Source organism: Methanothermococcus thermolithotrophicus DSM 2095, from assembly GCF_000376965.1.
In the GTDB taxonomy this organism is placed as follows: Archaea; AGJL01; Methanococci; order Methanococcales; family Methanococcaceae; genus Methanothermococcus; species Methanothermococcus thermolithotrophicus.
In genome coordinates, this window is the sequence record NZ_AQXV01000049.1 from 1 (window position 1) to 57671 (window position 57671).

The 57671-nt window shown below is 32.9% G+C and carries 56 protein-coding genes and 1 tRNA gene (1 of these 57 running past the window's edge); 25 read left to right on the forward strand and 32 right to left on the reverse strand.

Features of this window, described 5'->3' with window-relative positions; translation table 11 throughout:
* Positions 1-62 precede the first annotated feature (62 nt).
* From F555_RS0105060 to F555_RS0105070, 3 genes are all read left to right on the forward strand, one after another.
* The gene (locus tag F555_RS0105060) at positions 63-1328 is read left to right on the forward strand and encodes an ABC transporter substrate-binding protein (RefSeq protein WP_018154134.1); all 1266 of its coding nucleotides are present in this window, start codon (positions 63-65) and stop codon (positions 1326-1328) included.
* Between the two features lie 314 nt (positions 1329-1642).
* Complete coding sequence (locus F555_RS0105065; RefSeq protein WP_018154135.1) at positions 1643-2692, forward strand: FecCD family ABC transporter permease; 1050 nt, start codon at positions 1643-1645, stop codon at positions 2690-2692.
* A gap of 19 nt (positions 2693-2711) precedes the next feature.
* On the forward strand, positions 2712-3839 hold the full coding sequence (locus tag F555_RS0105070; RefSeq protein WP_018154136.1) for a FecCD family ABC transporter permease: 1128 nt from the start codon (positions 2712-2714) through the stop codon (positions 3837-3839).
* Positions 3840-3898: 59 nt separating this feature from the next.
* On the opposite strand, the gene F555_RS0105075 is transcribed toward F555_RS0105070, so the two are convergent.
* Both F555_RS0105075 and cobN read right to left on the reverse strand, forming a co-directional pair.
* Entirely contained in the window at positions 3899-5038 is a 1140-nt protein-coding gene (locus tag F555_RS0105075; RefSeq protein WP_018154137.1) for an ABC transporter ATP-binding protein, read from the reverse strand.
* A 377-nt stretch (positions 5039-5415) separates the two neighbouring features.
* Positions 5416-9081, reverse strand: coding sequence for a cobaltochelatase subunit CobN (gene cobN / locus F555_RS0105080; protein WP_018154138.1), 3666 nt, complete (start codon positions 9079-9081; stop codon positions 5416-5418).
* Between the two features lie 270 nt (positions 9082-9351).
* Here cobN and F555_RS0105085 point away from each other — a divergent pair, with 270 nt between their 5' ends.
* Together F555_RS0105085 and F555_RS0105095 are read left to right on the forward strand one after the other, a co-directional pair.
* A complete protein-coding gene (locus F555_RS0105085) occupies positions 9352-10431 on the forward strand; it encodes an ATP-binding protein (RefSeq protein ID WP_018154139.1) in 1080 nt (359 codons plus the stop codon).
* Positions 10432-10613: 182 nt separating this feature from the next.
* On the forward strand, positions 10614-11429 hold the full coding sequence (locus F555_RS0105095) for a vWA domain-containing protein (protein ID WP_018154141.1): 816 nt from the start codon (positions 10614-10616) through the stop codon (positions 11427-11429).
* A gap of 227 nt (positions 11430-11656) precedes the next feature.
* Here F555_RS0105095 and F555_RS0105100 read toward each other — a convergent pair whose 3' ends face one another.
* The 9 genes from F555_RS0105100 to F555_RS0105135 all read right to left on the reverse strand — a co-directional run bounded on the left by F555_RS0105100 (position 11657) and on the right by F555_RS0105135 (position 19275).
* The gene (locus F555_RS0105100; protein WP_018154142.1) at positions 11657-12610 is read right to left on the reverse strand and encodes a nucleoside recognition domain-containing protein; all 954 of its coding nucleotides are present in this window, start codon (positions 12608-12610) and stop codon (positions 11657-11659) included.
* A gap of 421 nt (positions 12611-13031) precedes the next feature.
* Positions 13032-13622 carry a hypothetical protein gene (locus tag F555_RS0105105; protein ID WP_018154143.1) on the reverse strand — a complete coding sequence of 197 codons (591 nt, stop codon included), beginning with the start codon at positions 13620-13622 and terminating at the stop codon, positions 13032-13034.
* Positions 13623-13871: 249 nt separating this feature from the next.
* Positions 13872-14735, reverse strand: a complete 864-nt coding sequence (locus F555_RS0105110) for an Mrp/NBP35 family ATP-binding protein (RefSeq protein ID WP_018154144.1) — start codon at positions 14733-14735, stop codon at positions 13872-13874.
* Positions 14736-14891: 156 nt separating this feature from the next.
* On the reverse strand, positions 14892-15080 hold the full coding sequence (locus F555_RS0105115; RefSeq protein WP_018154145.1) for a hypothetical protein: 189 nt from the start codon (positions 15078-15080) through the stop codon (positions 14892-14894).
* Positions 15081-15122: 42 nt separating this feature from the next.
* Positions 15123-15362, reverse strand: coding sequence for a hypothetical protein (locus tag F555_RS0105120; RefSeq protein WP_018154146.1), 240 nt, complete (start codon positions 15360-15362; stop codon positions 15123-15125).
* A complete protein-coding gene (locus F555_RS09430; protein WP_157205743.1) occupies positions 15274-15507 on the reverse strand; it encodes a hypothetical protein in 234 nt (77 codons plus the stop codon). Before F555_RS09430 ends, F555_RS0105120 begins: the two co-directional genes overlap by 89 nt.
* A 124-nt stretch (positions 15508-15631) precedes the next feature.
* Positions 15632-16720, reverse strand: a complete 1089-nt coding sequence (gene wecB / locus F555_RS0105125; protein WP_018154147.1) for a non-hydrolyzing UDP-N-acetylglucosamine 2-epimerase — start codon at positions 16718-16720, stop codon at positions 15632-15634.
* A 4-nt stretch (positions 16721-16724) separates the two neighbouring features.
* Entirely contained in the window at positions 16725-18005 is a 1281-nt protein-coding gene (locus F555_RS0105130; protein ID WP_018154148.1) for a nucleotide sugar dehydrogenase, read from the reverse strand.
* A 16-nt stretch (positions 18006-18021) separates the two neighbouring features.
* On the reverse strand, positions 18022-19275 hold the full coding sequence (locus F555_RS0105135) for a cation:proton antiporter (protein ID WP_018154149.1): 1254 nt from the start codon (positions 19273-19275) through the stop codon (positions 18022-18024).
* A 236-nt stretch (positions 19276-19511) separates the two neighbouring features.
* On the opposite strand from F555_RS0105135, the gene F555_RS0105140 reads away from it, so the two are divergent.
* From F555_RS0105140 to F555_RS0105150, 3 genes are all read left to right on the forward strand, one after another.
* Positions 19512-20222, forward strand: a complete 711-nt coding sequence (locus F555_RS0105140) for a (5-formylfuran-3-yl)methyl phosphate synthase (RefSeq protein ID WP_018154150.1) — start codon at positions 19512-19514, stop codon at positions 20220-20222.
* A gap of 184 nt (positions 20223-20406) precedes the next feature.
* Positions 20407-20480 (forward strand) — tRNA-Arg (locus F555_RS0105145).
* A 374-nt stretch (positions 20481-20854) separates the two neighbouring features.
* On the forward strand, positions 20855-21508 hold the full coding sequence (locus F555_RS0105150) for a metal-dependent hydrolase (protein WP_018154151.1): 654 nt from the start codon (positions 20855-20857) through the stop codon (positions 21506-21508).
* 64 nt (positions 21509-21572) lie between these two features.
* Here the strand turns inward: F555_RS0105150 and F555_RS0105155 are convergent, their stop codons facing one another.
* Positions 21573-22535, reverse strand: coding sequence for a transcriptional regulator (locus tag F555_RS0105155; RefSeq protein WP_018154152.1), 963 nt, complete (start codon positions 22533-22535; stop codon positions 21573-21575).
* 200 nt (positions 22536-22735) lie between these two features.
* Between F555_RS0105155 and hdrC the strand changes: the two genes are divergently transcribed.
* Complete coding sequence (gene hdrC, locus F555_RS0105160) at positions 22736-23290, forward strand: CoB--CoM heterodisulfide reductase subunit C (RefSeq protein WP_018154153.1); 555 nt, start codon at positions 22736-22738, stop codon at positions 23288-23290.
* 146 nt (positions 23291-23436) lie between these two features.
* Positions 23437-24312 carry a CoB--CoM heterodisulfide reductase subunit B gene (hdrB, locus tag F555_RS0105165; RefSeq protein WP_018154154.1) on the forward strand — a complete coding sequence of 292 codons (876 nt, stop codon included), beginning with the start codon at positions 23437-23439 and terminating at the stop codon, positions 24310-24312.
* A gap of 55 nt (positions 24313-24367) precedes the next feature.
* On the opposite strand, the gene F555_RS0105170 is transcribed toward hdrB, so the two are convergent.
* Complete coding sequence (locus F555_RS0105170; protein WP_018154155.1) at positions 24368-25156, reverse strand: DUF7839 domain-containing protein; 789 nt, start codon at positions 25154-25156, stop codon at positions 24368-24370.
* A gap of 83 nt (positions 25157-25239) precedes the next feature.
* Here F555_RS0105170 and surE point away from each other — a divergent pair, with 83 nt between their 5' ends.
* Together surE and F555_RS0105180 are read left to right on the forward strand one after the other, a co-directional pair.
* Positions 25240-26046: a 5'/3'-nucleotidase SurE gene (surE, locus tag F555_RS0105175; protein ID WP_018154156.1), complete on the forward strand. Its 807-nt coding sequence runs from the start codon at positions 25240-25242 to the stop codon at positions 26044-26046.
* 136 nt (positions 26047-26182) lie between these two features.
* Positions 26183-26851 carry a TIGR00288 family NYN domain-containing protein gene (locus tag F555_RS0105180; protein ID WP_018154157.1) on the forward strand — a complete coding sequence of 223 codons (669 nt, stop codon included), beginning with the start codon at positions 26183-26185 and terminating at the stop codon, positions 26849-26851.
* Between the two features lie 3 nt (positions 26852-26854).
* On the opposite strand, the gene F555_RS0105185 is transcribed toward F555_RS0105180, so the two are convergent.
* The 18 genes from F555_RS0105185 to F555_RS0105270 form a co-directional block, all read right to left on the reverse strand.
* A complete protein-coding gene (locus F555_RS0105185) occupies positions 26855-27124 on the reverse strand; it encodes a hypothetical protein (protein WP_018154158.1) in 270 nt (89 codons plus the stop codon).
* A gap of 11 nt (positions 27125-27135) precedes the next feature.
* Positions 27136-27315 (reverse strand): hypothetical protein, encoded by a 180-nt coding sequence (locus F555_RS0105190; protein WP_018154159.1) that lies wholly within the window; start codon positions 27313-27315, stop codon positions 27136-27138.
* 225 nt (positions 27316-27540) lie between these two features.
* Positions 27541-27963: a DUF61 family protein gene (locus F555_RS0105195; protein WP_018154160.1), complete on the reverse strand. Its 423-nt coding sequence runs from the start codon at positions 27961-27963 to the stop codon at positions 27541-27543.
* Between the two features lie 162 nt (positions 27964-28125).
* A complete protein-coding gene (locus tag F555_RS0105200) occupies positions 28126-28497 on the reverse strand; it encodes a DUF22 domain-containing protein (RefSeq protein WP_018154161.1) in 372 nt (123 codons plus the stop codon).
* A gap of 57 nt (positions 28498-28554) precedes the next feature.
* Positions 28555-29205 (reverse strand): V-type ATP synthase subunit D, encoded by a 651-nt coding sequence (locus F555_RS0105205; RefSeq protein WP_018154162.1) that lies wholly within the window; start codon positions 29203-29205, stop codon positions 28555-28557.
* 125 nt (positions 29206-29330) lie between these two features.
* Positions 29331-30725 (reverse strand): ATP synthase subunit B, encoded by a 1395-nt coding sequence (locus F555_RS0105210; RefSeq protein WP_018154163.1) that lies wholly within the window; start codon positions 30723-30725, stop codon positions 29331-29333.
* Positions 30726-30771: 46 nt separating this feature from the next.
* A complete protein-coding gene (locus F555_RS0105215) occupies positions 30772-32532 on the reverse strand; it encodes an ATP synthase subunit A (RefSeq protein ID WP_018154164.1) in 1761 nt (586 codons plus the stop codon).
* A gap of 19 nt (positions 32533-32551) precedes the next feature.
* Positions 32552-32851 carry a V-type ATP synthase subunit F gene (locus tag F555_RS0105220; protein WP_018154165.1) on the reverse strand — a complete coding sequence of 100 codons (300 nt, stop codon included), beginning with the start codon at positions 32849-32851 and terminating at the stop codon, positions 32552-32554.
* 21 nt (positions 32852-32872) lie between these two features.
* Positions 32873-34045 carry a V-type ATP synthase subunit C gene (locus F555_RS0105225; RefSeq protein ID WP_018154166.1) on the reverse strand — a complete coding sequence of 391 codons (1173 nt, stop codon included), beginning with the start codon at positions 34043-34045 and terminating at the stop codon, positions 32873-32875.
* Between the two features lie 12 nt (positions 34046-34057).
* Positions 34058-34669: a V-type proton ATPase subunit E gene (locus F555_RS0105230; RefSeq protein WP_018154167.1), complete on the reverse strand. Its 612-nt coding sequence runs from the start codon at positions 34667-34669 to the stop codon at positions 34058-34060.
* Between the two features lie 105 nt (positions 34670-34774).
* Positions 34775-35443, reverse strand: a complete 669-nt coding sequence (locus F555_RS0105235) for an ATP synthase subunit K (protein WP_018154168.1) — start codon at positions 35441-35443, stop codon at positions 34775-34777.
* A 113-nt stretch (positions 35444-35556) separates the two neighbouring features.
* Positions 35557-37617, reverse strand: a complete 2061-nt coding sequence (locus F555_RS0105240) for a V-type ATP synthase subunit I (RefSeq protein ID WP_018154169.1) — start codon at positions 37615-37617, stop codon at positions 35557-35559.
* Between the two features lie 334 nt (positions 37618-37951).
* A complete protein-coding gene (locus tag F555_RS0105245; RefSeq protein WP_040682802.1) occupies positions 37952-38266 on the reverse strand; it encodes an ATP synthase subunit B family protein in 315 nt (104 codons plus the stop codon).
* Positions 38267-38593: 327 nt separating this feature from the next.
* Complete coding sequence (locus F555_RS0105250; protein WP_018154171.1) at positions 38594-39112, reverse strand: DUF531 domain-containing protein; 519 nt, start codon at positions 39110-39112, stop codon at positions 38594-38596.
* 117 nt (positions 39113-39229) lie between these two features.
* Positions 39230-40036: an SPFH domain-containing protein gene (locus tag F555_RS0105255; RefSeq protein ID WP_018154172.1), complete on the reverse strand. Its 807-nt coding sequence runs from the start codon at positions 40034-40036 to the stop codon at positions 39230-39232.
* A 70-nt stretch (positions 40037-40106) separates the two neighbouring features.
* Complete coding sequence (locus F555_RS0105260) at positions 40107-40532, reverse strand: NfeD family protein (protein WP_018154173.1); 426 nt, start codon at positions 40530-40532, stop codon at positions 40107-40109.
* Positions 40533-40571: 39 nt separating this feature from the next.
* Positions 40572-41171 (reverse strand): dTMP kinase, encoded by a 600-nt coding sequence (gene tmk, locus F555_RS0105265; protein ID WP_018154174.1) that lies wholly within the window; start codon positions 41169-41171, stop codon positions 40572-40574.
* Between the two features lie 13 nt (positions 41172-41184).
* Positions 41185-44118, reverse strand: coding sequence for a HEAT repeat domain-containing protein (locus F555_RS0105270; RefSeq protein WP_018154175.1), 2934 nt, complete (start codon positions 44116-44118; stop codon positions 41185-41187).
* Positions 44119-44333: 215 nt separating this feature from the next.
* Here F555_RS0105270 and F555_RS0105275 point away from each other — a divergent pair, with 215 nt between their 5' ends.
* From F555_RS0105275 to F555_RS09075, 12 genes are all read left to right on the forward strand, one after another.
* Complete coding sequence (locus F555_RS0105275; protein WP_018154176.1) at positions 44334-46286, forward strand: OB-fold nucleic acid binding domain-containing protein; 1953 nt, start codon at positions 44334-44336, stop codon at positions 46284-46286.
* 244 nt (positions 46287-46530) lie between these two features.
* The gene (locus F555_RS0105280; protein WP_018154177.1) at positions 46531-47109 is read left to right on the forward strand and encodes an adenylate kinase; all 579 of its coding nucleotides are present in this window, start codon (positions 46531-46533) and stop codon (positions 47107-47109) included.
* Positions 47110-47166: 57 nt separating this feature from the next.
* Complete coding sequence (locus F555_RS0105285; RefSeq protein ID WP_018154178.1) at positions 47167-47763, forward strand: EMC3/TMCO1 family protein; 597 nt, start codon at positions 47167-47169, stop codon at positions 47761-47763.
* Between the two features lie 248 nt (positions 47764-48011).
* Positions 48012-49352 carry a P-loop domain-containing protein gene (locus F555_RS0105290; RefSeq protein ID WP_018154179.1) on the forward strand — a complete coding sequence of 447 codons (1341 nt, stop codon included), beginning with the start codon at positions 48012-48014 and terminating at the stop codon, positions 49350-49352.
* Positions 49353-49499: 147 nt separating this feature from the next.
* Positions 49500-50348: a cell wall-binding repeat-containing protein gene (locus F555_RS0105295; protein ID WP_018154180.1), complete on the forward strand. Its 849-nt coding sequence runs from the start codon at positions 49500-49502 to the stop codon at positions 50346-50348.
* Positions 50335-50616 carry a hypothetical protein gene (locus tag F555_RS0105300; RefSeq protein WP_018154181.1) on the forward strand — a complete coding sequence of 94 codons (282 nt, stop codon included), beginning with the start codon at positions 50335-50337 and terminating at the stop codon, positions 50614-50616. Before F555_RS0105295 ends, F555_RS0105300 begins: the two co-directional genes overlap by 14 nt.
* Before the next feature lie 320 nt (positions 50617-50936).
* Complete coding sequence (locus tag F555_RS0105305) at positions 50937-51992, forward strand: cell wall-binding repeat-containing protein (protein WP_018154182.1); 1056 nt, start codon at positions 50937-50939, stop codon at positions 51990-51992.
* 39 nt (positions 51993-52031) lie between these two features.
* The gene (locus F555_RS0105310; RefSeq protein ID WP_018154183.1) at positions 52032-52796 is read left to right on the forward strand and encodes a DUF2202 domain-containing protein; all 765 of its coding nucleotides are present in this window, start codon (positions 52032-52034) and stop codon (positions 52794-52796) included.
* Positions 52797-52800: 4 nt separating this feature from the next.
* Positions 52801-53757, forward strand: coding sequence for a hypothetical protein (locus tag F555_RS0105315; protein ID WP_018154184.1), 957 nt, complete (start codon positions 52801-52803; stop codon positions 53755-53757).
* 41 nt (positions 53758-53798) lie between these two features.
* Complete coding sequence (locus tag F555_RS0105320; RefSeq protein WP_018154185.1) at positions 53799-54041, forward strand: hypothetical protein; 243 nt, start codon at positions 53799-53801, stop codon at positions 54039-54041.
* A gap of 4 nt (positions 54042-54045) precedes the next feature.
* On the forward strand, positions 54046-54327 hold the full coding sequence (locus F555_RS0105325; protein WP_018154186.1) for an ArsR/SmtB family transcription factor: 282 nt from the start codon (positions 54046-54048) through the stop codon (positions 54325-54327).
* Between the two features lie 142 nt (positions 54328-54469).
* On the forward strand, positions 54470-55054 hold the full coding sequence (locus tag F555_RS09075; RefSeq protein WP_317852619.1) for a 4Fe-4S binding protein: 585 nt from the start codon (positions 54470-54472) through the stop codon (positions 55052-55054).
* 62 nt (positions 55055-55116) lie between these two features.
* Here the strand turns inward: F555_RS09075 and rqcH are convergent, their stop codons facing one another.
* A complete protein-coding gene (gene rqcH / locus F555_RS0105335; protein WP_018154188.1) occupies positions 55117-57156 on the reverse strand; it encodes a ribosome rescue protein RqcH in 2040 nt (679 codons plus the stop codon).
* 211 nt (positions 57157-57367) lie between these two features.
* Between rqcH and argS the strand changes: the two genes are divergently transcribed.
* A protein-coding gene (gene argS / locus F555_RS0105340; RefSeq protein ID WP_018154189.1) for an arginine--tRNA ligase crosses the window boundary here: on the forward strand, positions 57368-57671 show its start. The gene runs 1412 nt beyond the window's last position; the window shows 304 of its 1716 coding nt (coding positions 1-304); it begins with the start codon at positions 57368-57370; the stop codon falls past the right edge of the window.

A 57671-nucleotide genomic window follows, 5' to 3' on the forward strand; every position in this document is an offset into this window, starting at 1 on the left:
TATAATATTATAATAATATAAATATCTAATTAATTATTACCAATAGATAAAAAGGTGTTAGTATGAAACGAGTATTAATACTCTCTATTTTGGCATTGATATCATTGATTCCCGTAGCTATGGGGGCAGAAATCGGGGATGTAAATGCAGACAACTCAATAGATATTGCCGATGTGGTATATCTGTTCAAAAATAGAAATCTCAACCTTGAAGATGGAGATTTGAACTGTGATAATTCAATAGATATTGCCGATGTGGTATATCTGTTCAAAAACTATGATACATTTAGACGTCCAGTTGTATTTGCTGAAACATTTAGTTTAGAGCCGCACTGGGATGAAGGATACTGTTATATAGTAGATTCAAAGGGATACAAATTTGTTTTATTAAAAGAAGGAGCAACAGCACCAAATATCCCTGATGCAAAGGTAATAACAACACCTGTAAAAAACATTAGTACCATATTTTACTGTCCAATTGTTTCAACAGCAGATATATTAAATGATTCCTCATGCTATGATACAATAAAAGGAGTTCCGAGCTCTGTTTTAAAATATTCGCCAGAACTTACAAAAAGATATAACGAAGGTAAAGTTGCAAATATTGGCTCATCATCTGAAATTAATTATGATGTAGTGGTTAATACAAGTCCAGATATTGTATTCTTAGGAGATTGGTCATCCCATGATGCAATGGAAGCTAAATTAAATGAACTAGGTATTACAGTATCAAGGTTCTACACATACGATGAACCAACATTTCTAGGAAGGATAGAGTGGGTGAAATATGCCGCGGCCTTCTGGGGGGAAGACAAGTACAACAAAACGAAAGATTACTTCCAAGGTGCATGGAAAAAGAAGAACGAGTTGTTAAGAACAACAAGAAATGCAAATGATTATCCAAAAGTTGTTAATTTCTGGAAGTGGAGTGATACAAGCACACCGAGTGTTCCACAGGCTCAGAATTTTTACAGTAGGTTGATAAATGACTTTAGAGGAGATTACGCATTTAACGACATACCTGGAACAGGTTCTGAAAAATTAGATACAGAAACTTTCATGGAAAGAACAGTAAATGCTGATGTGATTATATTGAGGCAGTGTAAAGATATAAAAACAAAAGAAGATTTATTGGCCAGATACCCAACCTCAGGCTTTGAAAACTTCAATGCATATAAAAATGGAAGATTCTATGTTTCAAAACCTGATTACTATGTATGGGAAGCAAGGGACCCACTAGGATATATGGAGGATTATGCTAAGATGGTTCATCCAGAGTTATTCCCTAATGGAGATAATGATTTAAAGTACTACATCAAACTTCAGTAAACTACCTGCCCTTATGGACTGGCATTTTATGGTCCTGTTAAAATAAATAATAAAATTTTTTATTATTTTTCCAATCTTCCGTTTTTTAGGAAAATTTACTAATAATTCAAGAGTTAATATTCCATTTACTATTACATTCGCTTTCAGGGTTCCATTCTTTTATAATGACGTGTCTTATTGAAATTTTTATGGCTATATTATGTTATTTCCTATTTTTTTATAAATTTTAATAATTTAGATATTAAGTAGAATTTTTATATATTATTATTTCCTATTTTTTTATAAATTTTAATAATATAGTTATGGGTGGAATTTTGAAAGTTAAAAGATTTTTGGGATTGTATATATTATCTTTAGTATTGTTGGTAATTTTATCTTATTTTAGTATTGCAGAAGGGACAATTCCAATAAAAGATGAACAGTTGGAAAAATATTTATTAGAAGGAACTACTGGAAATGTAATTATGGATCAAATTATAGAAAAATTAAGACTTCCAAGGGTTGTTGGAGCAATTGTTGTTGGATTAGGTATTGCCGTGGCAGGGATTTTAATGCAAGGGTATTTTAGAAATCCACTGGCAGACCCCTATTTAATGGGTGTGGCAAGTGGAGCATCTCTTGGCGTTGTTTTGTATGTTTTTACATCGTTATTGTTTAAAATGGGGGTTCCTCGTTCAATATATGGATTTATTATCTCTGCGTATATTGGCTCATTAGCCACCATGGTTGCTGTTATAAATATGGCAAGAATTGTAAAGCAAACTGCAACATTATTGATTTGCGGTATTATGATAGGAGCAATAGCATCTGGATTAACCACGCTTGTTGTATATACTGGGGATTATATGGGTGAAGAAAATTCCAAACTCGCAGAGTATTTAATGTGGGGGATGGGCTCACTTAACAATTTAACATGGGGCCAGATTAAGATTATGACGATTGTAATAATTCCAACAGTTATTTTAACTTACATATTTTTTTCAAAAAAACTTGATGCAAACCTTCTTGGAGAGAAATATGCCATAAGTGTTGGAGTAGATGTAAAAAATTTAAGAAAATGGCTGATAACATTATCCTGCATATTGACGGCAACTGTTGTATCATTTACAGGGCCTATTGCCTTTGTAGGGTTGGTATGTCCCATTATGGCAAGAATGATTTCTGGCACCTCAAAGCACATCTATGTAATACCTATGACGGCTTTATTGGGTTCTATATATGTGCTATTTGCAGATATACTAACAAGACCTGGAGTAGTAATACCACAGACATCCAACAATATTCCACTATTGGCTCCATTATCCATAATCGGAGCTCCGATTGCTATAATTGTATATCTAAAAGTTAGAAAAATGGGAATATAAAATTTAAAAATGGGATATGATGAATTATAGATATGTTATAATTTTAGCTTTACTTGTTTCAGTGGTTGGATTATTTATTACTGGGGTGTATTTTGGTGGAAATGCCAAATCAATTACAATAGATGATACTACAAATTTTGTTATATATCAAACAAAAAGTACGGTGGATTCCATATATTATAAAATAACTGGGAAGCATATTTTTCCCCAAACTCCATTGGATGAAAGTACTAAATTTAAATATATCATATTAAAAAAATATCGTTTACCACCAATTGTTGGAGCAATTCTTGTGGGTTTAACGTTATCAACATGCGGTTTAATGTTGCAGACATTATTTAGAAATCTTTTATCATCCCCATATACGACAGGTATCTCAAGTGGAGTTTTATTTGCTGTTACACTTGTTATATTTATATATAGTTTTGCAGAACTATTTTCAACCTTTAAAGTAGATGAAAATATAATAGCAGGATGGTGTGGTGGATTATTATCACTAATCATGCTTATTATTATAGCCCTTAGGGTTAAAGAAGTAAATGGAGTTTTGATTGTTGCTCTGTTAATGAGTTACCTATTTAGGGGAATAAGTGCATATCTAATGGCAAATGGAACAGATTTTACAATTCAGGAGTATTATACGTTCATTATTGGAAATGTAGCGAGAGTTAATGTAAATAATATATTTCAGATGGTCATATCCACAATAGTATTTATAATTGGGAGTATTTTTTTAATAAAACCATTAAACGCCCTGTTATTTGGTGAAACCTACGCAAAAAGTTTTGGGTTAAATGTAAAAAAGATTAGAATATTGATACTATTATTGGCATCATTTATTGTAGGGGTTATAATTCCGTATGTTGGGTTAATGGCATTTGTGGGTATTGCAGCACCATATTTGGCAAGACCTATTATAAGAACCTCAGACCACAGGTGGCTACTGCCTGCAACTATGCTTGTTGGTGTGGTGTTGATGCTCATGTGTCATATTATTTCATTGAAATACTGGGTCCCCATCTTTTACCTGTATAATATAGACCGTCCAGCTCAGGTTTTACCAATAGGCTCCATCCTTGACGTACTAGGTGGATTACTGGTAATATATTTAGTATATAATGGTGAAAAAAAGATAAGAATACAATAAATAATAAACATGCAAAAAAATAAACAATAAAATAGATTTGATTATTCTTCAATTAATCATTATTCTAACATCTCTTTTAAAGATTTAATATTTCCATCATATTTTATTACCTTCTTATTCGTATTAATCGCATGTTCAACAAGTTTTTTATTTAAAATATTGGTCTGCCCCACTGGAAAATCCGTATATATAACTACATCAGATGTTCTGAGCTCATGTAATGCCTTTTCAAATTTTTCATTTGATATGGGTTCATAAGGCTCTTCGCATATTATCTCCAATTCCATGGTTTTTGCCACAATATAATCTATATCATTTTTATGTAATATTCCTACAACCACATCGTATCCATTCTTAGTAAGAAATCTTAACACATCAACACCTGTCCCTGCACCACAAACTAAAAAAATCCTATTATAACCCCCAAATCCAGAATTTGCATTTTTTAGTTCAAAATAACCTATTATTTCGTTGTAATTTGCATTATCCAAATCATAAAGATTATTTACGATTTCTTTTTTCATAACATCCTCTGGATGTCCGTATGCTATTACCCTGTGGTTTTTTATTAATGCCATTTTATCGGCTATCCTCAGAGCGAGCTCTATATCATGAAGTGTAACAATTATTGCTAAATTATTTTCTGTTGCAAGTTTTCTCAGTAAAAGAGTCAGTTCAATTTTATGTTTTGCATCCAAAAAACTCGTTGGCTCATCCAGTATGAGAGCGTTAGGTTTCTGAGCAAGAGCTCTTGCTATCATTATCTTCTGTCTCTCCCCATCACTCATTTCAAAAAAGTTTTTATTTAATAGATACTCGGCATTTACAGATTTTGCGGCATGTGTGATTATTTCCTTATCCTTTTCGGTTAATCTACCAAATAAATCAGTGTAAGGGTGCCGTCCAATGGCGATAATATCATATCCAGTCATATTTCCCGGATTTACTCGCTCAGTTAATACCACTGCCATTTCCTTTGCAAGTTTTTTTGGCGTTAAACTATGTATATTTTGACCATTTAAATAAACTACCCCCTTTTTAGGTTTTAAATATGTTGCTATGGTTTTTAGAAGTGTGGATTTACCTGCACCATTTGGACCTATGATGCACAGTATTTCTCTTTCCTTTATATGTAAATTCACATCTTCAACTACAATATAATTTTTATATCCTACAGTTAAATTCTCAGTTTTTAACATATATTATCACGATTTAAATTTATTTATTATCATATCATACCAAACCCGTTATTATATTAATTGTAAATTTTCTTTAATAATATGTATAAATACTTTTATCAAGTGTCTACTTTAATAAACGCCACAAAATATATACTCACTAAAAATAATACAACCTTCTAACTAATGGCCTAAGTTTTTGGTGCTGAGCTCAGAGTAATATACCTAATGATAATGCTACCACCGATATATCCAAAAAAATATTTGTTGGGGTTATCAAATCTTTAAAAGAAAAATCCTGCCCCTTCATAGTTGCTACTCCCTGCATGTAATAGTATATTATACACTATGGGTCATTAACAACATATACTTTTTACAGGACATGTTAAACATGGAATTTATTTAATGGCCAAATTTTCCTTTAATTTATCTTTCCATGTTAAATCAATATCAATGCCCCCGCCTTGGAAGTCTCCAATATCAACATCTCCGTAGGTGTCCTCAATATCTCCTTCAATTTCCATATAAATTCTTTTTAATTCTTCAAGGTTCTCTTCACTTGTTTTCCAAAGGCCTCTTTGATATGCCTCCAGCAATCTCCTACTAATTTCTTCTAATGCATAGATGTTGTTTTCTTTAAAGAATTTCCTATTTTCCTCATTTTTCACATGGGTGTTGAATATCTCATCAAAAACCCAATTATCAACCTCTTTTGTTGTGGCACTCCATCCAAATACTCTTCCAACTCTCTTCGCTATATCTCCTGCCCCTTTATAATCATGTCTTTTCATCCCTTCAATCCACTTTGGATTTAAAAGTTTTGATAAGGAAACCCTCTCTATCTCCTCCTTTAAAGTCCTTATCTCAACTTTATTTGGATTTCTCGTATCCTCATAATAGACCTTAACATCCTTTTTTGAAATGACCCTTGCAGCATTTGTTAATCCACCATGCGTTCCAAAATAACTACAGCATCCAAATAAATCATATTCATCAGTAACGGTTTTGTTAAATGTCAAGTCAACACTCTTTAAGATACTTTCAAATGCATCCTTTGCAAATGTTCCGTGAACATTTTTTCCATAAGCATATGAGTTCCAAAGCATGAATGCATCCTTTAAATCTTCCTCATTTTCCCATGCACTTGAATATATTGCATATTTAACCCCATTCCCATAAGTCCCTGGTTTTGAACTGAATATTCTATATGTTGCTTCTCTGAGGGATAACTCCTTCTCTAAACCTTCTAACACATGTTTTTTAACAAAATTCATCTCTATTGGTTCATCTAACTTTGCCACTTTTGTTATTGCCTCATCAACAATTTCTATACAATTTGGGAAATTATCTCTCAAAATCCCACTAACCCTTATAGTCACATCAATTCTCGGTCTTCCCAACTCCTCCAATGGAATAACTTCTACACCAACAATCGTCCCATGTTTCCATTTTGGTTTAACCCCTAATAGATGAAGAATTTGTGCCATCCCCTCTCCATCAGACCACATAATATCTGATGCCATCCAATAACTAGCAACGTTTTCAGGATATTTACCATTTTCGTTGATATATTTTTCAATCAACTTCTCAGCCAATAAAACTCCGACCCTATATGCTGCCTTTGTTGGAATCTTATACGGATCAAGAGAATAGAAGTTCCTTCCAGTTGGAAGAATATCATCCCTTCCTCTTGTTATTAATCCAGATGGTCCCGGTTCTATATATTTTACATCAATGGCATTTAAAAGTGCATTTATTTCCTTAGATTGTTCTAATCTTTCATTTATATCAAATATTTTTTCTTTTAATTCATTATCCTCAATATTTATTCCATCTAATACGTTTTTTATCTCATCTTGCAACTTTCTTTTATATTCAAACTCCAAAATGGTATTTATAAATTCAACTTTTCTTTCCCCGCTTGGTAGTTCCCCAAATATATGCATACCATCATTTATCTTTGAATTCTTTATCATTTCCAAGGTATTTCTCAATTCATCAAAGATTTCCTTAAAGTTTGAATGAATTGAGTAAGACTCTTCGAGTTTTGCAGCTCTCCGCTTTGCTCCGATATCACCTTCTTTTGAAATATTTTCTATTTTCTCCTTAATTTTTAATAAGTTGGTTTTCTTTACTTCTTCAATAATTAAATGCTCTAACTGATGCCTTCTTGATGTATTCATATCTTTTAGATATTCGTTTACATAATTATCTAGGGTTTCAAGTTCTTCATTCATTGCATCGGTCATTACCGTTTGCATGTGGTCAATTAATACTGCATAACTTCTTCTCTTTGCAATAGTTCCCTCTGGTGGGTTATCTGAGTTGTAAATGTATAAGTGAGGAATGTCATTTATGCAGATATCTGGATAACATTCATTTGATAAACCAACATTCTTCCCAGGCAAAAATTCCAAAGTACCGTGGGTTCCAACATGAACTATAACATCAGCAATCTCACTGAAATACTTATATGTGGCAATGTATTGGTGTGTTGGTGGGCATTCTGGGTCGTGCAAAATTTTGCATACGTTTCCATCACATCTTGCTCCCGCACAACCTCTCTTTGGTTGAACGCAGACATATATATTTCCAAATTCTAAGCCAGTTATGACAATCTTGTTTTTTCCAGTACTGTCTTTATAAATCATAGATGCTGGGATATCTTTTCCATTTAAGTCTCCCCACGTATCTAAAACCTTCTTTTTAACGTTTTCTGGAAGTGTCTTGAAGTATTCCATATACTCTTCTTCATCCATTAGGTATAGATGGCCTCCTTTTGCAATAATCTCATTTACAGTCGTCCATCTAAATTCGGAGATTGCCTTTTTGTCTAATATCAATTTTGCCAATTCGTTTCCATTTTTGGGAATATTTTCAATACAATAACCTTCCTCGTTCATCTTTTTCATTATTCTTATCAAACTTTCAAATGAATCCAAATGTGCAGCACTTCCAACCGTTGCCTCAACAGATGCACATGCAGCATTATGCAAAACAAATATGACTTTTCTATCTTTTTTTGGTTTGTTTTTTAATTCCATCCATTTTTTTATTCTTTTAACTACTTTATCAATCCTATCATCTATTGGCATTTTCTTTTCCAAGTTCCCCTCCTTATGTACGGTTCCAATTAAAATTGGTTCTATAACCCCTTCAAATTCAGGTAAGGCAATTGTCCACCCTATATCCGCAGATAATCCTTGTATGTCATTTTTCCATTCTTCGTAGGTTTTGTAGTAGCTCACTATTGGATGGAAAACAGGGATGTTGAGTTTTTTTAGGACATCTATTCCTTGCAATTTCTTTAAACTGCCTTTTTCAACGACCGTTCCCAATGGAAAAGATAGTAAATTTATTAATGTATCTATTATTGGTTTTTCATTCTTAAAGAAGTATTTTAAGATACACTCTCCCCCTCCTATGGCATTTAAATCTTCATTTTTTGCCCCATAAGAAAAAACAGGAATTATATTAAAGTATTTTTCCAATTTACTTATCAGGGCATTTATAACGCCCATATCTTCATTCATAAGATAATGTCTTGAAAATAAAACCCCTATGGTATTCTTTTTATTAAAGTCTGCATTATTTAAAAATTCATCCAGATTCTCAAAGATTTCTCCCCTATAAAATATACCTTGGAAGGGTAGTTCTTTTGGTGGAGATAGGGGGAGGGCCATGTTTAAGGTTTCTTTTATAAGGTACATAATGAGATTTTTGAAATTTTCAACTCCTCCGTAAACCGTATATAGATATGCTTTGTGAGATAGCTTTGAGTTCCAATATGTGGGATCTTGGCTTGTTACTATTAAATTTTTGAATTTATTGGCACTAATATCTTCATAAAAATCATCAGTGGAAGTTCTATACATAAAAACAATATCCGACTTTTTTGCGTCATTTAAAAAATCGTCCAATTTATCTGGCATATCTTTTGTTGAATATAGTCTTAAATCAACATTTAAATGAGATAATTCTTTTTTTAATTCATCCCATGCTTTGTTTAATATGGAGCAATAGGATGCCCACATTAGGGTAGTTATAGTTATGGTTTTAGACATATAATCACCATAAAAATCTCATACTTTTATTATTCTAATCATATTATTTAATGAATATTATTACTATTTATATTTTATGATATTTATCATGATTAATAATTATAAATTAGGTTTTAATACCAATTAGTAAAAAAGATTATAAGATTCATAAAAATATTTATTAAGTATTACGTAATTCATAATAATTTTGTGATTGTATGAAATGTTATTTATATAAGAAATTAAAATAAATTTGTGTAAATATAAAATACATTTAAATTAGGTGAGAAGATGAATTATTCATTTACTGCAATTGTTGGGCAGGAAAAAATGAAACAGGCGCTGGTCTTAAACGCAATAAACCCAAAAATTGGGGGAGTTTTAATAAGGGGAGAGAAGGGAACTGCAAAATCTACAACAGTAAGAGCTCTGGCTGATTTATTGCCAGAAATTGAGGTTGTTGAAGGATGTCTATTCAACTGTGACCCCAATGGGGATTTGTGTGATGTATGTAGAGAAAAGAAGGAACGGGGAGAATTAAAAACAATTAAGAAAAAGATGAAGGTTGTTAACCTCCCAATTGGTGCTACGGAAGACAGGGTTATCGGAACACTTGATATTGAAAAAGCAATCAAAGAAGGGATTAGAGCTCTTGATTCAGGAATTTTGGCTGAGGCAAATAGGAATATTTTGTACATTGACGAAGTGAATCTTTTAGATGATCATATTGTTGATATCCTTTTAGATGCTGCTGCAATGGGGTGGAATGTTATTGAGAGGGAGGGGATAAAGATTAAGCATCCCTCACGATTTATCTTAGTTGGAACAATGAATCCAGAAGAAGGGGAGTTGAGGCCTCAGATCCTTGATAGGTTTGGGTTGATGGTGGATGTTGATGGATTAAACGATATAAAGCAGAGAGTTGAGGTAATAAAGAGAGTTGAAGAATTTAATGAAAATCCGGAAGAATTTCATAGAAAATATGAGGAAGAGCAATTAAAGTTGAGGGGGAAGATAGAAAGGGCAAGAGAATTATTGAATAATGTAAAAATAAATGATGATTTATTGGAACTAGTTTCAAAGATTTGTATTGAATTAGGTATTCCAACAAATAGGGCAGATATAACCGTTGCAAGGACGGCAAAAACCATTGCTGCATTTAATGGAAGGGATAATGTAACTGTTGACGATGTAAAAAAGGCATGTGAGCTTGCCCTCTTACACAGAATGAGGAGGAAGCCGTTTGAACCACCACAATTAAACAAAGAAAAGATCGAGCAAATATTTAATGAGTTTGAGGAGAAGAATAAAGAAAAAAACGAAAATGAAAATGAAGGTAATAACAAAGAAGATGAAGTAAAAAAAAACTAAATGAAAGTAATAGTAGGGATGAAAATAATAACGAAAATAGAGAACATCCCGAAAACCATGAAAACGATAATAAAAACAGTGACAACAATGAAAGCAACAATAACGAAAATAGCGACATTGGAGATGGGGATAGGACATTTGGTATAAATGGAAGGGTAAATCCAAAAATTCTTAACATAAAGTTGAGGGATAATCTATACAGGTACAGTAGCGGGAGGCACATAAGGAGCATCAGCAAAAAAGGAAGATATATACAATACCGAATTCCACATGGGAAAACAACCGATATTGCCTTTGATGCAACATTTAGGGTTAGTGCATTGTATCAAAAAGAGCGAAGAGAGAAATTTAAGGACAAAAATTTGGTATTATACTTAAAAAAAGAAGATTTAAGGGAGAAGGTTAGGGGGAGGAAGATATCATCTAATTTGCTGTTTGTTGTTGATGCAAGTGGTTCTATGGGTGCGATGAGGAGAATGGAAGTAGCGAAAGGAGCAGTTTTATCTCTCTTAATGGATGCCTATCAAAAAAGAAATAATGTGGGAATGATTGCATTTAGAAAAGATAGTGCAGAACTTGTTTTGCCTTTCACTTCATCTGTTGAACTTGGGGAGAAATTACTCAAAGAGCTCCCAACTGGAGGAAAAACGCCCCTATCAAAAGCATTTTTAAAGGCATATGAGATTTTTAAAAATGAAATGAGGAAAAACCCAAACATAATACCTATTATGATATTTATCAGTGACTTTAAACCAAATGTGGCTATTAAAAAAGATTATATAAGGGAGGTCTTTGATATTTGTGATAAAATTGCAGAGGAAGGAATAAATGTCATTTTAATAGACACTGAGCCAAAATCATTAATAAAAATAGGTATTGGAGATAAAATTGCCAAAAAATATGGGTTTGGATATTATAAGATAGATGATATTAATGTAGATGGAATTTTGGACATCGTTAACCCTTTAATGAATTATTATGGCGGTGTGCAATTTTAATAAGTATCTCTGTTAATCAAATATTCATATGATATTTCAATTTTTTATATGTTAAATATAGTCTTTCTGCAATTATATAACAACCATGCTTATTATAATTTACATTAATTCTGCAATTTTAATAGAATTTTTAAGCAGTATTTACATAAATTTTTAATTTGTAGGTAATACATTTAGTGCCTGAATTCGCAGAACGACTATAAATACAAAATTTTGTAAACTATCGATTAGATCAGCAATAGCCCCATTATTATCAAAATGTCCAACAATAAAGTTATTATTGCATTAATCATAACTATTTTAGTCCCAAATTTTGGTCCAAATAATGAAACATGCAAGGGCAGGGAGTGTTTAGCATATCTACTTGAAAGGGTCATAACATTTCCAATAATCAAACCAATCAAAACTTCTTTTGAACTTAAAATGTCTTCATTTAAAAACCCGCCTGCCATAACTATTGCTGCATGGACATTCATAACCTCAGTTAATGCTAAGATTCCTACATTGGGATTCAAATGCAAAAAATTCGTTATTGGCTCAACAAATCTTTCAACATAATCAAAAAACCCTATTTTAGACAAATAAATAACCAATGTCATCATAAAGAACATTATTGGAATCAATCTCTTAGCAAACCTCAAAGTACTATTAAATGATTTCTTTGCGTTTTCTTTTTTGTCCATTTTATTGATATGTGGCATCTCGAAATTACAATCTTTTGATATAATGGATAAATACAAAAATCCAATTACTGTTTTTGCGAATGCAACTCCTAACCTAATCAAAACAAACAAAACTCCAGTGATACCTAAAATTGGAATAACAACAGGAATAAAAAATGTGAATGTGTGTGATAGTACAGATGGAAAAGAATTTGCTAATGATGTTCCAATAACTTCTTTTTTATTTAATTTATTCTCTTTTAATCCTTCTGCCAAAATTGAATATCCGATAGTAGGGCTAAAAAAGCATGTTAAGATTGAGGATATTGAGAAAGGATTTATTTTTAATCTTCTTAAAATTGGTGATAGGCTTTCACCTATTTTTCCCATAGCCCCGGTATTCATAATATAACTAACAATAAACATGGTTAATAAAATAATAATGGATATTTTTGCTGTGTAGAGCATAGATATTTTTAAGGTGTTAATTAAAGTATTGAGATAAAACTCCAACTCCATAATATCACCAATGTTTAATATGTTGAAATAAAAATAAATTAAATATTTGTTTTCAAATTATCTTGATTATTAACGCTTCCTTAACACTTTTTTAAAACATTTTACAGTCATTTTCTCAATCTGGTATGCCGCCCCTCATTATACTATAAATCTATCTTTACAGCATCTTTAAAACTTTTCCCTGCTATCACCATGAAAAATTTTTATATATTGATAAACTGTTGTTGTAACTTGATAGAACGACTACATGATATCAGAGAAGGTGTATTAATTAATCTAAAAAAGAGCATTTTAATAATTAAATTTAAAAAAAATAATTTTAATTTTATCCTTAGTTACCTGTACCTTTATAAATCAAGACATCCAGCAAATTCCTTTAGAATTTGATGGTCTTATTTTAACCAAAAACATCTAATAAATTTCAGTCTTTCAAAATCGGATACCATCTTAAATCTTCATTTACAATAATTGTCGTTTTATTTGGATAACCATAATAATAAAGTTTCTTACCATTTGTGGATAATGCCACTGCATTTAATTCTTGGATATTCATAACTTTATTACACTTAAACACTGCTATCTTTTTCAATGAAATCGGAATTCTATATCGATTAGGTTCAGAACCAGTCTCTATAAAAGCTACTCGTGAATCTGTTGTAGTTACTGCCAAAACTGTGATTTGTTCCCGGTTTTTATTTGTGTAACTCATCCATCCTATTGTCTTTACTTTATCTTCAGGATTATCTTTTATGAATACCGCCACCTTACATCTCCATAAAAATCCAGATTTTTCTGATAGCGCAGTACGATAATATCCATCCTTCGTCTTAAATATAAAGACCTTACCCCATCCTATATCTATTTCATCAATAAGTTCTGCATCCTCTCCAATTGTGAAATGGGACTTTGCTGCATCAATTCCTGTTAATCTATAGTTTCCTAAATATAAAAACACCACTAAAATACAGACTAACAATGCTATTCCCAATGTTATTTTGTAAGATTTTTTCACGGAAATTCCCCCCGTGATATAAATACATAAGGCTTCACATTCCCAATTTACTATATTATAGGATTTTGTTCTATAAAGAAAAGTTGTATCATCCATTATTTAAAACTTTTATCTCGAACCTATGATTTAGAGCTCTATATATAAACACATGCGACTTAATAATTGGTTTTATTTTTGAAGATAAAACATCACCATAAAACTAAAAAATAAGGAATGTTATTAAGAATAGGCAAAAAATTTAAAAAAATATTATTTTTCTACTATTTCAACAATTTTTTCAACAACTTTTTTAAATTCTTCAGAAGCCTTACAGTCTAATGTAACCATAGGTACTCCTTTATCGGAAGCTTCTCTGGCTTTAACATCCAATGGTATTCTTCCTAAGAATTTAACATCGAGCTCTTTAGCAGCCTTCTCCCCACCGCCTTTTCCAAATACATCTACAACTTCATCACAGTGTGGACAGATAAAGCCGCCCATGTTTTCAATTAAGCCCAATATTGGTATATTCATTGTTTTTGCCATTGTCACAGACTTTTTAGCATCTAAAACAGCCACTTCTTCAGGAGTAGTTACTATGATTATACCATCAATATCAGGAATTGATTGTAGGATAGTCAATTGTATATCTCCTGATCCTGGTGGTGTGTCTATCAATAGATAGTCGAGCTCTCCCCAGACAACATCGCTTAAAAACTGCCTAACTGCTCCACTGACTTTTGGACCTCTCCAGATTACCGGTGTTTTTTCATCAGGTAAGAAGTAACTAATTGACATTGTTTTTATTCCTTCAGGAGTTGTAACTGGGAATATTCCGTTTTCGTCTGCCATTGGTTGTATATTTTCAACACCGAGCATTTTAGGAATATTTGGACCGTGTATATCCCCATCCAGCACTCCAACTTTTTTACCCATCATGTTTAAGGCAGCTGCCAAGTTGACAGTAACTGTTGATTTACCTACTCCACCTTTTCCACTTACAATTGCTATTTTATGCTTTATTTTACTCATATTTTCTCTTATTTTTGCGTTTTGCTGTTCCATCATCTTTTTTGCATCTGAGCATGAGTTACTAAGGGCACAACTTTCGCATTTTCCATCGCATTCTGCCATATAATCACCATGATTAAATTATAATAACTAATTGGTGTTAAATGATATAAAACTAACTCATTTAAAAAAAGATGATGTGTGTATGGGCTTAAAATTGCACACCACTATAAATGTTAAAAAAATAAAATAATGGACTAACATAAACTTTAAAATTAATTATATGTTACCAAATCCTCCACATCTCCTGCCATTACCACGCCCCATTCTCCTTCCCCCCGAATCTATTCTGTGGATAATGTCTTGAGATGCACCACAATTTGGACATTTTGAAGGTTTTGGAGCTCCGTAGGGAACTTCGATTATATTATTACATGATGAACATTGGAATTTTTTCAATTCTGTCATGTTATCCCTTTTTTATTATATGTAGTTGATACACTCCCTATTTTATTCTTCTTTATCAATTAAATCCTTTAATTTTTTAATTTCGTTTTCAAGATGTGCTTTTTCTTCTTTCAGATGGTTTATTATCCCAGATAATTTATTTTTTAAAACAGTTTTATTTTCACTTACTATTGGAATTCTATGCCTGTATAATTCAGAAGCATGGGGATATTCTTCCAGTTTTTGTGTCTTTATAGTATACATGAAATCCTGTTCCACATCTACATGTTCCAATATACTCATAGTTTCCACCGCTTAATGGCGTTTCTCTTGGTGCAACATGAGCTCTTGGTTCAGAGTACCCTGTGTATCTTCTACCAAGTAATTGGCATAATTTCCTACCAAAGAATCCTCTATCTCTACCAAATCCGTATCCGCACCTGAACATACTACCACCTCATTAGTTATAATATTGCACATATGTGTTGATATATTTATCATTTACTAATTAGTTAATAATAATGACACAAAAATACACTAGTAAATTCAAAAAATAAAATTCTGATTAATATTTAATAGTTGTACAAAATTTCAACAATCTTTTTCCCAGCGTTCCCATCTCCAAAAGGATTTTCCCAATTTCTATTTCGTTTGAGCATTATTTCCACGGAGTTCATAATTTTTTCTTTATTGTAACCTGCAAGCATGTTGCTACCGACTTCTAGAGTTTCGGGCCTCTCTGTATTTTCTCTCAATGTTACACACGGGACTTTTAAAATACAGGCTTCCTCCTGGACTCCTCCACTATCGGTTAATATCAATTTTGCATTTTTTTCCAGAATTAAAAACTCCAAGTATCCTATTGGCTCTATTATCTTTATTAAGGGATTATTTTCAAGTTTTTTCATTAAATCGTATTCTTTTAACTTCTTCTCAGTTCTTGGGTGTATTGGGAATACAATGTTATGGTTAAAATGTTCTACAACCTGGATTATAGACTCTACAATATTTTTTAACCTTTCTATATTGTCGGTATTTTCTGCCCTATGGAGTGTTAAAAGGAAATAATCCTTGCCATTTGTAATTTTTGTTAAAAATTCTTTAATTGATTCTCTTTCTTCAGCTATCCTTAGATTCTGTAGTGTGGCATCTACAATAGTGTTTCCTACAACAAATATATTTTTTTCATTTATCCCTTCTTTTAATAAGTTGTTCTTTGCAGTTTTTGTTGGTGCAAAGAGATAATCCGATATATGGTCGGTTAGTACCCTGTTTGTTTCTTCAGGCATGGTTCTATCGTAACTTCTTAAACCTGCTTCAATATGGGCTATTTTTATATTTAGTTTTGATGCTGCAAGAGCTCCAGCTAAAACAGTATTTGTATCTCCCTGAACAACAACTAAATCTGGCTTTTCATTCAAAAGAATTTTTTCTATTTTAGCCAGCATTTTTCCAGTTTGTTCTCCATGGGTGCCTGATCCAATATTTAAATTATAATCTTGGGAGGGAAGGTTCAACTCCTGAAAAAATATACTATCCATATTTTCAGAATAGTGCTGATTTGTATGAATTATAAAATAATTTCTGCCCCCTAATTCTCGAATGATGGGGGACATTTTAATTATTTCTGGCCTGGTGCCTAATATAACACCTATTTTCATCATTTCACCAAGTTCTCCCGTTCCCTAATAGTTTAACATCGAATTTAGATTCCCCCCATAAGTCATGATTTAAAATGTTTCTAGTATCTATTACAATTTTATTTCTCATTTTTGAATACATGCTTTCGAGCTCTTCCTTTTTGAAGTTTTTAAATTCATCATGATCGGTTAGAAAAACAATACAATCTGAATCAACGATACTATTCTCTAAACTATCCAATGGATATTCAAAGATTTTTGCATGGGGATCGTATATTGAAACGTTAATATTTTTAGATAAAAGAACATCAATAACTTTTTTAGAAGGACTTTCCCTTGTATCTTCCACATTTCCTTTGTAAGTAACCCCAAAAATACTTACTTTTGGATTTTTAACATTTAATTTTTCTATCTCTTTTAAAATTAGATTGGCCACATAGTTTGGCATTTCTTCATTTAATTCCCTGGCCATTCTTATTAATTTAGCATTTTTGGACTTTTCGACTATGAACCAAGGATCTATGCTTATACAATGGCCACCTACACCAGGTCCTGGTTTTAATATATCTACTCTGGGATGTTTATTTGCAAGATCTATGGCTTCCCAAACATTTACACCTACTTCATTACATACTTTTGCAAAATCATTTGCAAGGGCGATATTCACGTCCCTGTATGTGTTCTCCATCAATTTTACCATTTCTGCAGTAGTTGAATCTGTCAGGTAAATATCCCCTTCTACAAAAGTCTTGTAAATTTCACCTGCAAGTTCTGCAGATTCTCTGGTTATTCCCCCAATAATCCTGTCGTTTTCAACTAACTCTTTTAATATTTTTCCAGGAAGAACCCTTTCTGGACAGTATGCCACATATATATCTTTTTGAATTAAACTATATACGAGCTCAGTGGTTTTTGGAGGTATGGTGCTTTCAATTACCAATAGATTTCCATCTTTTAAGTATGGCTTAATCTTTTCTGCCACACTTAATACACAGCTTAAGTCACATTTCTTAGATCCATCTTCATTAGGTGTTGCAGGGGTGGGAACACATATGATGAATGCATCGGCTTCTTCAGGTTCTGTTTTAACCTTGAGGTTTTCTGAATTTATTGCACCTTTTACAAGAGTCATTAATCCAGGTTCTTCGATTATTAATCTTCCTTCTTTTATGGCACTAACTCTTTTTTCATCGATATCCACCCCAATTACGTCAAATCCATGGTTTGCAAGCATTGAGGCAGTTGGCAGCCCGATATAACCAAGACCTATTACGCATATTTTTTTAATCCTTCTATTTTTTTCCATTCAATCACCCAAAAGCTTACTTAAGGAGTTTTTCAGCCAAGATGTTGGCCCAGGAAGCTTCAATAACTACGCTTATAAATATCGTCATAAAGGTGACCACAAGTATTGAACCAGCTATTGTTTCAGGAGGTATGTATTGTGATATATAGGAGGGTATTACGTGAGGGTTTCCCATTATAGCAGAGTATATTGTTGCAGCAAGTGCTGCGGGAACTACACCTCTTGGTCCTTCAAGAGCAAAGTATATCCTTTCTTTTATTGACCTTATAGGAGGTATTGAAGTTGCAACTAAAACGCCTATAGGTCTTGCGATAAATACTGAACCAATTGCACATAGTAATCCAAGAGCTCCGAATTTTTGAAGAAGTGGTAAGCTCATACTGGCACCTAAGAATACAAAAATCAAAATTCTTACTACAGTTGATAAGTCCGTACAAAATTCGGCTATTTTTTCAACTTCCCTGGACTTTGTAGGATATTTTGTAAGAACATTACCTATGTAAAGCCCCATTATGGCTACAGCCATAAATCCACTTAGCTCATATCCTGTAATTTTTGAGAATATTACTTCTCCAAAGTACCACAGTGCTAAAGCCATTCCAACACTGAATGGTGCAATATACTCTTCAAATTCTCCTGCTAAAACTGTAGCTTCAAAGATTCTTCCTCCAACGTATCCAAGAAGAGCTCCACCAAATGCAAGTGCTAAAAAGTCCAATATTGGATTTACCTTTTCAGATAGACCTAATACCGATAAACCTAACGTTGTAGTTACGATACCTAATGGATCATTAAATACACTTTCAGCTTCAAGTGTAACAGCTATTTCCGGATCTATATCGGATTTTGAAAATATTGGTATCAATGTCGCAGGATCTGTGGCACTGTTAACTGCACCGTACAGATATCCCACAGGGTTATTGTATGGAATGTTAAAAACTAAATTGAATATTAGTCCTGAAATAAATAGAGACAGTACCAATGCTATTGTATCGAGTTTTAAGACCGTTTTTAATACTCGCTTTAAAACAATCCATCTCATTTCAAAAGCTCCAACTAATAAAATGATTATTAAACCAACATTACCGACAAATGCAAAAATGTTTTGAGCATGTATTGGAGATATGATTCCTGTAAAGGGTCCGACAATTAAACCAAATATTAACAGTAGAGGTATATCTGGAATATTTATCTTTTCCCCTATTTTTGCTATTATTGACCCGAATACTAACAGAAGTGAAATGTATCCGATCACAATGGAAAAGTCCATCATAACACCTTCAATTGTAAATTGATATATATTTAAAAAATAAATTCCATATGGTATGGATATATAAATTTGTATCGTTAAAGATAGTGTTTCTGTATTATATATTCAATCGTTAAATTTTTATATATTAAATAGTTTTTCAATATTGTAACTTATTATTGGCTTACTAATAAATACTTTTAAAGCTTATATACTTTAAGTTGTCAGGATTCTAAGTTAAGGTTTTGGGTGAAATTGTGATTATACTAGTTAGTCCTAAAGATGTTAATGAAGCAATTGAAGCAATTGAAGGTGGAGCCGATATTATAGACGTTAAAAACCCTCCAGAAGGTTCGTTAGGTGCTAACTTCCCATGGGTGATAAAGCAAATAAAGGAAGTAACACCTGAAAACAGGTTAGTTAGTGCTACAATAGGGGATGTTCCATATAAGCCAGGTACAGCTTCACTTGCCGCCTTGGGGGCTTGTGTAAGTGGTGCAGATTACATAAAGGTAGGACTCTATGGGACAAAATCCTATAGTCAATCATTGGACTTGATGGAAAAAGTTACAAAGGCAGTTAAGGATTTTGATGAGAAGAAGATAGTTGTAGCTGCAGGATATGCAGATGCATACAGGGTGGGAGCTGTTGATCCATTAGTTATCCCTAAAATTGCTAGGGATGCTGGGTGCGATGTTGCAATGTTAGATACTGCGGTTAAGGATGGTAAAACATTGTTTGATCATTTAAATGAGAAGTTACTTGAGGAATTTATAAATGAGACACACGCCTATGGAATGAAATGCGCCCTTGCAGGTTCCATAAAGAAGGAAGAAATTCCTATTTTAAAGGATATTGGCTGTGATATTGTAGGGGTTAGAGGGGCTGCATGTACCAAAGGAGACAGAAACGAAGGCAGGATACAAAGAAATTTGGTAAATGAATTAGTTAAACTTTGTAGGGACTAACCAAATATTATTTTAATGCCTTTAATATTTTAAATACTAATCGTTTGATGAATATCATTCACGTATTTCATATATAAAATTTAGTAATAAATAAATGACATATTAAAAAATAGTTAAATATAAATTCCATAATTATATATATCCGAGTCGTTTAATCGTTAAAATTGTTGAACTGTCATATCTTGCCCCCGTAGGCTAGTCTGGACAGACTCGCGGACTGCGGATCCGTGGACTCGGGTTCAAATCCCGACGGGGGCGTTATTCATTAAGATTTCTAATAATTTGCTAAGGAACCTATGAGATAGACTCACAAAACTTGCAGATTTCGTCGAGAAATGAAGAAATTTAAAACTAAAGGTTTTAAGTTCCTATTCCCTTCAATTGTTCTTATAAGTGTACTGTTTGGATGCAACTTTTTAAACTTGCGTTTTAAATCCCCAACGGTTGAGGTTATTTTAAAATACTGTTGAACGAACAATTGAATAAAATACTGAGGTTGTTTTTAAGTTTAGGTGTCCACCTATATGGAATATCATAGTAGTTATATATTTTTTACATGCTTTTTTAAAACACGTAATTTTATAAGTTTCAAGGGATATATTGTAGACACATATAAAAAGTAGGTGGGTATTATGATAACATGGTATGGACATGCATGTTTTAAAATAGATAATGTTTTAGTGGATCCATTTATTCCAAATCCTATGTGTGATATTTCCTTTGACGAGATAATGGATGGAGTAAATGTTATAGCCGTAACTCACGGTCATGCTGACCACTTGGGGAATTCAGAATTGCTTTCAAAAGAATACGATGTCCCTGTTGTTTCAAACCATGAAATTTCAGTATATTTGTGTGAAAAAGGAGTTAAAGCAGAAGGTATGAACATAGGCGGTACGTTAAATATTAACAATGCCAAATTAACCATGGTTAGGGCAGAACATTCTTCAGATATAGATACATGCACCCCTGGAGGGGTGGCAGGAGGGTATGTAATAAATGATAGAATTTACCATGCTGGAGATACAGGTGTATTTAGGGATATGGAATTGATCGGAGAACTTTATTCTCCATCCATAGCATTGTTACCAATAGGTGGTAGATACACCATGGATATTAAAGAGGCCCTGGTAGCAATTGAGTTAATTTACCCTGAAGTTGTTATCCCTATGCACTATAATACGTTCCCATTGATTGAGACAAATGTCGCTGAATTTAAGAGATTAGTGGAAGGGTTTGGAGTAGATGTAATTATTCCGAAAATAGGAGAACCAATAGATATTTAAAATTTTATTTTTATTTTATCTGGTATAAAATAATAGAAATCATTGGGAATAAAAAATATATTTATCATTTAATCATTTCTTTTATATACTCTATTAGAGCTACGGCGTCGTCCATTTTTTCGAGCTCCTTCATACTAATTACTGCCAAATTTTTGTAGTATCTTTCTTTTTTTTCTAAGACTAGTAATGAGTGACTGTTTAAGATCTTAGATATTTCGTTTACGATTAATGCCTTTTTTCTTATTTCTGCGGTCTCAGTTTCTTCGATATTGGTAAGTAATATATTTTGATCATACTCTTCTCTGTGTTTCTCTGCAACTGCATCAAATGGGGCCTTTCTAGTAGGGACTAAATTAAATCCCAAATTTCCCAATATATCCATTATTTGTATTTTGAAGTCCTCAGTATTTGTTGAGTTATTTTTATTTTCCAAACTCTCTTTTTCAGTTTCCAGTTCTTTTGGGAATTCAGACAGTTGTATTCCCTTAACCAATGGAACATCCAGATATTCTTCTATTTTTAAGGCTATTTCAACTGCAGGATTTGCTGCATTTTGTTCGTACTTGTAGATAGTTTTCTTGGAAACTCTTGAAAATTCTGCTAACTCACTGACTGAGATGTTTAATTTTTCCCTGGTTTCTTTTAGAACGTTTCCATCAATGTTTACGAAGAAACCTCCCCGATGTGCATATATTACCGGAGGACTTCCTTTCAAATATAAATCAAAAGTATCATAGGTTATTGCTTTTATATTGTAACGTTCATAAACTACACCATTTTCCATTGGGGAGTTTCTAGTCCTTGTACCAATTATGATAGGTACTGCATTTACCATACTGGATATTTTTATAAGTTCTTCAGACTGTTCTTTACTTAAACTGTCGATATTCTTTAGTATTTTTATTAAGAATCTAGAATCTTTTTTTCTTGCAATTAGGTCAAAGCAAGATCTACCTAATGGCTGTGAAACGATGAATTTATGATTATTCAGTAAGTTTATACATTCGGAAAGAATCATCTCCCTCATACTATCACCCGATTAAATTTGGATATATTAATAAAGTCTAAACCTAATCCATCAAGTATATATTATTTATGGAAAAGGTATATATATATAAGTATTTATCCATTGTATGGTTTAGGTTCATTATACTTGTGTATTATACACGTTATCGATTGATAATTAATATATGATATATATGTAAATGATAATTCTGAGGTGATAATATGATATATAGTAGTGATTTGAATAAAAATCTTGCATCACAAATCATTGAAGCTGGAACACCTATACCAGGAGATGATGTGGTTTCATCATTAAAGGCATGCTACCAGTGTGGAACCTGTACAGGAAGCTGCCCAAGTGGTAGAAGAACATCCTACAGAACAAGAAAAGTTATAAGAAAAGCTTTGTTAGGAATGGATGATGTTTTAGATAGTGACGATATCTGGAAATGTACAACATGCTACACATGTTACGAAAGATGTCCAAGGGATGTTAAAGTTACTGAAATAATAAAAACAATAAGAAATCTCGCTGCACAAAAAGGAAACATGGCAAAAGCTCATAAAATGACTGCAATGTATGTTTTAAAATACGGTCATGCAGTTCCTGCAAACAAAAATACTGCAGAACTTAGAAAATCAATAGGTTTATCTGAAAAAGCTCCAATTGCACAGTTCAGTGAAAAGGACTTAAACGAAATGAATACCTTAATTAAAGAATTAGGATTTGATGAATTAATAGGATTTGACTGGGAAAAAGGAGCATTAAAAGAATAATTAATTCAATTTACAATATTAAATTTAAAACAGGGGGTTAAATTAAATCTTCGAGTTATGGAATAACAGAGCTGTTTAATTCCACATATCTCATGGATACATGGAGATGGCCCCCTTAACATAAAAAATAAATTTTAGGTGATAAAATGAAATATGCTTTTTTCCTTGGATGTATTATGCCGAATAGATATGCAGGGGTCGAAGCTGCTACAAGAACTGTTATGGAAAAATTAGGTGTAGAATTAGTAGACATGACAGGTGCATCATGCTGTCCTGCACCTGGTGTATTTGGTTCATTTGACCAAAAAACATGGTTAACTTTAGCTGCAAGAAACCTCTGTATCGCAGAAGAGATGGGTGTCGATATAGTAACCGTATGTAACGGATGTTATGGTTCATTGTTTGAAGCTGCTCACTTGTTGCATGACAATAAGGAAGCTTTAAACTTTGTAAATGAAAAACTCGATAAAGTTGGAAAAGAATACAAAGGCAATGTTAAAGTTAGACACTTTGCAGAATTGATCTACAACGATATTGGTGTAGACAAAATTGCTGAAAAAGTTGAAAGACCATTAAACATTAACGTAGGGGTTCACTACGGATGCCACTTCTTAAAACCAACTGATGTAAAACATTTAGGAAGTGCTGAAAGACCTGTAATGTTGGATGAAATTGTAGAAGCTACAGGTGCAAAATCAGTACCTTATGCAGACAAGATGATGTGCTGTGGTGCTGGTGGTGGAGTTAGAGCAAGAGAATTGGAATTATCCCTCGATATGACAAATGAAAAAATTGAAAACATGATAAAAGCTGGTGCAGATTGTACAGTAAACGTATGTCCATTCTGCCATTTGCAGTTTGACAGAGGACAGATTGAGATAAAAGAAAAATTCGGAAAAGAATACAACTTCCCTGTTTTACACTTAAGTCAGCTCTTAGGTCTTGCAATGGGAATGGATCCAAAAGACTTGGCATTAAGTGTTCACCAAATCTCAGTTGATCCATTATTGAAAAAAATTTAATTGGATAAATATTTTTATTTATTTTATTTATATTATTTTTTAAATTTTAATTTTTTTAATTTTCTAGTGATTTTGTCGTATCCAATACGGTATAGCTTATTTTTTCTTTGTTTAATGATTTAACTACTTTTTCAGTCATTTTTCCAGTAATTAGCGCTATAACATCACATCCTCTATTACATGCAGTCACTATACCTTCTGAAACTGCAAATTTTATATCTGGATGAAGCCCTAATTTTTGAGTTACAACGTTTCCCACAGTTCCCATCGTGGCTATAACTGCATCTTTGTTTTCATTTAATATTCTTTTAATTAAATTGTAATTTACGTTTTTTGAACCTCCTTTTACTTTTGGAGGTATTTTTAATATTGTTACTTTTCCTTTTGGAATATCTATAAAACCTTTTATTTCATGGATTGCAATATCTTCTCCCTTTTTGCCTCCTTCAAATACCTTTGCTGTAGCTTCTGATTCTGTAGTTTTTGACGCACAGATAAACCCTTTTTTCATGTATAAATATACTTTATCCCCTTCTTTCAAATCTTCGTCAGCAATTGCGGGCCAAATATCTTTATATCTGTAAAGATCCTGGTTAACATTACTTAGGTAGTTTTTAAACTCTGAAATCCATATCTTTAATGCCTGCATACCCTTGTCTGTAATTACATATTCTCCCCTTCCCCTTGATTTAATATATTCTTTTTTTAGCAGGTTTCTTATGTGTTCAGATACCCCTTGGACTGTTATGCCCAAAACTTCTGCGATTTCTTTCTGCTTTATGTGTGGCTGCTTCCTAACGATTTCTGAAAGTATTTGAAATTCTGTAATATTTCTCTTTTTCATAATCTCACCGAAGATTAATTAAGAAGTTTTTATTATATAATTATTAATATTATAGTTAGATAATTATGTTATGTGGTGATTTTATGGTTGATATTCTTTTAGTAAATGATGATGGGATACATTCAAGTGGTTTAATGATATTAAAAAACGTTTTAACTAATGAACTGAATGCAAATGTTACCGTTGTAGCACCTACAAACCAACAAAGTGGTATTGGAAGAGCCATAAGTCTTTTTGAACCTTTAAGGATAACGAAAACTAAACTATCGGACGGTTCTTATGGTTATGCAGTTTCAGGCACGCCTACAGACTGTGTTATATTGGGAATATATGAGGTACTGAAAAAAATACCTGATTTTGTTATTTCCGGTATAAATATAGGGGAAAACTTGGGAACTGAAATAACTACATCCGGGACGTTGGGAGCAGCTTTTGAAGGAGCTCACCATGGTGCAAAATCTATTGCAGTATCCTTGCAGGTAACAACCGATCATTTGAAATTTAGGGAAGGAGAAACACCCATTAATTTCTTAACTGCTGCTAAAATTACGGCAAAAGTTGTCAAAAATTTCATTGATTCGGAATTTCCCTGTGATGTGATTAATCTCAACATCCCTGAAAACGCCACTGAGGACACACCCATAGAAGTTACAAAATTGGCTAGAAAGATGTACACAACCCATGTTGAGGAAAGAATAGATCCAAGAGGTAGAAGTTACTACTGGATAGATGGTTACCCAATAATGGAGGAAGAAGAAGGTACGGATGTTTATGTTGTTAGAAGAAAAAATCATGTTTCATTAACTCCTTTAACTCTTGATACAACAGTGTCTAATCTAAAGGAGCTCAAGGATAAATACGAGAAGATATTGAATTTGGATAATAAATAATATATATTTGATTTCAGTTTATATTGGTTTTGGATGAAAACCCTGTTTCATGGTTTTCTCTATTTCATCAGGATTGGATTTAATTTTTTAATATGATTTTGATTAATTATCACTTTTGGAATTATATGGTGAGAGAATGTGGAAGAAATTAGGCAATTTGAAAAAGTTTTATGTGAGGACGGGGGGCAAAAAAGGAACTAATAAAATGGCGTTACTTATTGACGGACCAAACATGCTGAGGAAGGAATTTAATGTTGATTTGGATAAAATAAGAGAGGCATTAGATGAGTTTGGTGATATTGTTATTGGCAGGGTTTATTTGAATCAATACGCTTCAGATAAGTTAATTGAAGCTATTATTAACCAAGGTTTTGAACCTAAGATTTCGGCGGGAGATGTTGATGTTGAAATGGCAGTGGACGGTACTGAACTAATTTTCAACGATAATATTGATACAATCGTATATATGACAAGAGATGCGGATTTCCTTCCGGCAATTAGGAAGGCAAAAGAAAGAGGAAAAAAAATTATAGTTGTTGGGGCAGAACCTGGATTTAGTACTGCAATTCAGAACATAGCTAACCATGTTATTAAGGTTGAAGAAGATTTTGAGTTAGACAAGGAAAAATTAGAGAAGAAGAAAAAAGAAAAAGAGTCAATGAGGTCCCACCACGATAACAACAATAATAATGCCAATACCGTCAGTAACGCAGATAATAAAAATGAAGATAAAAACGAATTAAACAATAATGAAGAGGAAAAAGATTCCATATTTAAAAATAAGATCAATTGGTTGAAAAAATAATACTTATAATTTAATCTCCATTCTTTTTTTCATAGTCTTAGAAAACGCCATTGTCCCAATTGGACCACTAACTAATAGTAATAGTGCAACTGTTTCTCCAAATGACACTTCAAAATACTGCGAAAGAATAACTAAAAAAGTTGCTATGATTACAGCCATTAGGCCTTCTCCAATTAAAACATTTGATGTATTTTTATGGAATGATAGTTTTAATGAAGAAAATGCGCCAATTAAAAGAGCAAACATTGTAAAGTATATGACATACTCGTTCATAAAATCACCTATTATGCAGGACTTAAGTATTTATAGGCCCACACTATGAAGATTATTGCACCAAGTAGTACAGAGAACCAAACCCATATATTTACTATAAATAATATTTTATATATCTTTTCTCTTTTTTCAGGGTCGTTCATAATTCTTTTTATGGGATCTCTGCCGTAGTACTTCTTTCTTTTCAGCATAATTTTACCTTGTTTATTGGATAAATATACGTATCAAAGATTTGTCTCGATTTTCTAAAAGGCCTAGTTTTAAAGGATCTGCCCGCCCATATATACCTACTCAACTTCGTTGAGTAGTATCAGGTTTTGGAATCACCTGAGTGAAACGAAGGAGAGCTACAAAAATCACTTCGTGATTTTTGTTCAATCCAAGCCTTTTTCTAAAAGGCTCGGGTTGAAAATTTATTAATCTAGTCCCATTCTAAATAAATACATGGTTGTGGTAGGGAGCTCCCTTCTTAAAATTCTAAGTTCTGGTTTGTATATGTAAAGTATTTTCTCCTCATTGAACATATCCAATTCCTTCCCCAATATTTTAGAAACCACTTTAATCTCTTCTTTCCCTTCTACTTTTATAGTTCCACATTCTAAGGATGAATCGAATTCTAAAGTTATAGGTATTTTTAAATTTTCACTTGCTATTTCTTTTAATAGTTCGAGCTCTCTTTTTTTTATTCTGTGTCTCTGGCCATTTACAATTACGTAAGGTTTTTCTTCTTCCAAAAGTTCTTTTAAAGTTTTTCTTCTAAAATTGGTATTTAAATTATGCAAAAATTTATTAATTGAATATCTTTCATGGTCCGGGTTTATATTCGGTTCCATACTCATAATTTCACTAAAAAAGAGTATTCAATAAATAATATAAATAGATATCTAAAATAAAAACTTAATAATTAATTAGTCGTTCTATAGTAAGTAACGTTTGACTAACGTGAGCTCACCTGCTCTGACTAATTATAAATGTACTTAACATTTCTCAGAACGACGCGATTATTCGCCATATATCATCATGAGGCTTCCTATGAGGTCCCCTTCTTTAACTTCACCATCTTTTATGGCAGTAAATGTTGCATATTCAGCACTTCTTTCTGAGTCAGATGGTACTGGTATTTCTTCACCAATATATATTGTATTTCCTATTATGTGCTGAGCGTATACTGAAAGGATAACAAAAGCTTTTGCTGGAATGTCTATTTTTTTTATTTTAACAGGTTTTGTTTCACCTGCTTTAAATTCTACGCTTTCAGCTGCAATAATTTGGACTTTTTTAGCAGCAATTTCTAATTTGAATTCTCCAGTAGGCTTCTTTTTTTCTTCTATATGTTCTTCGATCTGTTTAATTTTTCCGGTAATTCGGAACATATATAACCACCGTTTGAATATCCCCTAAGGGAAGTTGGAAATCTATTTTTTATACAATTATGCTTCTTCCCCAGATTCTTCTCTGGCATCTATTCTTGCTTTTATCATCTTCAATCTGAAGAAGTTTTCTCTTTCCAATTCATCCAATCTCATGGATATGTACTTTCTAGTTTCTTCCATTCTAGGAATTACGACGTATTCAAGAGCATTAACTCTTCTTTTTGTAGTGATGATTTCTTCAGCAAGTAACTTTATTGAAGTTTCTATTTCTGCAAGTTCTGCGATTAATTCCAAAGCTTCTTCAAAGTTCTTTGCAGCTTCATCTAATTTTGATGATACGCCGTATGGGCTGTAACCTCTGCTGGACATGTCTCTTCTAACATTTTCAATCTCGAATACTGGAACAGTTACACCCATAATGTTTCTTGTATCTTTATCCAGGTTGATATTGTCATTCTTAGCAGCGAATGATGCTTCTTTTACTGAAAGGGTACCCATAACTGCTTGAGCGGTTATTAGATCTTTGTATGCTTTTTCGAGAGCGTTATTTACTTTATCTCTTATACCTGAAGCCTGATCTATAATCTCAAAAAATTCCATTATGAGGGCATCCCTTTTCTGTTTCAAAAGTTTGTGACCCTTTTGAGCCAGTTTAATTTTGTTTTTTAGTTTTAATAATTCCATCCTTGTAGGGTTTATTTGTGCCATATTATCCCCCTAAAATTGATAAATTGGTGAAATCAAAGATTTCACAGTCCTATGCTCCTCCTCATTTCATGAGCTCAGGACTAAGAAATAATTAAAATAAAAAGATTTAGAGAATTAATTCTTGTTTATTTTCTGTATTTTGGGTGGTATTTCTTAATTAAATCATCTGAAACTCTCTTCAATTCTTCTTCTGGTAATATTGTGAGTAATTCCCAGACTAAGTCGAGTGTTTCTTCAATACTTCTGTCTTCGTCTTTACCTTGTGTAACCAATTTCTTTTCAAATTCATCTGCAAACTTCAAGTAAGCTCTATCCCTTTCTGTTAAAGCTTCTTCACCGACAACTGCAACTAAGTCCCTTAAACCTCTACCTTCTGCGTATGCAGCGTAAGCTTGGTTAATGACTTTTGAGTGGTCTTCTCTTGTTTTACCTTCGCCAATACCGTTACCCATCAATCTTGAAAGTGATGGTAAAACATCTACTGGTGGGTATATACCTTTCCTGTGGAGCTCTCTTGAAAGAACTATCTGTCCTTCGGTAATGTAACCCGTCAAGTCAGGAATTGGGTGTGTGATATCGTCGTGAGGCATTGTTAAAATTGGAATCTGGGTTACGGTTCCTTTTCTACCTTTAACTCTACCTGCTCTTTCGTAGAGTGTAGCCAAGTCTGTATACATGTAACCAGGGTAACCTCTTCTTCCTGGAACTTCGTTTCTTGCTGCTGCAATTTCCCTTAAAGCTTCACAGTAGTTTGTCATATCAGTTAAGACAACTAAAACGTGCATATCTTTTTCGTATGCAAGGTATTCTGCTGTTGTTAAAGCAAGTCTTGGGGTAATAATTCTTTCAATTGCAGGGTCGTTTGCCAAGTTGATGAAAACAACAGCGTTTTCTAGAGCTCCTGTCTTTTTGAATTCTTCCATGAAGTAGTTTGCTTCTTCGTTTGTAATCCCCATTGCAGCGAATACTACCGCAAACTGTTCTCCTTCTCCTCTAACTTTTGCCTGTCTTGCAATTTGTGCAGCTAAGGTGTTGTGTGGTAAACCTGAACCTGAGAAGATAGGTAACTTCTGACCTCTAACAAGTGTGTTTGTACCGTCGATTGTTGAGATACCGGTTTGAACGAAAGCGTTAGGTGGGTTTCTTGAAACTGGGTTTAATGGGTAACCGTTAATGTCCAATTTCTTTTCAGGGATAATTTCTGGACCGCCGTCAATTGGTTTACCTGCACCGTTGAAAATCCTACCTAACATTTCAAGGGATACTCCAATTTTTGCGGTTTCTCCTGTGAATCTAACTTTTGTTTCGTTTGTGTTCAATGCGGTTGTACCTTCGAAAACCTGAACAACAGCCATATTTCCTCTAGCTTCTAAAACCTGACCTGTCCTCTTTTCTCCATCTGGGGTGGTAATTTCTACAATTTCACCGTATGCTACTCCTTCAATTTTGTCAACTACCATTAAAGGACCAGCTATTCTTGAAACTGAGGTGTACTCAATACTTTTATCCATAGCGTCCATGATAACCCTCCATAATATTTCAAAATTTAAATTATAAAGGTTGTATTTATTTAATTAAAGCATTTAATTCGTTTTCTATCTTTTTCAAGATTTCTGGGGCTTTTTTGTTTAGGAACTCATCTTCTGGAACATATTTCATTCTTGCTATATCTCCTTTAACTGGGATGTTAGCAATTGCAGCTGGGTCAACACCTTTTGATACTGCATCTAAAGCTTTTCTGTATAACGTCATAATTACTTTTAACATGGTGTACTGTTTCATTGGTGAACAGTAGCTATCTACATCGCTGAATGCATCTTGTTGTAAGAAGTCTTCTCTCAGCATTCTTGCAATTTCCAAGATAACTCTTTCTCTGTCAGGTAATGCATCAGGACCAACTAATTGAACAATTTCTTGCAATTCAGCCTCTTTCTGTAAGAGGTTCATAGCTTCGTCCCTTAATTCTCTCCAGTCGCTTCCTGTGTTCTCATTCCACCAGGATGCGATATCGTCGATATATAATGAATAACTCTGTAACCAGTTGATAGCAGGGAAGTGTCTTCTTCTTGCTAAGTTTGCATCAAGAGCCCAGAATACCTTAACAATCCTTAAAGTGTTTGATGTAACAGGTTCTGAGAAGTCACCACCAGGTGGTGAAACAGCACCAACAATACAGATAAATCCTTGCTTGTCATCGGAACCTAAACAGTTAACTCTTCCAGCTCTTTCGTAGAACTGTGCAAGTCTTGAGGCAAGGTAAGCAGGGTAACCTTCTTCCCCTGGCATTTCTTCCAATCTTCCTGAAATCTCTCTCATTGCCTCTGCCCATCTTGAGGTTGAGTCTGCAGTTAAGAGAACACCGTATCCCATGTCTCTAAAGTATTCTGCAATTGTAATTCCTGTGTAAACTGATGCTTCCCTCGCAGCAACCGGCATGTTTGAGGTGTTTGCAATTAAAACAGTCCTATCCATTAACTTGTTTCCTGTTTTAATGTCTTCCAAGTGTGGGAATTCTTCAATAACTTCAGTCATCTCGTTTCCTCTTTCCCCACATCCGATGTAAACCACAACGTCAACATCTGACCACTTAGCAAGCTGGTGCTGTGTAACAGTTTTACCACTTCCGAATGGACCAGGAATAGCTGAAGTACCTCCTTTAGCAAGACCAAAGAATGTATCTTCTACCCTCTGACCTGTAATTAATGGGATAATTGGTGGCAATTTTCCTTTGTGTGGTCTTGGCTTTCTTACTGGCCACTTTTGCATCATTGTAACTTCTTTATCTCCGTTTTCTGTTTCAATAACAGCAACGGTTTCTTCTACGGTAAAGCTTCCTGATTTTATTTCTTTTACTTTACCGTTTACACCAACTGGAACCATTATTTTGTGGATAATGGATGGGGTTTCAGGTACTGTACCTATAACGTCTCCTTCGCTAACTATATCCCCAACGTTTACGGTTGGTGTGAAGTCCCATTTTACATCCCTTGGTAATGAAGGAACATGTACACCTCTTGGAATAAATATTGATCCAGTTTCGGTTTCGATTGCAGTTAATGGCCTTTGAATACCATCGTACATCGCTTTCATCATACCAGGACCGAGCTCAACTGAAAGAGGAGCTCCTGTACCTTCAACTGGTTCTCCAGGTTTTATACCTGCAGTTTCTTCGTAAACTTGAATAACAGCTTTATCATCTTGTAACTGAATAATTTCTCCAGTTAATCCTTCGTTACCTACTCTAACCACTTCGTACATTTGTGAACCTTTCATTCCTTCGGCAACGACAACAGGACCAGATATCTTTATAATCTTACCTAAAACCATTTTTTTCACCTCAGAATTCTTACTTAATATCGACTCCAACTGCTTTTCTTACAAGAACTCTAACTGGGTCGTGCTCTCTTACTATTGGGCCGTTTTTATCTGGAATCTCTACAACAACTTTTTTTAAATTTGATATGATATCCCTAATTTCTTCACCGATTTTTTCAGTGGTTATTATTAATCCGATATCATCCTTATTTTCAAGTTCTTTAAGGGCCTTTATGGCTTCTTCACTATTTTTAACTTCGTAAACGTCTTCAAGACCAGCAAGTCTGAATCCAACAGCGACATCTGGACCTCCAACTACTCCAATTTTCATATATATCCCTTTATGGATTTTTTATTCAACCAACAATTCCCTAATTTGACTGGCAGGCAATCCTTCGATTTTACCTTTTATTATTATTTTCAAGTTTCTTACTTCCAATTCTTTTGAAGTTATCAATCCAATTATTGGTCCAACACCAAATGGCTGTCTGAGTGATAACCTTCTACCCAGTTCTACCAGGTATTTGTCAAGGGCCTTTTCAAATACATATGTAGTTTTGGCCTTTTCAAATTCTTCAAGATTGTCGGTTAGTATTGAAGCATACTTTGTGCCTTCCAAGGAACTTATAACACCTTCAATGGATTCGGCATCTGCAAGTTCCTTTAATTTCCAAGGTGCAAGTTCGTATCCAAAATCTGTTATATATTCTGAGATAATTTCTGATGATAAACCGTCTGCCTTACCCTTTAATATCATCTTTAAGTTTTCGATGTCTATCATAGTTCCAACGAATTCTTTGAACAAGTCTTTCTCAGTACCGTCAATACTTATATTTTTCCAGAGCTCGCCAAGAACGTATTTATCCAGTGACATTTCAAGTGAAGTTAACTTACCGGTTTGTTCGTATTTTGATAACTCATCTGAGAGTATGTGAGCGTATTCAGTCCCTTCTAATCCACTTACAATTTCTTCAATGGTTTTTGCTTCACTTAGCTCCCTTAACTTGCTTTCAGGGATGGTGCCAAGTGGTATAAGCAATTTGAAGGTTTCTTCTGCGTCTAATCCAACGTACTTGGCTCTTAAAAGCGTTTTGATGTTTTTTACATCAAATTTCTTTTCAAGCAATTTTAATATTTTTTTTGCACTGTCTGGAACAATATTTGATAGTGTCTTGTAAATATGAGCCAAATGAATGTTCAATGCCTTTTCAACAATAACAGAATCACTGGATTGATTCATAACTTCAGAAAGGTATGGACCATAATCTGTGTCTTCTAAAAATCCTATAAGATCAGTTATTCCTGTAGCTTCTATTAACTCATTTAATTTATGCTCATTTAATAATCTGGACTCCATACTTCTTACTCTTGCATTAACATAGGCAAATGGGGCGGTTTCTATCAAATATCTTATTAAGAATATAATAATTACTAAAAATATGGTGATACCTGCCAATACCAACAATGTCATAAATATATTGGTTGGCAAACTTGCAATCTGCGTTACTTGTGTCAGTATTTCCATTTAGAATCACCTTTAAAATAACATCTCTGCTATTTTTGCCCTTATTGCCTCTGAATTCCTATCAAATACTGATTCTAAACTGTTGTCACATACTTTCAATTGGTCGGCGGTTTTTATAATACATCCACCTACGATATCCACTGATTCTCCTTTCTTTAAAATTGTGACTTTTTTCAACACTTCTTCCATTTCCTTTTCAATAGCCCAGATTGTTGAATCATCAATTAATTCAAAATCTCTTTTGTTTAAGTGTAGTGTTAATTCACCGCCACCAACGGATATTACTCCATTGATGATTAATTTTAACAATATATCCTTATAGCTCTCTTTTTGAGGTAATTTTAACATGTCTTCCTCTAATTTTTCAATAGCCATTTTAAGAATATTTTCTCTTTCTTCAAGTGATTTTCTTTTTGCGGATAATTTAGCATCGGCTATTATTCTGTTTTTTGCCATTTCAGCTTCTTTTTCTCCTTTCTTCAATATATTCTGTTTTCTTTTTTCAGCGTCCATCTTTGCCTTCTCTAAAATGGAGTCAGCCTCTTTCTGAGCTTCTGATATAATTTCATCAGCTTTCTTTTTTGCATCGTCCAATATTTTGGAAGTTATTTTTTCCGCTCCCATTATTTCCACCTTGCAGAATTAAGTTTATTAAAAAGTAAGGATAACAAAAGTTTTTACTTTTGTATCCCTTCGGTACGATGACCTTAAATGTTTAGTATACGTTCCTTAGAACATGATACCGAGCATTATTAAGATCGCGATTAACAAACCGAAGATAGCGAATGTTTCTGGCATAACTGCTAAAACAAGACCTTTACCCATAGCATCTGGATCTCTTGCAGTAGCTCCAATAGCACCAGCAGCGGTAATACCCTGACCGATACCTGAAAGACCTGCGAAACCAACTGCTAAACCAGCACCAAGTGCAGCAATTGTTGATACACCAGGACTACTGAATACACCAACTAACAACAAAATAGCTACTAATAAACCATAGATAGCCTGGGTTTCTGGAAGAACTGAGAAGACCATAGCTTTACCAAAGATACCTTCGTCTTCTGCAACTGCTCCTAAACCTGAAGCTGATGCGATTCCCTGACCGATAGCAGATAAACCTGCTAAACCTGTACCAATACCTGCTGCGAGCATTGCCCAGTCTGGTGCGGTTTTAAAGACGAATAAAATCAAGATAGCTACCAAGAATCCATATAAACCCTGGGTCTGTGGAAGAGCTTGGAAAACTATTGCAGTACCGAATTTGTTAGGGTCTTCTGCTACAACTCCAGCACCACTGGCACCAGTAATACCTGCACCAATACCAGAACCTAAACCTGCGATACCTACTGCTAAACCTGCTCCTATTGCTCCAAGTAATAATGGGTTTTCAAATACCATTCTTCATCACCTCATTTTATCAAGAATTTAAGAGTATTTGAGTTTATTTGGTTTTATATTATTTTATATTATTTTTGATAAGGTATCAAAACTTTTGTAAAATTTTATTTGAATTATAGGGAAGTATATTCCCTCTTAGCTTTGAATGGAGTGAATTTCTTTCCTCCTCCTTCATAGAACTGTCCAAAGAACTCAACGTAGTGTAACCTTAGTGAGTGAATAAATGAACCTAAACCATTCATCACAAAGTTGAATGTATGACCTACTAAGAGCATTGCAACAGCTAATACTACACCTATTACAGGTACGCTGTCATTTAGCAATCCTGCCATAATGTTGATAGCCATGGCAAGACCACCTGTGGCCAAACATAAAGCCAAAAGCCTTGCATAGGATAAAACGTTACCTAAAAATCCGGTTATATCCATTGCTCCAAGACCGGCATCCAATATGCCGCCGTTTGAGTATCCCTTAATTATACATAGGAGGATTACAATTCCTACGGCAGCTCCGATTAACATGGAGTTTCCAATTCCTAAGCCCACTGCAAGAGCCAATATTAAGAATAACCAGATACCTTGGTTGAAAAATGCTTCTTTAAATCCACCGTTTTTGAGATTTTCTTTAAACCCTACAAATAAACCAATGAATAAGTGTATAATACCTACAACTACGGAGAATAGCAATATTGCCATTGGACCATTATTAACTGATATGTTTCCAAGATTAAGCAGTGGATTTGAACTGCTTATGTACAAGCTTTCTCCAAGTGGGTTTACAAGAGCAAATGCAGTATTATAGACATTAAATCCAAGGAACTCTTCGGTAAAGTTTCCTAAATAACCTCCGGTCAAAACACCGAAGAACATGGTTGAAATTCCTGATAATGTTAATATGTATCCTAAATTGTAAGCTCCTTCACTAGCTTTACCTAACTTTTTCCAAAGGACAAGCCCAACAAGTGTTAATAAAAAACCGTAAAATGCGTCTGTAAGCATAATACCATAGAACATTAAAAATCCTGGCATTATCATCATTGTAGGATCTATTTCGTTATACTTAGGAGGAGCAAACATTTCAGTTAACATTTCAAATGGTTTCACTGGTTTCGGGTTGTCTAACATTACCGGTATTTTTTCTTCAGGTTCGTCCGGATTTGTTATTTCCACAACTGCGTAACCTTCAGAAGCAGTTTCTATTATTTCTTTTACCTTGTCTGAGTATTTTACGGGGACCCATGCTTCAAGCATGTAGCTCCTATCTGTTTTACCGCATAATGAGTATGCTTCAGCTCTTTCCTTTTCGATTTCAAGGATTTCATGAAGCACATAAACGTCGTCTTTCCATTTTTTAGATAACGCTCTTAATTTTTCTAAAATAGAGTTAATATTACTTTCAATTTCTGAAAGTTCTTTTTTGGTATTTTCAAGAACTTCTTTTGGAGAACCTTCAACACCAGATATATCGAATCTTTCAAAGTTGAATTTTCTCAATTCTGTTCCAACTGCATCACTGTATTCTTTTAGTGTAGCTACTATTACTGGAACTTTTTCACTATCACTTTCGTCTTTAACAGTATTTCCTTTAACAACTTGAACATAGTCATTGGTTACTTCAGATAATGAAGCTTCGAGCTCTGTAAGATTTTCCTTTGGAACCATCCCAGATACAATGTATGTGTAAACACCTTCTCCGAGATAGGATAAATCTAAATCAAAATCAGTCAAGTATTTAACATAATTTTTTAAGGTTTCCAAAGTGCCTTTTCTGTTTTCTAGTTCACTTAACTTTTTAGCAGGTTCTGTTACTTCTCTTTCAACTTGACTTATAACATTTTCAACATAAGATATAACTTCTTCAGCTGATGAGAATGATAATTCTTTTTTATCTGGGATTTCTGGGTTTAATATTCCAGACAATCCTTTCTTTTCTTCTTCAGTTACGCTCTCGAATAAATCGAGAAACCTACTAACTTTTATTATTAATGAAGCAGCGTTTCTACCATATTCTGCAGAAGAGGACGGTGACAACAACGTGCTCCACTCTGGGTCTTCTATTTTTGTAGACAGGTCGGATAATTCTACCAACCCGCTTTCGTGGAGACTCCTCACTACAGAATCCATCTTTTCATCCAAAATCACTGCTCTCAATTTGCCCATCCTTGCAGGTCTCACCAAAACCACCTTTATATTTTAAATACGAGCCAGAAATTTTCATCCAAAGCTGGATTAAATCCCCCCATATATTTATTAATTTTTGATGAAACTCAAACCTTTCTGTCATGCAAAACATTCTGTTGAACAAACTCAAGGAGTTTGTAACTTCTATAGTTTTGCTATTTTCCAATCTTTGATTAGGGAAGGTCTGATCCAAAGCTTACTCAAAAAATCTTAGGGATATGAGTTAACTAGCTTTGATTAATCTTATTATATATATTTCTTATAATACATGTAATTTTAGCTGTAACACGTTATATTGAAATAATCTCTACTATACTTTTAAAGTTCATTAGAGCTCTAAAACGTCTTCTAGCTTAATAGATAATATTTTTACTTTTGCAATTGATGATATTTCGTGGATTTCTTTTTCTTCTTTTTCTAATATTTCTTTTGCAATATTTTTAGCTTCTTCTTCAACTTTTAATATTTTGTTTTTAACTTCAGCTTCAGCTTCAGCTTCAGCATTAGCTATTATCTTTTTACCTTCTTCTATGGCATTTAACTTTATTTCTTCTGCCTTTTTCTTTGCTGCGTCTATTTCATTTATAGCTTCAATTTCAGCATGCTTTATTTCCTTGATGGCTTCTACAGCACTCACAGAAATACCTCCTTAAAAATAGCTTAATCTATCATGTAGGATATTCCTATATATAATTTTCTTTTTAAATTCATTTATAATGAATAATCATTATAAATTATTGAGTACATGCCAAATTAATGGATTTAAAAGAATATAACCTATTATAATGTCTTAATATTTAATAGTTTGAGTAATATCATCAAATATAAAATTTAGGTTAACAATAATTAGAATAATATAATTTAGATAAGTAATTGATATAATATAGTATAACACAGTGATCAAACAAATTGATAACACAGTAAAAAAATACAGATCAGAATAAGAATCGAGAAAAGTGATAATTATAAATTAGATGTATTTCTGATGTGAATATATTATAGAGGGTATTGTAGCTATTGCAGTACATGTTTCCAGGGAAACACCTTTTTCTGTTATATCTAGCTGATATTCTCCGAGCTTCATTATGTTCTTTGGTAGTCCATGCCTTCCAAGCCCTACAAAAATCCCACAAGGTTTTTTTAATAGCAATTCTGCTACCTCTACAGGTTTTATGGTCTTTTTTTCATCAGGTTTTGATGTTGAAGCTATAGGTATTCCCAGCTGAGGTTGGTATTTATCTATTATTAAAAATCTGTTTTTTTCAATTAATTCCCTTAGATAGGTTCCTGAACCTCCTATAGTGGTTTCTATTGATACAATATCTTCTTTTTTACATGGAAAATCCATTATAGCTAAATTGCAGTCAAATGCGTAACAGATTGGTGCAGCTCTTGCAATGGCTCTCTTGTGAGCTTCGTGCCATCTAGTTTTATCGTATGAGTTGTATAAAATCAAAGTCATTCTTTTGAAATGTTTATCGCCCTTCATGATTTCACATCGTTAGTTTTAAACCATAACAAAAAAGAGAAAAAACGGATATAAAAATATAATCAAAGTAATATAAAATTAAAATTTAAAAATGGTTAGTTAAAAAAAGTTATTTAATTATTGCTGTTTTACAAATTTCTTTGCAATATCCATAACATTTTCAGATATTACATACTTTGTATTGTCCTTTAGAACTAATGAAGTAACGTCAAGGGCCTTGTACAATTGTGCTTCATCCTTAAAGTATTGCTGTGCAGCTTCTGCAACTATTTTTATAGCTTTTGCCTGACCTTCGGCTTCAATTCTTAAACTCTGTGCTATACCCTCGGCTTTTAAAATTTTACTCTGTTTTTCACCTTCTGCTTCCAATATTGCAGCTCTTTTTAATCTTTCAGCCTTCATCTGCTGAGTCATAGCATCCTTAATATCCTTAGGTGGTTCTATCTCCCTAAGTTCAACTTTCTCAACCCTTACACCCCAGGCATCTGTGTCTTTATCCAATGTATCCAAAAGCTTAGAGTTTATATACTCCCTCCTATCCAATACCCCATCCAATTCCATACTACCAATTATTGCCCTTAACGTAGTCTGTGCAAGATTAATAATAGCATATTCGTAATTTTGAACTTCCAACAATGCCCTATCTACATCTACGACCCTATAGTAAATTACTGCATCTATGGTAACCGCTGCATTATCCTTTGTAATCATCTCTTGTGGCGGTATATCGATTACTTTAGTCCTTACATCCACCTTTATAGGAACGTCAATAAGTGGTATAATAATATTAACCCCAGGTTTTAATATCCCTGCAACTTTACCTAGTCTAAATATTAAGCCCATTTCATACTGATTTACTATAACTACTGATTTTATTAAAATATACATGACAATTAGGCCTACTATTATCCAAAACCAGAACATAATACCCCCTCTTTAGTGTTGTTGATTTATTATTAACTATATGGATAATATACTATATAGTTATTAGCTGTTACTCGGTATGGTTTGTATTTATCTTTTCGACAACCAATGATACCCCTTCAATACCTACGATTTTAACTTTATCGCCTTTTTTCAATGGTTCTTTTGCTTTAATGTGCCATTTTTCATTGTCTATTGTGATAAGACCATAGTTTTGTTCATCTAAATCAGATCCCAATATGAGCTCTCTTCCAACAAATTTTTCAGCTCCAATCTTTATATCTTTGCCTACTCCATATACCGCCCTATACAGTGCATACACCGTAATAACCCCTGAGACTATCGCCATAGGAAGAGCCATTGATGGAAATATCAATAAAAATACGCCGTATATTATTAATGCAATACCTGCTGCTGGAAAGTAGAGTCCAGGTGTAATTACTTCAAAAAGTATTGCAATTAGTCCCAAAAGTATCATTAAATATCCCAGTTCCATAACCCACCTTCTTTTTTCAGCTGTACCTCTATTTTATATTTATACATTCTTATCTATTATATTCTTATCCTTAAGAATTTTTACAATTTTCTCGTGAATGAAATTAATATCTCCGCTATCAACCTTAACAACAATGAAATCGTCTTTAGGTTTAAATATAAAATTCGAGTTTGCAAGTTCTAAATATTTTTCTCTGATTTTTTTTAAGAATTCTCTTTTTTCAAATACTTCTTTGCTTCTATGTTCCATCCTTTTCATGGCTATTTCTAAGTCAACGTCCAATAAAATTACCACATCAGGTCTTTTTGCATGCTTGTTTATCTCTAAAATGTAACTTTCTTCAATTCCTTGGGTAGATTGATAGACTAAAGAAGAGTACACGTATCTATCGCAAATAACATGACCTTCTTTTAATTTCTCTTCGATTTTTTTAACATGTTCAATTCTATCTGCAGCAAATAGTAATGCCAGAGTCTCTTTTTCACATTTTTTACCGCTTAAGATTTTTCTTATGAGTTCCCCAATTTCTCCGTTTGTAGGTTCGCAGGTGTATGTGCCATTTAGTCTTTTAGCCAATAATTTCGCCTGTGTGGTCTTTCCACTGCCATCGATGCCTTCAAAAACGATAAATTTATTCACTTTTTCACCGAAATTATATTCTGTGCCTGATTTTGTTGAAATACAACAATCTTATTCTTAATATTTCTTCTTTGATACTCCATGTAGTGTAATTTTCCATTTCTTCTAATATTGGCAGTATTCTTTCCAAGATTTTACTATCTTTCTGGCCGTATTTTTTCAATGTTAAGAGTGCCTTTAAAACTACTGACTCGTCTCCGTCCTTCAAGAGTTTTATTATCTTTGGGATAGCGTATGTTACTAATTCTGGATCTATTTTGGACAGTATGCCTAAAGCAGCGTTTTTAACCCTCCAATGTGGATCATCCAGTTTTCTTATCACGTAATTTAAGTATTCAAAATGTCCCTCATCAATGAAATCTCCTAAGGATTTCAATGTTTCCACTCTAACTACCCAGTCGCTATCTTCTAACAATATTTCAATTTTTCTTATTTTTTCAGATACGGTTTTACTTACGTCAATGCGAGCGCTTGAGTTTAATCTATTGAGTATGTCTTCAATCATCTCTGAAATAAGTGGATTTTCTTCATTATTTGTTAAACACCAATTTACTATTTCATAATGGTATTTTTCAGTTTTGCTTTTATCTATTATATTCTGTAGTATCTTGTATGCATAGGCCCTTATAAACCAAAACTCACTGTCTTTGAATTTAGAAATTATTATCATTACATTATCTATATTCTCTATATCACGAGTACTTAGTTCATATAACGCTTCGAAGGTTCCCTCAAAATCATGTTTAAGTAGGCCTATAATCTTATCCTCTGAGCTAAATGCAAGCATTTTACATTTTTCTTTGTCTATTTCAGGGCACGGATAGTCTATTTTTTTAAGTAATTCTAAAGCTTTTTCTCTTAATTGGAACATTGGGTCAAAGAGCGCAATCTTCATTAGATCTAATGTATATACATCGATTAAATTTACATTGAGTTTTGAAATATTTTCAATATGGGTTAATCCTTTTAATCTAATTTTCCAATTATATTCGTCCAAATATCCTCTTATAATAATGACTTTAAATGTCATACATTTGTTCGGTACTTTGCTTAGAGCTATATCTATTGGTCTACGTAGTTCTTCATTAAATGTTCCTATTTCATCTAAAATACATAATACATTACAGCTATCTGAATGATCTGAATATTCGCTGGTCTTTTCTATTATTTTTCTCAATACATCAGTGTTTCCTTTATTTTTTCTTGCCAGATATTTTAATATTGCAGGAAGGGCTTCAGGATATTTATTTGCATATTTATTAATATTTTCAATGGAAATTTCTTTTTTGTCCAGTTCTACGTTCAAATCGTATTTTAGTATTAGTTCTGAAACTTTGGAAACTATCTTCTTTTCATCATTAAGTGCTTCATATGCTAATATTCCCACTATTTCATCTATTTCTTTTTTTGAATCTTCTGTATTTTTTAGTATTTGGATCATTTTTCTAAGTACCATAATGAAATTTAATCTAACAAACATGTCTGAGTCATTTAAAACAATGTAGGGATTTATATGGTCTCCTAATTTCGATAATATATATAATGGGTTTTCACTTGTTTCTAAAATCAACCTGAGTAGCCACAACCCCTGAGCTCTAATAAGTCCAAACGGATTTTCAAGGGATTTTTTAATTACATCAATAGTCTCATTAGCATATTGGGGATTTTCAGCTATTGCATATCCCAAACTTACAATGTTGTTAATTTCTGAAATCCAAAGTTCTTCTTCATCATTATTCATTAGTTTTTCAACTATATTTTCTATTCTTGCCTCCTCTAACTCTAAAAATTCATTATCCACCTTATTGTAAATATAGTTCCAAGGGTTTTGAAGTTCATTTAGGAATTTAACTTTCAATGAATCTGGGACATCGTCTTTCACGAATCTTTCAATTGTGGCTAAATATGTGGATAGGTGACCATCATTTAATAATTTAAGACCTTTTTCTAAGTCATTTTTTAGTAAAAGTACTCCCAAAGAACTTACTAACGGACATTCATAATCTAAAAATGACGTGTCGTTGATCGTTTCACCAATCATATAAAGAACTGCAAGTGAAGAGAATATTAAAAGCCAGTCTTCCTCTGAATGCAGCGTCTTTTTCACATAATTGCTTAAAATACTCTTTAAGAATGGGTGGTTTTCTGATAGACTACATAGTGTAAATAAAAGTCTGGCTTTTACGGGCCTATTGAGTTTTGGCATATATAACAATTTCAAAAGTTCTTCAATGGTTTTATTATCGATTTTATGGCTATTCCTACTTATTAAAACAAAACCTGTGAGTTTTAAAATATCACTGGGGTGTGAAAGTAAGTCCCTAATGTGTTTTGGCGAATATTCTATCTCGTCAATTAAATTACAACTTACGTTTTTAATGATGTTGCATATTTCTTCCATTGTTTCGTGGTCATCGCATTCAATAATGGTTCTTGAGAAGAATCCTCCAATAATGTCGTCCATACGGACTTTTTCGGTACATAAGTCCATAATTTCAGGGATTACTGGGATTACTAAATCAGGTTTTAATGGCGATAGTTCCCAAACACTACACATTGCATGGATTCTTTTAAAGTAATTATTTGAGTATAATCTTTTGGATAGTATAATAGGATATTTTGAAATAACACTTTTTAAATTAGGTTTATTTAGTATATTATTGGCAGCATCTTCTATGGCATCATTACCACAAGTAGTTAATTTAATTAGGCCAGGAAGGACATCAAATATTATGTCAGGGTAAATTTTGAGTATATTATTAATGGCCCAAAGTATTCTTATTATTACTATGGGTTTAGGGTAGTCTAACTCTAAAACCAAGTGCTTAGCAACATATAATGCATCTTTATAGTCTTCATAGGATATATTTCCCAACGTGTTTATTGCACGAGATTTTAGGTACCAATTGTCTTGTTTAAGATCCATTATTAGTTTTTTGATATCCATATATTCCCACCCTGGAATAATTACCATACAATTATGCTATATATTATTAGGTATTTATTATTAAGTATTAAATATATTAAAACATTATGAATACTGTCATGTATAATTATAAATAATGAAAAATATAATTTTATTTTATCTTAATAATAAATATTAATCTTAAGAAATATATTTTTTGATATTTATTAGTTATGATCATATGTTGTGGTGAGATTATGAATGTTGAAATATTAAAACAAAAAATACTATATAAAATATCTGAAGACGAACTTAAAAAAAGAATTGATGAAAAAATTATGGATAATTCAGGGTTGTTAAATGAAGAGGGGGCACTGATATTAATTTCCCAAGAGCTCGGGATCGATGTTACATACGATGATGAAGACGATGAAGATGAGTATGAATTTACAATCAAAGATATTGAAGAAGGTCAAAGGAACGTAGAAGTCACTGGAAAAATTATAAGAACTTCTGAAATAAGAAAATTCCGAAGAAAAGATGGTTCTGAAGGAAAAATGGCTTCAATAGTAATAGCAGACAATACTGGGTCTATTAGGTTAACGCTTTGGAATGATAAAATAGATCTAATTGCTGGACTAAAAAAAGGGGATGTTGTTAAAATAGAAAATGCTTTTTCAAGGACATGGAACAATAGACTTGAATTAAACAGTGGTTCTGATTTAAAGATAGAAAAACTTGAAACTTATGATGAGTCAAAATATCCTGTTTTAAAGGAAAGTTATAAAATTTTAGAACTTGTCCCTAATCTTTCAGCCACTATTAAGGGAGAAGTTGTAGCATCTTATGAAAAGAAAGAGTTTAATAAAAGAGATGGTTCTTTAGGGAAGTTAAAATCATTCATACTAAAGGATGATTCTGGAAGCATAAGGGTAACACTTTGGGATGATTTAGCCGATTATGAAGTTAATACTGGAGATAAGGTTGAATTAGAAGGGTATGTAAAACAAGGTTTTAGAGGGCTGGAAATTTCTGCCAACAAAATCAATATTTTAGAAAAAGGAAGTCCAAAAGAAGCTTTAGAAGTGACTGATGTTGATATCTCAAATGTGCCTAACTATGAAGAAAAACTTGTAAATGTTAAAGGTAGGATAACAAACATCTCAGGAATTAGAAACGTGGAATTTAAAGATAGGAGTGCAGAACTTCAGGAAATTTATTTAACCGATAGTACTGGTAGATTGAAAGTATCATTCTGGGGAAACAATATAAAATTATTAGAAGATCTAAACGAAGGCGATACAGTTAAGATTACAAATTGTAAAGTTAGAACATATCTTGACAGAGAAGGGAATAAAAAAGCAGATTTAACTGTGACTTACCAATCTAAAATAATAAAAGATGAAAATATTGATGCACCAGAATACGAGAAGAAAATCTATAAAATAAAGGATATCATTGATGGAAATGTTAATGAAATAGATAAAAATAACATAACGACTATTGGAAGAGTTTATAGGGTATTTGATATAAGGGAATTTGAAAGAGAAGGGGGAACATCAATAGGAAAAGTCAGGGGCATAGTTATCGAAGATGAAACTGGAAGAATAAGAGTTTCGTTATGGGATAAGGATGCAGAATTGGATATAAAAGAAGGAGATATCGTAAAAATAGTTAATGGATATGTTAAAGAAAATGGGGAATATTTAGATTTGAATATAGGAAGAATGGGGAGAATAATAATCAACCCAAAAGATGTGGAACTTAAATCAGTTAGAAAATTCATAGCAGACCTTGAAGAGGGGGATGCCGTTGAAATTAGGGGAACTATAGTAGATTATAGAAAGCAAGAATTAATACTTTATTTATGTCCAAACTGTAGAAAAAGAACAGTTTTAATTGAGGGCGAATACCACTGTAACGAATGCGGTGAAGTTAAACCTGATGAAGTACTGGTTTCCACACTGGTTGTTGATGATGGTACCGGAAACATAAGCTGTAGGCTTTATGGAAACAATGTTGAAAAAATAACTGGTATGACAAAAGAAGACTTAAAGGATACAAATCTGGAGATTTTGGATAACCTAATCGGCGAAGAGTTTGTATTTTATGGAACATCCACTATAAGAAATGATGAATTGGAGTTCTCAGTTAAAGGCGTAAGTAAGGTAGATTTGGATAGGGAAATAGAATTATTGAAGGACTTTTAATTTACCCTCATTTTAAATTATTTTTAATCTATTGGCGATATATTTATATAGTTTATTTCAAATATCCACTAAGGCATATTCTTTTATGGATCGTTTTATAGGTAAGAAGATGGTAAATTCGACACATATATTCCCTAAGTGGGATCATATATCACGCACTGTAAATGCGTATCTACATTTATAAATATTGTATTAGTGTCGAATTACTATATTTTTATTAATAACAAAGAATTTAGGTGATTCCATGAAAAACAAGTTAGTCGTAGTTACGGGAGTTCCAGGTGTGGGAGGCACTACAATCACTCAAAAAGCCATGGAAAAGTTAAGTGAGGAAGGTATAAACTATAAAATGGTTAATTTTGGAACAGTAATGTTTGAAGTAGCCCAGGAAGAAAACCTTGTAGAAGATAGGGACCAGATGAGAAAATTGGATCCTGATACACAGAAAAGAATACAAAAATTGGCGGGAAGGAAAATAGCAGAGATGGTAAAAGAATCCCCTGTAGTTGTGGATACACACAGTACCATTAAAACACCTAAAGGTTACTTACCTGGACTTCCAGTGTGGGTTTTAAATGAATTAAATCCAGATATAATTATAGTGGTTGAAACTTCAGGGGACGAAATTTTGATTAGAAGGTTAAATGATGAGACAAGAAATAGGGATCTTGAAACAACAGCAGGAATTGAAGAACACCAAATTATGAACAGAGCTGCTGCAATGACTTATGGTGTTCTAACAGGGGCTACTGTGAAAATAATTCAAAATAAAAATAACTTATTAGATTATGCAGTTGAGGAATTAATTTCAGTTCTAAGATAAATTTTATATATTTTAACTTTTTTTAATTAATACAAATCTATAAAAAAGGGGATAAGAATGTTTGACTCTATTTTTAATGCATTTTATAGTTCAATGGATGCCATATTTATGCCCATTGTGCAGAACATGCATCCTGGAATTTCTATATTTATTATAGCGTTCCTCGTATCGTTTATAATAAACTTAGCCACAAAAGTTCTCGTTAATCAGAACAGAATGGCAGAACTAAAAAAAGAGTTACAGGAATTTCAAGTTAAGGCTAGAAAGGCATCAAAAGATCCAGAGCTCATGAAGGAGCTCCAGGAAGAGCAACAGAAAATGATGGCAATGCAAATGGAAATGATGAAAATGAGCTTCAAACCTATGATATATACATGGGCGCCTATTATAGCCATATTTGCTTATTTAAGACATGTTTATGATTTTGGAGGGGTTGTCCATCAATTAAATCCTGACTGGAATGGCGTTGTAGTTCAACTGCCGTACATTATTTCTAAAATGATTTTTGTATCATTCTGGCACTGGATTGGAGGTATTTTCTACCATGGTGGATTTGGAATCGTTTCCAATACTGCATTAGGGTGGTTAGGTTGGTACATACTGTGTTCAATGGCGACATCCATGGTTTTAAGGAAAGTTATGGGCATAAAATAAGTTCCCAAAGTGACGGGTAAATCTAATTATCGTTTTATTTTTTTAATTAGTAAAAATATAAAATTTATAGAAATTTATATTGTATTTATTTTTCATACGATATTACTAGTTTAACACCTGTGCAGGAACGACTATAATTTTAATTAAGCATATTTCCCATAAATTCTATGAAAAATTAGATATTAATAATGTAATTTTATCTAGGTTTTTAGTATATCTTAACGCACACCACAAATTTAGGTGAATTTATGAAGACTAAAACCCAACTGATAGATGAGATCATAAGCAATATAAAAACAAAATATCTAGATAGGGAAAAATTAACAAAACTCAATAAAAATAAGCTTTTTTATGTAGCCAAACAGGCAGATGGAAATTTAAAAGTAGTTCTTCCTTTTGTTTTTGGAAGAAGTGATTTTTTAAATTTAAACAAAGAGGGACTTGAAGGAGCAGCAGCTCGTATAATAGAATATATTAAGGAGGTCATAAGAAAGGGAAAATTTCCCAATCTATCCGGAAATCTAGGTAGAAGATACGAAGCTCTATACGAACCTATTACCATAATAAATTGTGATTTAAACATCGGAAGTGATCTTTGGAGGGCGGATGAGTGTAACTACATAAGTCAGGATAAAATACACCTATTACTTAGACTGATATTCGATGAAGAAAATCCAAAAATAATGGGCCGTAAAATCGATGAGTTAGCGGAGGAATTAAATGAGTTTATTCAAAAAATTCCCTATAACGACCTTGAAAAAGAAACTATTAATTTAATAAATCAGAAGGAATTGAGAAACAGTCTGGATGAATTGGGTTTGGTATCATTTATTGCCGATAACTCAAAACCTGCAAGGAGTTATACGAGAATAAGACGGCATCATAGGATAGCAGGGCCTAAAAAAGGTATTAATGTGGAATTTAAAACTCCAATGGAATTGAACCCTATTGAAGTGGAACTATTCGATGGAAATGTTATAACTGGGCTCGGAATTAAAAAAAGAGAAGTTTTTATAATAACTGGAAGAAACGCACAGGGGAAATCAACATTATTAGAAGCCATAGAATGTGGACAGGACGACCATTTAATTGGCGATGGAAGGGAGTATATTGTAACAACAAAAGACATCTCAAAGGCTTCAGCTGGGACTATGCAAATGAATGGGCAGGATATAAGTTTGTTCTTCCAAAAACTACCAAAGGGTATAAATGGAAATCCAAAAAAAGTTCATGGAACAGGCTCTGGTTCTATGACTATGGCATATCAAATACAGAAGGCACTATCGACCAAGACAGATTTAATATTAATAGATGAAGATAATTCAGCGGTGAATTTACTTGTGAATGGTTTATTGTCAAGCTGGTTTGAAGGCGTTAAACCACTTTCAGAACTAATTATGAATGAGAGGGAAAAGTTAACTTCTACGTTTATCATAGTTACCAGTAGTTTGGACCTATTAACCGCATCTGGCGATAGGGCAGTTTATCTTGAAGACCATGAGGTAAAATATTTAGATTTAGATAGTTTTAGGCGTAATTTAAGTGAATATTATTTAAAACTAAGTGGTGAATTGCATCAGTATAAGTGATTAATCATAAATTATAAATATTTGTTTTTTAACATATTATGTGTAGTAAAAATACTACATATAAATGAATTATAAAACAAAGAATTAAATATATGGAAATCCAAAGAAATAGAATATACCGTCAATAAAAGAAGTATGGTGAAATATATGCTAAAAAAACTGATATTATTGCTAACTCTGATTGTAGTGCCAATGGTATCTGCGACGGATGTTATTTTAGTAAGTGACAATCCTGCAGATTACGTGGCTGTGGAAGGTATAGCAAAGGCAGTTAATGCAACAGTAATAAAGACGCCGTGGGGCATTTTCAATGAAAGCGTTTTAGATGAAATAAAATCATTGAATCCTAATAATGTTATTGTTGTAGGGGGCCCGATGGCAGTTGTTGAAAACTACACAAAAGAATTAGAAAATATAGGAATTGAAGTTGAGAGAATTGCTGGAGAAAATAGATACGAAACCAATGCAAACCTTGTATTGAAATTTAAGCATATGTTTGGAAATGGAACTACCGTATATGTTTACCATGGAGACGATATAGCGTTGAATGGAACATTTCAAGGAATGGATAAACCACTCTTGGTATTACTTACAAATGGGGTTAATTTAACGGTAGATCCCGAAGATTTAGACCTTGAAATTGAGGAAGTTGAAGTGATGGACAGTCCACTATATAACGGTTCATTAGTAGCAGAAAAATTTAAAATGAAAGGAGCTAATGTAAAAATTAAAGCTGTTCCACAAGACGAAATAGAAGTTATGATGGAAAATAAAATCACTGCACTTAAAATGAAAATCGATCTATTGAAAAGTCAAGGAATAGATGCATCAGAACTGGAAGATAAGTTAGAAGAATTAGAAAGTATATTGGATGAAACTGAAGAAGCAATGGATGAGGACAAATACGAAGAGGCCTATAAATTAATGGTAGAACTTCAAGGAGAACAGATGGCAATAGTTGTTAGAGCTCACGAGATGGACGATGACCACTTATGAAATGCATAAGGAAACACACAATGAAATACACGATGAGCTCAATGACATCGAAGATGACCATCAAGAGATACACAAAGAGATTGGCGATGAAATCATGGATAGGAACCATGATAACCAAGAAATGCATCAGGAGATGTACACCGAAATACACTCAGAAATTAACGATACTGAAGATGACCATCAAGAGATGCACAATGAAGTGCACAAAGAGACACACAATGAGCGCGAGGGCATGGAGCATGATGGGGAGGATAATGACGATGAATAATTAATTTTAAATTATTTTTATTTTTACTGCCGGTTGTGTAAATTAGTGACAATGTGGTGACACAATGAGGGATTATTACTTTAGTTTTTGTATATCCATTATCCATTAATAACCAAGTAATGACTAAGGAAGCATTATTTAAATGCACGATTGAATCATGTTATTGCGCTAATTAACACCACCATGCAGAAGATGGATGTTGTGGGGAGCTCACAGATTAGGTTTAGGGTACAGACACGAGCTCAGAACTGTATGTATAATAGCAATTATATCCAATAATATACTATATATTAAATGTTACAATCCATGGGGTGATGAATATGCTGAAAAAATTAATGGTGCTTTTATCACTAATAGCACTATCGGCATCAGTAGTATATGCAACAGATGTCGTATTGGTAAGTGACAATAGTGCAGATCAAACAGTAGCTTTGGAAGTTGCAAATGTATTGAATGCGACAGTAGTTACTACAACATGGGGAATATACGACGAAAGCGTAATTGACGAAATAAAATCGCTTAATCCCGATAAAGTAATAGTAATCGGTGGAAATTTAGCAGTTGTTGATGATTATATTGTCGCATTGGAAAATGCGGGTTTAACAGTTGAAAGAATCGGGGGACAGACAAGATACGATACAAACGCAAATATTACATTGAGATTCCAAAATGAGTTTACTCATGCCTATGGAAATGTAACAATCTGCGTTGCTCATGGAATGGATGATATATCACTGAACGAAACAATGGCAAGAGTAAGAGACGGTCATTGTTTGGTATTACTATCAAACGGCACAAACCTATCAGTAGAACCTGAAAGATTACATTTGAGAATTAATAAAGTAGAAGTGATTGAAAATCCAGTTTACCCATACAATCACTCAGCAGTGGTAAATAGATTGAGAAATAAGGGGCTTAATGTGGCTGTTCAGAATATTCCAGAAGACCGAGTAAAATTGATGATACAAAATAGAATAAGACACATGGAAATGAAAATTGAAATGTTAAAAGAACAGGGAATAAACACCACTGAATTAGAAGAAAAATTAAATGAAGTTAATGAATTAATGAACCAAAATAAATACCAAGATGCATACCGAATAGTTTTACAGTTAGAAGGGGAACAGATGGCAACGATTAGGTTGCAATTACATGCTGGCGGTCATGGTAAAATGATGGGGAATGCAAACATGAATAATATGGGCAACATGGGAGCTCCTATGAACCACCAAAATATTGGAAATGCAGGAACTCCTGCAAACACCAACGCACCTATGAACCATCAATATGAAAATACCACAGTAGGAAATGCAGGAGCTCCACACATTAATCATCAAAACATGAAGGATGGTGGCATGATAACTGCACAACACTGATGGATTTTTTTTATTTTTTAAATTTTAATGGTGATAATTATGAAAGATATTTTAAAATTGACAGTTATATCATTAGTCGCTTCCATGGTTCTTTTAGCAGGATGCATATCTCAAAATACGGATACCCAGATGCCAGATAATCAAATACAAAATAATAATCAGGCTGATTATCATCAAAACCAGATGGGCATGGGAAAGGGAGGAATTGTAGGAAGTAATGGGGATGTAAATGTTAGCTTAATGTGTGAGAATATTGATGCACTCCCACAACAGTCAATAAGTGAGGAGGAAAAGGAAGGATTGCTTGAAATGAGAGAAGAAGAGAAATTGGCAAGAGATGTTTATTTAACATTATATGATAAGTGGAAATTACAGATATTCAAAAATATTGCTAATAGCGAACAAACCCATACTGATTCAGTAAAATATCTATTAGAAAAATACAATATCCCAGACCCAGTTGAAAGTGAAGAAGTTGGAAAATTCTCAAATCCAAAATTTGAGGAATTATATAATAATTTAGTTGAAAAGGGTAGTCAGTCAGCTGTTGATGCGTTGATAGTTGGGGCAACTATTGAGGATTTAGATATTGCTGATTTAGAAAATTGGATAAGCAAAACCGATAACGAAGACATAAAATTGGTTTATGAAAATCTAATGAAAGGTTCAAGAAATCATATGAGAGCTTTTGTTAGAATGTTAGATAGTTACGGAGCAAATTACACTCCACAATACATAAGCAGTGAAGAATATGAACAAATACTAAGCAGCTCAATGGAGAGAGGAGGAGGCCCTAACAGGTGAGATTATGAAAAAACTATTTTTTATTTTTTTTAATATATTTTTAATATCATCTTTAAGCACAATTTACGCATGGGATGACTGCCCTTATGGAATTACTGATTCGTCATGCACATTTCCGGGAAGTTGTGGGAAATACATTGACACAAACAATAACGGCATTTGTGACCACAGTGAGCCAGCTCCTACTATGAGCGGAGCTCCGTCAAACATACTGCCAACATTAACAACAAGTGAAGGAGTGATGTCCGAGGATATTATTGATAAATATGTTCCAACGCCAAGCAGTGAGTTGAAAAACTACACTATAAAACAGGTATGCGAAGAATACAACATAAGTCAGGATTGTTTAATTAATGCTTTAAAATCAAAAATAAATGAAATCAACGAAATGAGCAAGAGCTCTCCATCTGATGAAATACTGCTTACAGAGGAAATAATTGATGAATACATAACCATATCAGGAAGTGAGTTAAAGAGCTACACCATAAAACAAATTTGCGAAATGTATGGTATAAATCCAGAGGATTTAAAGAGAAATTTAGGTATAGCAGTAGATGATGATACCACATTCTATACAATTAAAAAAACCTATGGTATATCCCCATCAAAATCCAAAGAGGCAATACTTAAATGTTTAATAGATGATGGAAAAGTCGTTTTGGACACCAACAAGGTTCAAGATTCTATTGATAAAAGTAATCAATTAAAAGAAACATTAATTAATGAATTAAACGAAGATACCACTTTAAATGAAATTAAAGAAGTTTATGGATTATCCCCAACTGACCTTAAAGAAGCAATACTTAACTGTATGATTGATGAAGGAATTGTAAGTATAAACCGTACCCAAAGTATCCCTGCTAATGACGATAATTTAAATACTTCTGAATCCATAATTGATAAAATAATAAAATTCCTATTTACGGAAATAAATTTAAAAAATTTGTTTAAATTTAATTAAATTATTTTTACTCACTTTAACTTTTAATTGAGGTGAAGATAATGTATTATGGTGCTGGAAGTAATCACATGGGAGGAAATACTATGCAATCTATAACCGGACATTTTTTCGGATATGAATGGTATATAGTAATAATACTCTTGGTAGTTATTATAATAATGTTGGCATATTTGATATTTAAAAAACCAAGTAGCGATATAGAATTGGCAAAAATAGAGAAGGATACTGTGGAAATAAAAGAAACGGTTAAGGAGTTGAAGAAAAAATGGGATGAAATCGAGTGATTTTATGAATTTGGAAAAAACTGTTAAGATAGGGGATGCACTGTCTAACCCTGTAAGAATTAAAATAATTCATCTTTTGAATAAAAAACCCATGAATATTTATGAATTGGCAAAAACTCTAAATCTATCGAGACCTGTGATATATGCCCATTTAAAAAAACTGGAAGAAGCTGATTTAGTGGAAAGTGATTTAATATTGGATGAAGCTAGGGCTAAGAGAATATACAAATCAAAGGAATTTAAATTTTGCATAGACAATGATAAAATAGATGGATTTTTTAAGTGATATTAAAGTGATATTATGGATAAACTACAAACTGTAAGAAAAATAGTCCAGTCGGCATTTTTTATAAAATTTGTAATCTTATCGGCGGTTCTTTCAAGCTTCTTCTGCCTGCATTTTTGGATATATTGAGCAATTTATATTGATGGGGAGTATTTATTTTGTTCCCGTTGTAATTGTAATATCACTGCTAACAATAATTTTTGGAAGGGTATTTTGCGGTTGGATGTGTCCACTGGGTTTTATTTTTGATTTAACATATCGATTGAGGGTTAAATTATCAGGGTTAAAAAAACTTCCAGAAGTTCCAAAAAACATTCATAATAAATTAAAATACTTAAAATATGTTATATTGGTGTTATTCATCATATTAACATACCATCTTACAACATACGTCTATTGTTCAGTATGTCCTATCGGAGCTCTCACAAACTTATCTGGAACTGTCATTTCATTTGTCGTTCTCATCGGATTTATAATATTGGGATTCATATATCCTATGGCATTTTGCAGATATCTCTGTCCAATAGGGGCGTTGTTGGGTATTTTCTCACTGAAACCGGTTTTTAAATTAAAACTTAATAAAGACAAATGTGTAAATTGTAAATTGTGTGAGAAAAAATGCCCAGTTCAGATAGAGCTCACTGAAAAAATAGAACAGCATGAATGTATAAGATGCTTTGAATGTAAAAGCGCCTGTAGAAAAGATGCAGTTAAATTTGGAAGCTAATTATGAAACCCATATATCATGGTGGTTTTCAAATCCGTAGGAAAAATTAATATAAATTTTATTTATTTGTTAGCGATGTTACTTTCTCCAGGAGGTAAAACTCTAAGTATGTCTTCATCGTCCACGTTATACTCTTTAAACTCTTTTTTGAGCTCTTTAACAAGTTCTCCTTTTTTCTTTTTAAATGGTTTTAAAAGAACCCACTTCTTAAAGCTATTTTTAAGTGTATTTTGCGGTGCAGTTGTTAGTTTTTCTTCTCCACCGTATTCAACAATTCCAATTCCTAGTTCAAGAGGGACACTTCTTATGAAGTTTCTTTTACCTCTTATCACAAATGCTCCTTTTTTAAGGTATTCCCCACTTTCTGCAGTTTTTGATATTTGTTCAGGTTTTACCCAATAGACATCTGCACTACCTAAACCCAGTTTCCAGGCTTTTGAATGGGATACTGCAAATTTTGCAACTTCCTGCAAGGTATCTTCATCCACTTCTTTACCTTCTGTTTTAATGGCAGTAAATGGAGCTCCTTCCATAAGTGTGTGGAAAACTACGTCATCTTTTTCAAGGTATCTCTTTACGAGTGTTTCGTTTGTAGTTGCATCCTTACCTGCTATTACCAGATACCCGTTTATTACAGTCCATTTGAATTTTTCATACCATTTTCTCTGTTTTCTCTCTTTCTTCTTTATACTTTCTTCTTTTTCCTTGAGAGTTTCCATTTCAGTTTCTTCTTTTTTCTTTAATTTGTTAAGTTTTTCTTCAGATAGTGTTATGGCGATTTTAACCCCTTTTATCTTATTTTTGAATTTTTTAGATTTGCTGTAATAAACATCTGCGTTTTCAAAGGCATTTTTTCTTATATCGAGTGAAACATTTTTTTCTATATGCTTATTTTCGTAATCAGCCGATAGTTTTAATACAATTTCTCCGTTTTTTTCGTTTATACTTACAACTTTGCTTAGAATTGGATGTTCTTTGTTCTCCTTAATTATCTTTTTTATATCCTCCCAATCCATTTTTTCTCTTGCTGACTTCAATGTGTTTAGTATTTCATCAACTAAGGAATAGTTCGCATATATTAAATCTCCTTTTATCTGGCTTTCTTCTACTTGTTTTTCATATTTTTTAAGGGATTCAATCTGATTTTGTAGTATTCTCTCCTGTTTTTTTACCATTTTTTGTAATTTTGACTCTTCCTTTTTAATCTCTTTTTTTATTACGAATCCTGAGTAATAATCATCCAAGGCATTTAAAAACTCTTCATAGTACTTTTTTTCATAGTTGGGAGGAAGATCTTCATATTTTTTTAATTCTATCGGGCTTATGTCGTGATAATTTCCATCTTTTAGTATTATGTGGGGCTTTTTTTCGTTGAACACTTTATTAAAAAATGCCTTAGTTCCTTCAAACAATTTTTTTATTTCCTCTTCTGATGGATTTACCGTTTTTTTATCGACTTCTGCAGTTTCACATATTTCTTCTGCATAGACTCCCGCCAACCCAAATATTCTTGATACTACCCTAACACATTCTGTGTCCTTGTTTTCTTCCTTTTGGAATTCATCCTTAAAGAGCTCGTAAGCAATTGAGTATTCTAAATTAAATGGATTTAGATCTCTCTGTGGCGGGAATTTGTATATTTCCTTTGGAACTATTCTTCTCGTACTCCATCTTTCTATTTTTAATGGTAAAATGATTCTATCCTCTTTGTCGAGTATAATAACGTTTCCTTCTCCAAATAACTCGACTATTAATCTATAAAGTGTTTCTCCCCACTGAAACGTGAATATAACTATCCTATCAAAATTATGTTGCTCTATTTTTGTTATTTTTATATTATTCAAGTATTTCCTAAGTAGCATTGCAAATGATGGAGGATTTTTAGGTTTTTCACGCTCGTACTCGGTCATGGTGATGTATTTGTACTTACCAATACCTATTGCAATCTCTCTTGTCCCAACTTCAGGAATATGAACCTTTAAAATCAGTTCTTTACCATCCTGGCTGTCTATTAAAAATGCCTTATCCAATTTTCCGTTCACCACCTTTTGGAGCTCTTTTACGGCAGCATGTATGTCAATGTTGGTCATTTCTGTTTTCATAACATCACCTAGTGATTTAATGATTTTAACATGATAATTTATTAATTATAATTGCCCTTAATTGTTGATGACAAAACTTTGATTAAGAATGACTAAAATCAAGTGTTTTAAATTCCAATTATGGTAAGGATTATATAAGTATTAAAATAATCAACTATAAATTAATGTTAATCATGATATATAGGTAATGGAAACAGTGAGAGGAATTATTATGGAAGTTGAGAAAAGAATACAGGAAACATTGGCAGAAAAAGTAACCGAATTAACAGGAAAAGAAATGGAAATAAGGCTGGAAGAACCTCCTTCAATCAATATGGGAGATTATTCAACGAATATAGCATTTAGACTTGCAAAAGATTTAAGAAAGGCTCCAAAGGTTATTGCAGAGGAAATAGCTAATTCACTTGAAATTGACGGAGTGGTAAAAATTGAAGCTCTAAACGGATATATAAACTTCTTTTTAGACTACAAGGACTTTTCAAAAGAAAATGCTGAAAAAATCTTAGAAGAAAAAG

Bases quoted from the DNA above. Each gene is read 5' to 3' on its own strand.
- F555_RS0105180 (WP_018154157.1), top strand. From the start codon at position 26,183: ATGTGGAAGAAATTAGGCAATTTGAAAAAGTTTTATGTGAGGACGGGG.
- F555_RS0105060 (WP_018154134.1), top strand. From the start codon at position 63: ATGAAACGAGTATTAATACTCTCTATTTTGGCATTGATATCATTGATT.
- F555_RS09430 (WP_157205743.1), bottom strand. From the start codon at position 15,507: ATGTTCAGGTGCGGATACGGATTTGGTAGAGATAGAGGATTCTTTGGT.
- F555_RS0105320 (WP_018154185.1), top strand. From the start codon at position 53,799: ATGTATTATGGTGCTGGAAGTAATCACATGGGAGGAAATACTATGCAA.
- F555_RS0105115 (WP_018154145.1), bottom strand. From the start codon at position 15,080: ATGACAGAATTGAAAAAATTCCAATGTTCATCATGTAATAATATAATC.
- F555_RS0105225 (WP_018154166.1), bottom strand. From the start codon at position 34,045: ATGGAAATACTGACACAAGTAACGCAGATTGCAAGTTTGCCAACCAAT.
- wecB (WP_018154147.1), bottom strand. From the start codon at position 16,720: ATGAAAATAGGTGTTATATTAGGCACCAGGCCAGAAATAATTAAAATG.
- F555_RS0105235 (WP_018154168.1), bottom strand. From the start codon at position 35,443: ATGGTATTTGAAAACCCATTATTACTTGGAGCAATAGGAGCAGGTTTA.
- F555_RS0105310 (WP_018154183.1), top strand. From the start codon at position 52,032: ATGAAAGATATTTTAAAATTGACAGTTATATCATTAGTCGCTTCCATG.
- F555_RS0105295 (WP_018154180.1), top strand. From the start codon at position 49,500: ATGCTAAAAAAACTGATATTATTGCTAACTCTGATTGTAGTGCCAATG.
- F555_RS0105215 (WP_018154164.1), bottom strand. From the start codon at position 32,532: ATGGTTTTAGGTAAGATTATAAAGATATCTGGTCCTGTTGTCGTTGCC.
- F555_RS0105275 (WP_018154176.1), top strand. From the start codon at position 44,334: ATGAATGTTGAAATATTAAAACAAAAAATACTATATAAAATATCTGAA.
- hdrB (WP_018154154.1), top strand. From the start codon at position 23,437: ATGAAATATGCTTTTTTCCTTGGATGTATTATGCCGAATAGATATGCA.
- F555_RS0105260 (WP_018154173.1), bottom strand. From the start codon at position 40,532: ATGGAACTGGGATATTTAATGATACTTTTGGGACTAATTGCAATACTT.
- F555_RS0105130 (WP_018154148.1), bottom strand. From the start codon at position 18,005: ATGGAAAAAAATAGAAGGATTAAAAAAATATGCGTAATAGGTCTTGGT.
- F555_RS0105220 (WP_018154165.1), bottom strand. From the start codon at position 32,851: ATGAAAATTGGAGTAGTTGGAGGTCCAGATGTCGCTGTTGGATTCAGA.
- F555_RS0105255 (WP_018154172.1), bottom strand. From the start codon at position 40,036: ATGTTCTGGTTTTGGATAATAGTAGGCCTAATTGTCATGTATATTTTA.
- F555_RS0105085 (WP_018154139.1), top strand. From the start codon at position 9,352: ATGAATTATTCATTTACTGCAATTGTTGGGCAGGAAAAAATGAAACAG.
- F555_RS0105280 (WP_018154177.1), top strand. From the start codon at position 46,531: ATGAAAAACAAGTTAGTCGTAGTTACGGGAGTTCCAGGTGTGGGAGGC.
- hdrC (WP_018154153.1), top strand. From the start codon at position 22,736: ATGATATATAGTAGTGATTTGAATAAAAATCTTGCATCACAAATCATT.
- F555_RS0105200 (WP_018154161.1), bottom strand. From the start codon at position 28,497: ATGTTCCGAATTACCGGAAAAATTAAACAGATCGAAGAACATATAGAA.
- F555_RS0105230 (WP_018154167.1), bottom strand. From the start codon at position 34,669: ATGGGAGCGGAAAAAATAACTTCCAAAATATTGGACGATGCAAAAAAG.
- F555_RS0105100 (WP_018154142.1), bottom strand. From the start codon at position 12,610: ATGGAGTTGGAGTTTTATCTCAATACTTTAATTAACACCTTAAAAATA.
- F555_RS0105210 (WP_018154163.1), bottom strand. From the start codon at position 30,725: ATGGACGCTATGGATAAAAGTATTGAGTACACCTCAGTTTCAAGAATA.
- F555_RS0105285 (WP_018154178.1), top strand. From the start codon at position 47,167: ATGTTTGACTCTATTTTTAATGCATTTTATAGTTCAATGGATGCCATA.
- F555_RS0105305 (WP_018154182.1), top strand. From the start codon at position 50,937: ATGCTGAAAAAATTAATGGTGCTTTTATCACTAATAGCACTATCGGCA.
- F555_RS0105290 (WP_018154179.1), top strand. From the start codon at position 48,012: ATGAAGACTAAAACCCAACTGATAGATGAGATCATAAGCAATATAAAA.
- F555_RS0105135 (WP_018154149.1), bottom strand. From the start codon at position 19,275: ATGGACTTTTCCATTGTGATCGGATACATTTCACTTCTGTTAGTATTC.
- surE (WP_018154156.1), top strand. From the start codon at position 25,240: ATGGTTGATATTCTTTTAGTAAATGATGATGGGATACATTCAAGTGGT.
- F555_RS0105155 (WP_018154152.1), bottom strand. From the start codon at position 22,535: ATGAGGGAGATGATTCTTTCCGAATGTATAAACTTACTGAATAATCAT.
- F555_RS0105325 (WP_018154186.1), top strand. From the start codon at position 54,046: ATGAATTTGGAAAAAACTGTTAAGATAGGGGATGCACTGTCTAACCCT.
- F555_RS0105315 (WP_018154184.1), top strand. From the start codon at position 52,801: ATGAAAAAACTATTTTTTATTTTTTTTAATATATTTTTAATATCATCT.
- F555_RS0105075 (WP_018154137.1), bottom strand. From the start codon at position 5,038: ATGTTAAAAACTGAGAATTTAACTGTAGGATATAAAAATTATATTGTA.
- F555_RS0105110 (WP_018154144.1), bottom strand. From the start codon at position 14,735: ATGGCAGAATGCGATGGAAAATGCGAAAGTTGTGCCCTTAGTAACTCA.
- F555_RS0105300 (WP_018154181.1), top strand. From the start codon at position 50,335: ATGACCACTTATGAAATGCATAAGGAAACACACAATGAAATACACGAT.
- F555_RS0105270 (WP_018154175.1), bottom strand. From the start codon at position 44,118: ATGGATATCAAAAAACTAATAATGGATCTTAAACAAGACAATTGGTAC.
- F555_RS0105150 (WP_018154151.1), top strand. From the start codon at position 20,855: ATGATAACATGGTATGGACATGCATGTTTTAAAATAGATAATGTTTTA.
- F555_RS0105070 (WP_018154136.1), top strand. From the start codon at position 2,712: ATGAATTATAGATATGTTATAATTTTAGCTTTACTTGTTTCAGTGGTT.
- F555_RS0105120 (WP_018154146.1), bottom strand. From the start codon at position 15,362: ATGAGTATATTGGAACATGTAGATGTGGAACAGGATTTCATGTATACT.
- F555_RS0105190 (WP_018154159.1), bottom strand. From the start codon at position 27,315: ATGCTGAAAAGAAAGAAGTACTACGGCAGAGATCCCATAAAAAGAATT.
- F555_RS0105195 (WP_018154160.1), bottom strand. From the start codon at position 27,963: ATGAGTATGGAACCGAATATAAACCCGGACCATGAAAGATATTCAATT.
- F555_RS0105170 (WP_018154155.1), bottom strand. From the start codon at position 25,156: ATGAAAAAGAGAAATATTACAGAATTTCAAATACTTTCAGAAATCGTT.
- F555_RS0105250 (WP_018154171.1), bottom strand. From the start codon at position 39,112: ATGAAGGGCGATAAACATTTCAAAAGAATGACTTTGATTTTATACAAC.
- F555_RS09075 (WP_317852619.1), top strand. From the start codon at position 54,470: ATGGGGAGTATTTATTTTGTTCCCGTTGTAATTGTAATATCACTGCTA.
- cobN (WP_018154138.1), bottom strand. From the start codon at position 9,081: ATGTCTAAAACCATAACTATAACTACCCTAATGTGGGCATCCTATTGC.
- F555_RS0105185 (WP_018154158.1), bottom strand. From the start codon at position 27,124: ATGAACGAGTATGTCATATACTTTACAATGTTTGCTCTTTTAATTGGC.
- F555_RS0105205 (WP_018154162.1), bottom strand. From the start codon at position 29,205: ATGGCACAAATAAACCCTACAAGGATGGAATTATTAAAACTAAAAAAC.
- rqcH (WP_018154188.1), bottom strand. From the start codon at position 57,156: ATGAAAACAGAAATGACCAACATTGACATACATGCTGCCGTAAAAGAG.